Annotated in this window: 54 protein-coding genes and 1 tRNA gene (2 of these 55 running past the window's edge); 7 read left to right on the top strand and 48 right to left on the bottom strand. The window is 66.6% G+C overall.

From position 1 onward, the window contains the following. The 9 genes in view from metW to E0E39_RS06835 are tightly spaced (at most 47 nt apart) and all read right to left on the bottom strand, a layout consistent with a single transcriptional unit that may run on beyond the window. On the bottom strand, positions 1-20 hold the start of the coding sequence (metW, locus tag E0E39_RS06875; RefSeq protein ID WP_130874075.1) for a methionine biosynthesis protein MetW. Its footprint begins 574 nt before the window's first position; the window shows 20 of its 594 coding nt (coding positions 1-20); its start codon is at positions 18-20; its stop codon lies off the left edge, out of view. Further along, entirely contained in the window at positions 17-1,171 is a 1,155-nt protein-coding gene (metX, locus tag E0E39_RS06870; RefSeq protein ID WP_130874074.1) for a homoserine O-acetyltransferase MetX, read from the bottom strand. The genes metW and metX overlap by 4 nt, the downstream gene beginning before the upstream one ends. Positions 1,172-1,196: 25 nt before the next feature. Continuing rightward, the gene (locus E0E39_RS06865) at positions 1,197-1,541 is read right to left on the bottom strand and encodes a cation:proton antiporter (protein WP_245988224.1); all 345 of its coding nucleotides are present in this window, start codon (positions 1,539-1,541) and stop codon (positions 1,197-1,199) included. After that, positions 1,538-1,798: a monovalent cation/H+ antiporter complex subunit F gene (locus tag E0E39_RS06860; protein WP_130874072.1), complete on the bottom strand. Its 261-nt coding sequence runs from the start codon at positions 1,796-1,798 to the stop codon at positions 1,538-1,540. The genes E0E39_RS06865 and E0E39_RS06860 overlap by 4 nt, the downstream gene beginning before the upstream one ends. Next, a complete protein-coding gene (locus E0E39_RS06855) occupies positions 1,795-2,157 on the bottom strand; it encodes a Na+/H+ antiporter subunit E (RefSeq protein ID WP_130874071.1) in 363 nt (120 codons plus the stop codon). Before E0E39_RS06855 ends, E0E39_RS06860 begins: the two co-directional genes overlap by 4 nt. Beyond that, positions 2,154-3,674, bottom strand: a complete 1,521-nt coding sequence (locus E0E39_RS06850; protein ID WP_130874070.1) for a monovalent cation/H+ antiporter subunit D family protein — start codon at positions 3,672-3,674, stop codon at positions 2,154-2,156. Before E0E39_RS06850 ends, E0E39_RS06855 begins: the two co-directional genes overlap by 4 nt. Further along, the gene (locus tag E0E39_RS06845) at positions 3,671-4,003 is read right to left on the bottom strand and encodes a sodium:proton antiporter (protein ID WP_014846618.1); all 333 of its coding nucleotides are present in this window, start codon (positions 4,001-4,003) and stop codon (positions 3,671-3,673) included. Before E0E39_RS06845 ends, E0E39_RS06850 begins: the two co-directional genes overlap by 4 nt. Beyond that, entirely contained in the window at positions 4,000-6,957 is a 2,958-nt protein-coding gene (locus E0E39_RS06840; protein WP_130874069.1) for a DUF4040 family protein, read from the bottom strand. Before E0E39_RS06840 ends, E0E39_RS06845 begins: the two co-directional genes overlap by 4 nt. A 47-nt stretch (positions 6,958-7,004) precedes the next feature. Continuing rightward, positions 7,005-8,213 carry a L,D-transpeptidase gene (locus tag E0E39_RS06835; protein ID WP_165444672.1) on the bottom strand — a complete coding sequence of 403 codons (1,209 nt, stop codon included), beginning with the start codon at positions 8,211-8,213 and terminating at the stop codon, positions 7,005-7,007. Between the two features lie 117 nt (positions 8,214-8,330). Between E0E39_RS06835 and E0E39_RS06830 the strand changes: the two genes are divergently transcribed. Next, positions 8,331-8,404 (top strand) — tRNA-Pro (locus tag E0E39_RS06830). On the opposite strand, the gene E0E39_RS15735 is transcribed toward E0E39_RS06830, so the two are convergent. Together E0E39_RS15735 and E0E39_RS06825 are read right to left on the bottom strand one after the other, a co-directional pair. Beyond that, positions 8,370-8,573, bottom strand: a complete 204-nt coding sequence (locus E0E39_RS15735; RefSeq protein WP_165444671.1) for a hypothetical protein — start codon at positions 8,571-8,573, stop codon at positions 8,370-8,372. The genes E0E39_RS06830 and E0E39_RS15735 overlap by 35 nt on opposite strands. A 396-nt stretch (positions 8,574-8,969) precedes the next feature. Continuing rightward, positions 8,970-10,235, bottom strand: a complete 1,266-nt coding sequence (locus E0E39_RS06825; RefSeq protein ID WP_130874067.1) for an alpha-hydroxy acid oxidase — start codon at positions 10,233-10,235, stop codon at positions 8,970-8,972. Positions 10,236-10,743: 508 nt separating this feature from the next. On the opposite strand from E0E39_RS06825, the gene E0E39_RS06820 reads away from it, so the two are divergent. Then, positions 10,744-11,601 carry an SDR family oxidoreductase gene (locus E0E39_RS06820; RefSeq protein WP_130874066.1) on the top strand — a complete coding sequence of 286 codons (858 nt, stop codon included), beginning with the start codon at positions 10,744-10,746 and terminating at the stop codon, positions 11,599-11,601. A 58-nt stretch (positions 11,602-11,659) separates the two neighbouring features. Then, a complete protein-coding gene (locus E0E39_RS06815; protein WP_130874065.1) occupies positions 11,660-12,496 on the top strand; it encodes a sulfurtransferase in 837 nt (278 codons plus the stop codon). An 89-nt stretch (positions 12,497-12,585) separates the two neighbouring features. On the opposite strand, the gene der is transcribed toward E0E39_RS06815, so the two are convergent. Continuing rightward, positions 12,586-13,974 (bottom strand): ribosome biogenesis GTPase Der, encoded by a 1,389-nt coding sequence (gene der, locus E0E39_RS06810; RefSeq protein ID WP_281275615.1) that lies wholly within the window; start codon positions 13,972-13,974, stop codon positions 12,586-12,588. Positions 13,975-14,121: 147 nt separating this feature from the next. Between der and E0E39_RS06805 the strand changes: the two genes are divergently transcribed. From E0E39_RS06805 to E0E39_RS06795, 3 genes are read left to right on the top strand one after another with little or no spacing between them, the layout of a single operon-like run. Next, positions 14,122-15,702: an ABC-F family ATP-binding cassette domain-containing protein gene (locus tag E0E39_RS06805; protein ID WP_130874063.1), complete on the top strand. Its 1,581-nt coding sequence runs from the start codon at positions 14,122-14,124 to the stop codon at positions 15,700-15,702. Beyond that, complete coding sequence (locus tag E0E39_RS06800; protein WP_130874062.1) at positions 15,699-16,112, top strand: hypothetical protein; 414 nt, start codon at positions 15,699-15,701, stop codon at positions 16,110-16,112. The genes E0E39_RS06805 and E0E39_RS06800 overlap by 4 nt, the downstream gene beginning before the upstream one ends. Next, positions 16,109-16,657: a DUF6036 family nucleotidyltransferase gene (locus E0E39_RS06795; protein WP_130874061.1), complete on the top strand. Its 549-nt coding sequence runs from the start codon at positions 16,109-16,111 to the stop codon at positions 16,655-16,657. The genes E0E39_RS06800 and E0E39_RS06795 overlap by 4 nt, the downstream gene beginning before the upstream one ends. On the opposite strand, the gene E0E39_RS06790 is transcribed toward E0E39_RS06795, so the two are convergent. The 10 genes from E0E39_RS06790 to E0E39_RS06745 form a co-directional block, all read right to left on the bottom strand. Beyond that, on the bottom strand, positions 16,645-16,974 hold the full coding sequence (locus tag E0E39_RS06790; RefSeq protein WP_130874060.1) for a YqfO family protein: 330 nt from the start codon (positions 16,972-16,974) through the stop codon (positions 16,645-16,647). The two genes, E0E39_RS06795 and E0E39_RS06790, sit on opposite strands and share 13 nt — an antisense overlap. After that, complete coding sequence (gene cmk, locus E0E39_RS06785; RefSeq protein ID WP_130874059.1) at positions 16,967-17,626, bottom strand: (d)CMP kinase; 660 nt, start codon at positions 17,624-17,626, stop codon at positions 16,967-16,969. Before cmk ends, E0E39_RS06790 begins: the two co-directional genes overlap by 8 nt. Further along, positions 17,626-18,687: a prephenate dehydrogenase gene (locus E0E39_RS06780; RefSeq protein ID WP_130874058.1), complete on the bottom strand. Its 1,062-nt coding sequence runs from the start codon at positions 18,685-18,687 to the stop codon at positions 17,626-17,628. Before E0E39_RS06780 ends, cmk begins: the two co-directional genes overlap by 1 nt. Then, complete coding sequence (locus E0E39_RS06775; protein ID WP_130874057.1) at positions 18,684-19,583, bottom strand: tRNA (adenine-N1)-methyltransferase; 900 nt, start codon at positions 19,581-19,583, stop codon at positions 18,684-18,686. Before E0E39_RS06775 ends, E0E39_RS06780 begins: the two co-directional genes overlap by 4 nt. After that, positions 19,580-20,245 (bottom strand): HAD family hydrolase, encoded by a 666-nt coding sequence (locus E0E39_RS06770; RefSeq protein WP_130874056.1) that lies wholly within the window; start codon positions 20,243-20,245, stop codon positions 19,580-19,582. The genes E0E39_RS06775 and E0E39_RS06770 overlap by 4 nt, the downstream gene beginning before the upstream one ends. Before the next feature lie 6 nt (positions 20,246-20,251). Continuing rightward, on the bottom strand, positions 20,252-23,725 hold the full coding sequence (gene metH, locus E0E39_RS06765; RefSeq protein WP_130874055.1) for a methionine synthase: 3,474 nt from the start codon (positions 23,723-23,725) through the stop codon (positions 20,252-20,254). Then, positions 23,722-24,576, bottom strand: coding sequence for an NAD(+) diphosphatase (gene nudC / locus E0E39_RS06760; RefSeq protein ID WP_130874054.1), 855 nt, complete (start codon positions 24,574-24,576; stop codon positions 23,722-23,724). The genes metH and nudC overlap by 4 nt, the downstream gene beginning before the upstream one ends. Then, entirely contained in the window at positions 24,573-25,667 is a 1,095-nt protein-coding gene (locus E0E39_RS06755; protein WP_130874053.1) for a class C sortase, read from the bottom strand. The genes nudC and E0E39_RS06755 overlap by 4 nt, the downstream gene beginning before the upstream one ends. 18 nt (positions 25,668-25,685) lie before the next feature. Continuing rightward, positions 25,686-27,101, bottom strand: a complete 1,416-nt coding sequence (locus E0E39_RS06750) for a SpaH/EbpB family LPXTG-anchored major pilin (RefSeq protein WP_130874052.1) — start codon at positions 27,099-27,101, stop codon at positions 25,686-25,688. A 69-nt stretch (positions 27,102-27,170) separates the two neighbouring features. Further along, on the bottom strand, positions 27,171-30,044 hold the full coding sequence (locus tag E0E39_RS06745; protein ID WP_130874051.1) for a CshA/CshB family fibrillar adhesin-related protein: 2,874 nt from the start codon (positions 30,042-30,044) through the stop codon (positions 27,171-27,173). 173 nt (positions 30,045-30,217) lie between these two features. Here E0E39_RS06745 and E0E39_RS06740 point away from each other — a divergent pair, with 173 nt between their 5' ends. Beyond that, on the top strand, positions 30,218-31,057 hold the full coding sequence (locus tag E0E39_RS06740) for a PAC2 family protein (protein WP_130874050.1): 840 nt from the start codon (positions 30,218-30,220) through the stop codon (positions 31,055-31,057). Between the two features lies 1 nt (position 31,058). Here E0E39_RS06740 and rpe read toward each other — a convergent pair whose 3' ends face one another. The 26 genes from rpe to E0E39_RS06610 all read right to left on the bottom strand — a co-directional run. Continuing rightward, a complete protein-coding gene (gene rpe / locus E0E39_RS06735) occupies positions 31,059-31,712 on the bottom strand; it encodes a ribulose-phosphate 3-epimerase (protein ID WP_130874049.1) in 654 nt (217 codons plus the stop codon). 9 nt (positions 31,713-31,721) lie between these two features. Then, positions 31,722-33,089 (bottom strand): RsmB/NOP family class I SAM-dependent RNA methyltransferase, encoded by a 1,368-nt coding sequence (locus E0E39_RS06730; protein WP_425470704.1) that lies wholly within the window; start codon positions 33,087-33,089, stop codon positions 31,722-31,724. Continuing rightward, entirely contained in the window at positions 33,050-33,973 is a 924-nt protein-coding gene (gene fmt / locus E0E39_RS06725; RefSeq protein ID WP_130874047.1) for a methionyl-tRNA formyltransferase, read from the bottom strand. The genes E0E39_RS06730 and fmt overlap by 40 nt, the downstream gene beginning before the upstream one ends. Positions 33,974-33,983: 10 nt before the next feature. Continuing rightward, complete coding sequence (locus tag E0E39_RS06720) at positions 33,984-35,945, bottom strand: primosomal protein N' family DNA-binding protein (RefSeq protein WP_130874046.1); 1,962 nt, start codon at positions 35,943-35,945, stop codon at positions 33,984-33,986. Between the two features lie 2 nt (positions 35,946-35,947). Beyond that, complete coding sequence (metK, locus tag E0E39_RS06715; RefSeq protein ID WP_130874045.1) at positions 35,948-37,138, bottom strand: methionine adenosyltransferase; 1,191 nt, start codon at positions 37,136-37,138, stop codon at positions 35,948-35,950. Positions 37,139-37,171: 33 nt separating this feature from the next. Continuing rightward, entirely contained in the window at positions 37,172-37,522 is a 351-nt protein-coding gene (gene rpoZ / locus E0E39_RS06710; RefSeq protein ID WP_130874044.1) for a DNA-directed RNA polymerase subunit omega, read from the bottom strand. Between the two features lie 32 nt (positions 37,523-37,554). Then, positions 37,555-38,118: a guanylate kinase gene (gene gmk / locus E0E39_RS06705; protein ID WP_130874043.1), complete on the bottom strand. Its 564-nt coding sequence runs from the start codon at positions 38,116-38,118 to the stop codon at positions 37,555-37,557. 110 nt (positions 38,119-38,228) lie between these two features. Then, a complete protein-coding gene (gene mihF / locus E0E39_RS06700; RefSeq protein ID WP_130874042.1) occupies positions 38,229-38,540 on the bottom strand; it encodes an integration host factor, actinobacterial type in 312 nt (103 codons plus the stop codon). A gap of 119 nt (positions 38,541-38,659) precedes the next feature. After that, entirely contained in the window at positions 38,660-39,454 is a 795-nt protein-coding gene (gene pyrF / locus E0E39_RS06695) for an orotidine-5'-phosphate decarboxylase (protein ID WP_130874041.1), read from the bottom strand. A gap of 2 nt (positions 39,455-39,456) precedes the next feature. After that, a complete protein-coding gene (locus E0E39_RS06690) occupies positions 39,457-40,503 on the bottom strand; it encodes a quinone-dependent dihydroorotate dehydrogenase (protein WP_130874040.1) in 1,047 nt (348 codons plus the stop codon). Beyond that, positions 40,500-43,802, bottom strand: a complete 3,303-nt coding sequence (carB, locus tag E0E39_RS06685) for a carbamoyl-phosphate synthase large subunit (protein ID WP_130874039.1) — start codon at positions 43,800-43,802, stop codon at positions 40,500-40,502. The genes E0E39_RS06690 and carB overlap by 4 nt, the downstream gene beginning before the upstream one ends. Next, entirely contained in the window at positions 43,786-44,436 is a 651-nt protein-coding gene (locus tag E0E39_RS06680; protein WP_165444670.1) for a DUF4276 family protein, read from the bottom strand. The genes carB and E0E39_RS06680 overlap by 17 nt, the downstream gene beginning before the upstream one ends. Positions 44,437-44,440: 4 nt before the next feature. After that, a complete protein-coding gene (locus E0E39_RS06675; protein ID WP_207302443.1) occupies positions 44,441-45,610 on the bottom strand; it encodes an AAA family ATPase in 1,170 nt (389 codons plus the stop codon). After that, the gene (carA, locus tag E0E39_RS06670; RefSeq protein WP_130874037.1) at positions 45,600-46,727 is read right to left on the bottom strand and encodes a glutamine-hydrolyzing carbamoyl-phosphate synthase small subunit; all 1,128 of its coding nucleotides are present in this window, start codon (positions 46,725-46,727) and stop codon (positions 45,600-45,602) included. Before carA ends, E0E39_RS06675 begins: the two co-directional genes overlap by 11 nt. A 19-nt stretch (positions 46,728-46,746) precedes the next feature. After that, positions 46,747-47,172 (bottom strand): transcription antitermination factor NusB, encoded by a 426-nt coding sequence (nusB, locus tag E0E39_RS06665; RefSeq protein ID WP_130874036.1) that lies wholly within the window; start codon positions 47,170-47,172, stop codon positions 46,747-46,749. Continuing rightward, positions 47,165-47,728 (bottom strand): elongation factor P, encoded by a 564-nt coding sequence (gene efp, locus E0E39_RS06660; RefSeq protein ID WP_130874035.1) that lies wholly within the window; start codon positions 47,726-47,728, stop codon positions 47,165-47,167. Before efp ends, nusB begins: the two co-directional genes overlap by 8 nt. A 57-nt stretch (positions 47,729-47,785) precedes the next feature. After that, positions 47,786-48,871, bottom strand: coding sequence for a 3-dehydroquinate synthase (aroB, locus tag E0E39_RS06655; RefSeq protein WP_130874034.1), 1,086 nt, complete (start codon positions 48,869-48,871; stop codon positions 47,786-47,788). Continuing rightward, on the bottom strand, positions 48,868-49,365 hold the full coding sequence (locus E0E39_RS06650; RefSeq protein WP_130874033.1) for a shikimate kinase: 498 nt from the start codon (positions 49,363-49,365) through the stop codon (positions 48,868-48,870). Before E0E39_RS06650 ends, aroB begins: the two co-directional genes overlap by 4 nt. After that, on the bottom strand, positions 49,362-50,558 hold the full coding sequence (gene aroC / locus E0E39_RS06645) for a chorismate synthase (RefSeq protein WP_130874032.1): 1,197 nt from the start codon (positions 50,556-50,558) through the stop codon (positions 49,362-49,364). Before aroC ends, E0E39_RS06650 begins: the two co-directional genes overlap by 4 nt. 13 nt (positions 50,559-50,571) lie before the next feature. Beyond that, positions 50,572-51,375, bottom strand: coding sequence for a shikimate dehydrogenase family protein (locus E0E39_RS06640; protein WP_130874031.1), 804 nt, complete (start codon positions 51,373-51,375; stop codon positions 50,572-50,574). Next, positions 51,375-52,499, bottom strand: coding sequence for an endolytic transglycosylase MltG (mltG, locus tag E0E39_RS06635; protein WP_130874030.1), 1,125 nt, complete (start codon positions 52,497-52,499; stop codon positions 51,375-51,377). The genes E0E39_RS06640 and mltG overlap by 1 nt, the downstream gene beginning before the upstream one ends. Then, positions 52,496-52,957, bottom strand: a complete 462-nt coding sequence (gene ruvX / locus E0E39_RS06630; RefSeq protein ID WP_130874029.1) for a Holliday junction resolvase RuvX — start codon at positions 52,955-52,957, stop codon at positions 52,496-52,498. Before ruvX ends, mltG begins: the two co-directional genes overlap by 4 nt. Next, positions 52,950-55,604: an alanine--tRNA ligase gene (gene alaS, locus E0E39_RS06625; protein WP_130874028.1), complete on the bottom strand. Its 2,655-nt coding sequence runs from the start codon at positions 55,602-55,604 to the stop codon at positions 52,950-52,952. Before alaS ends, ruvX begins: the two co-directional genes overlap by 8 nt. A 29-nt stretch (positions 55,605-55,633) precedes the next feature. Next, positions 55,634-55,864, bottom strand: a complete 231-nt coding sequence (locus E0E39_RS06620; RefSeq protein WP_130874027.1) for a DUF6167 family protein — start codon at positions 55,862-55,864, stop codon at positions 55,634-55,636. Continuing rightward, positions 55,861-56,232 carry a DUF948 domain-containing protein gene (locus tag E0E39_RS06615; RefSeq protein ID WP_130874026.1) on the bottom strand — a complete coding sequence of 124 codons (372 nt, stop codon included), beginning with the start codon at positions 56,230-56,232 and terminating at the stop codon, positions 55,861-55,863. Before E0E39_RS06615 ends, E0E39_RS06620 begins: the two co-directional genes overlap by 4 nt. Positions 56,233-56,287: 55 nt before the next feature. Further along, positions 56,288-57,082: the 3' portion of a replication-associated recombination protein A gene (locus E0E39_RS06610; protein WP_130874025.1), read on the bottom strand. Its footprint extends 606 nt past the window's final position; the window shows 795 of its 1,401 coding nt (coding positions 607-1,401); its start codon lies off the right edge, out of view; it ends in the stop codon at positions 56,288-56,290.

Here is a 57,082-nt window from a genome sequence, read left to right as displayed (position 1 = left end):
CTCAGATCGGCGCGAGTCATCGCTCCTCCTCCCTCGCGGCCCGGTCCAGGAAGGCTCGCAGAACGGCGTGGTAGTCCGGCAGGTCCAGTAGGAACGAATCGTGTCCCCACGGAGAGTGAAGCTCGCGGAATGACGTCGGCAGACCGGCTCCTTCCAGATGCTGGACGATCCTTCGGGAATGATCGGTGTCGAATCGCCAGTCGCTGTCGAAACTCATCAGGAGGAACTTCACGGGATCGGCGATGAGCTTGGTCATGGCGTCATCGGAGGCGAACGGGTCGAAGTAGTCCATGACCCGGGTCAGATACAGGTAGCTGAGCGCGTCGAAACGCTCCAGGAAGGCCTCCCCCTGGTGCTCCAGGTAGCTTTCAACGGCGAAGTCGATCCCGAAACCGGGATCCAGTTTTCCCGACTGGGCCGACCGACCGAACTTCGCGCTGAACGCATCCTCCGACAGGTAGGTGATGTGAGCCAGCATCCGGGCCACCGACAGCCCCTTCGCGGGCATCGTGCCCTCGCTGAGGAAACGTCCCTCCCGGAAGGCCGAGTCCCTCATGATGGCTTGCCTGCCCACGGCGGAAAAGGCGATGTTCTGCGCCGTCAACCGCGACGACGCAGCGATGATGATCGCGTTGTCGCAGTCCTGCGGATGGGACAACGTCCACTGCAGGACCTGCATCCCCCCCAACGAACCCCCGAGCAGGACGGCCCAGTGATCGATTCCCAGGTGCTGGCCCAGGCGGCGGTGCACCGTCACGAAATCCGACATCGCCAGCAGTGGGAAATCCAGGCCGTACGGCTCGCCCGTTGCAGGATTGATCGATGAAGGTCCCGTCGTGCCGCGGCATCCGCCGAGGATGTTCGCGCACACCACGAACCAGCGGTTCGTGTCAACCGTCTTACCAGGACCGATGAGGTTGTCCCACCAGCCGGGCTTCCTGTCACCTGCCCTGAAACCTGCGGCGTGGGCGTCACCGGTCAGGGCGTGACACACGAAGATGGCATTCGAACCCCGCGGGTTCAGCTTCCCGTAGGTCTCGTAGGCGACATCGACAGGCGCCAGCTCGGCGCCACTGGCGAGCACCAATGGCGCTTCGGTTGTGAATAGCCGTGTGGTGGTCGAGACCGTGTTGAGGTTTCCGGTCACGTTCAGGGGCGGTTCCGGACGCATTGGGTGATGAGGATTCCTGCGCACATCATGTCTCGCTCCTCAGGTCGTTGGGTTCGGTTCTCGGGTCAAGTCTGGCATCTGTCCGGACGGTCGCGCGGGCAAGCACGTTCGAGGCCACCGAACTCACGATCAGCAGGGCCATCACGGTCACGGCGGTCTTCGCCCACAGCATCAGGTCGAAACCATCGGTGGCGGTCCAGCCGAGGGCGGCCGCCACCAGGATCAGAGGTAGCCCCAGCGCGGTCGCCGGCCCGAGCGCGTTGATACGTGAGACGGCGTCCCCGGCCCTGAACTGCGCCACCGCGACCGACAGCACCAGCACGGCACCCAGTACCGCCAACACGGAAGCCAGGATTTCAAGCACCGTCATCTCCTCCCTCTGGTCATGATTCTTGCCAGCGCGATGGTGGCCAGGATCCCCAGGATCGAGGCCAGCAGAGCGGCGTCCACCGAGACGCTGGAATGGTGCAACATCCCGAACAGGGCGAGAATTCCGATGCAGGAGAAGAAGACCAGATCTCCCACCACGGCCCGCGTCGCGGAGTCAGGGGCTGTCATCACCCGCAACAGGCCCAGGAGAACGGAGACGGCGAGCACCCCGATCGCTGCCCAGATCGCGAGACTCATTTTTCCCCCTTCGGCATTCCGTGGCGTCGCAACGCATGGAGCAGGTGCCATTCCAACTCTGCCAGACCACCGATGACGGAGGCCCGCTCCGAGTCGAACAGCGAATGAACGAACACCGAGGGCCCCCGGGTCTCGTCACCGGGACAGACGCCGAGCACCAGGGTTCCCGGCGTGATCGTGATGGCGGACGCGAACATCGCGATCTCGAAGTCGGTGGTGGCGCGCATCGGGTACTCCACGATGGCGGGCCCGGCCATCGGCCTGGGACGCCACGCCGCCACCGCGACGTTCCACGACCCGATGACGATCTGGGTGGTCAGGTACCACCACCACGAGAACAGTCTCAGAACCTGCATCATTCGCTCACCGCATCCACAGAGGCCACGTAGGCGGAGACGTCGATCAAACCGTGGGCGGCCGATTCGAACAGCGGCCACACCCAGCCGACACCGAGGAATAGCAGCACGGAGATCCCGATCAGCAGGGTCGATGGCCACAACATCCGCCAGGACACCTTCGCGTCATCGGCTATCGGGGTCGGCGCGCCGCGTGCGGTGGTGGGATCGTCGGGTAGGTAACTCCTCATGGGCGCTCCCCAGAATGCCTCACGCCACAGGCGTTGCAGGGCCATCAGGGATGCGACGGAGGCCAGGGCGACACACCCCATGAGAAGCCAACTCGTAACCGGATCGGCCTGGGCGGACGCCCCCAGCAATCCGACCTTCCCCCACAGCCCCGAGGTCGGTGGCAGCCCGACCAAGGACGCCAACCCGAGGGCGAAAGTGGCCGCGAGCCACGGATCGCGGCGCATCAGTCCGGAGAGCCGGTCGAATCGTCCCGAACCGTAGACGTTCTCGACGGCCCCTGAGGCCAGTACCAGACCCGCCATGGTGATCATGTGATGGACCATGTAGAACAAACCGGCCGCCACGGAGAATTCGGTCAGCACCACCAGGCCGATCAGGATCTGCCCGACGCCCGTGACCATTTGGAAGGCGAGCGACCCGCGGATCCGGGATTCCCCGAAGGTCGAGAAAGCGCCGACGACGATCGTCGCCACCACCACGGCCGTCAGCACCGGAAGCCAGGGAGCCGGTCCGCCGAAGATGGTGGCATAGATCCGGTAAGCGGCGTAGATGCCCACCTTCGTGTGGATCCCGGCGAACAGGGACATGATCCCGGCGGAGGTCGCGGGATAGGCGCGGGGCAGCCAGCCGTGGACGGGAACCACGCCTCCCTTGACCAACAGCGCGAACAGGATGAGCGAGGTGGCCAGCGAGACCTGGGGATCCCCGCCCCTGCCGGCCAGAGCCGCCAGGTTCACCGATCCGATGGCCCCGTAGAGCAGGCCTACACCCATCACGAGGATGGTGGACGTGACTATGTTCACGATCACGAACATCCGTCCGATGCCGAGTCTTCGCCAGGACCCGGTCACCGCGATCAGCGCGTAGGAGGGCAGGAGCATCACTTCCACCCACACGAAGAGGTTGAACAGGTCACCGGTCAGGAGCGCCCCGTTGACGCCCGTGTTGAGCAGCAGGATCAAGGGGACCACGAAACGGTAGCGGTCCTCCTTGGTCAGCATCAGGAAGATGCCGGAGATCATGGTCAGGAAGGCGGTGACCACCAGCAGCAGGGCGCTCAGGGTGTCGGAGACGAAGACGATGCCCATCTTCTGCTTGTAGGAGCCGATGGAGTGTGCCAGGGCGGGGGTGCCACGGTGGAACACCAGGAGCGCCACCCCCCCGAGGAGCGTCGCCGACGACACCAGCAGCAGTGTCATGCGCTGCACGACGGGACCCCGCAACAGCACAGTGACCCCCGCCGACAGGAGCGGGACGGCGACGAACAGGGGCAGGATGGCGGAGTTCATGCGCGGTGGGTCTCCCCCGTCTCGGGATGGCGCAGCATGTTGTCGTTGCGCCCGATGACGGCCATCGCGAGCATCAGGATGCTCGTGGCCAGGGTGATCACGATCGCGGTCAGCACGAAGGCCTGCGGGAGCGGATCCGCCACCGTGACCGTGCTGGTGCCGTCGGTGATGGGTTCCGTCCGCCAGCCCGGCACACCCGTGGTGAGCAGGACGAAGTTGACGGCGTGGCTCAGGAGCCCGAGCCCGAACACGGCGCGCACCATGGAGCGCTGGAGCAGGAGATACACCCCACCGGTGACCAGAACGAAGATCGTGGCTATCAGGATCATTTCCTGGTCTCCTCCGGGCGAGTGCCCTCGGTGATGAAACGGCTCCGGATCGCGGGGCGCCGGGGACGTTCCCCCCGCACGGTCTCCAGCGGCCCCGGGAGTTCGCCCTCCAGCAACTCGTCGATGCGTTCGCGGGTACCCTCGCCCCCGGCCCGGGTTCCCCTGGTGGCGCCCAGCACGTTGAATGAGACGAGGATCAGCCCCAGGACCGCCAGGTACACGCCGGCGTCGAAGATCATCGACGTGGTCAGGTGGGTTCCCAGGATCTCCCCGTGGATCGGTTGCAGGAAGGAACCGGTCAGGAACAGGTCGAGGAAACCGGTGGCGACCGCCAGCATGACCCCTCCCCCGACCAGGAACAGGGGCAACCGGGGCGGGCCGACGGAGCGGTCCTTGGAGGTCGAGAGGTAGATCAGCCCCACCAGGGAGGAGGCCACCAGGGCCGCATTGAAGCCCCCGCCCGGGCTGTTGTGCCCACGCCAGAACAGGATGGCGGAGATCACCACGAGCAGCGGGGTCATGAAACGAAGCATCACCTGCAGGCTGACCGCGTTGGGCCACGCCTCCATGATCGCGCGGTGCGCACGCGAACGCGGGTCCTGGTTTATCTGCAGCGCCGCCACCGGGATCAGGTAGGGATCCTCGCCCGGCGGGTCGATGTAGCGGTCCCTCACCGTCGAGAGCAGGGCCAGGATGGCGACCGCCGTCATGGCGAGCACGCTCAGCTCGCCCAGGGTGTCGAATCCGCGGAACTCCACGAGGATCACGTTCACGACGTTGTCCCCCGAGGCCAGTTCCTTCGTGCGCTCGAGGAACTCCTTGGCCAGATCCGACTTGTCGCGCCGCGCGGTCAGGGCCCAGGTGAGGGCCGCGACCCCTCCGCCAACCAGCGCGGAGGCGGCCAGGGTCAGCAGGTTCCGGCCTCGGCGGCGTACCGGGAACCGGACCGGGAGCCGCTGCAGCACCAGCATGATCACGATGATGTTCAGGCTCTCCACCAGCAGCTGGGTGAGGGCCACGTCGGGGGCGCCGAGGGCCAGGATCTGTACCGTCGCGAGGATTCCCACCGCCGACAACGACAACACCGCTGCGATGCGCACCCGAGAAATGCAGACCCCGATGGTGGCCGCGGTGATGAGAACGAACACGACGACGTCGATCGATTTGGTCAGTCCCGGTTGCTGATCCTGGAGGCCGGTGAGGTGGGCCGCCCCGCTTCCCGCGAGGCCGAGCACGCCGAGCGAGCCCAGGATCGGGACGATGTGCCGGGTCGCGGTGTCCGAGGCGACGGTGCGGGCCTGCAAGGCGCCGAAACGGCGAGTCCACTCCGAGATGTGCCACATGGCCTTGGAACCGTTGAGCGGGAACCGGTGCTGCAGCACCCAGTCGACCAAGGCCTTGCGCCGCCATGCGATGGCGCCACCGAGGAACAGGATGCACGCTGTTGCGTACAGCTCCGGGCCGGGTCCGTGCCACAGGGCCAGGTGGATCCCGGGTGCAGTCCCACCGAGGGCCGCCCCGGTGGCCAGCGCCACCGGGCCGGACAGTTCCCCGAGCCATGCGACCAGGGGAACGGAAACCAGGATCGGTAACGCCGCGCTTCCCGCGAGCAACGGGTCGTGCATGTGCACGGAACGGTCCTCGTCCGTGCCGTCGAAGAAGATCCCGAGCAGGACCCGGGAGCAGTAGACGAAGGTGAGCACGGAACCCAGGGCAGCTACCAGGAAAGCCGTCCAACCGGTCCACGACGCCTCGGGAGCCCCCAGCAGCGAGGCCAGGATCGCATCCTTCGAGACGAAACCCAGCATCGGGGGAATACCGGCCATCGACGCGCATCCCAGGGTCATCACCACGAAGCTGAAAGGCATCCGCTTGTACAGCCCGGGCGGGAAACGACGAAGATCACGGGTGTCGGTGGCGTGATCGATGACACCCACCATCATGAACAACCCGGATTTGAACAGGGCGTGCGCGATGGTGTGCAGCACCGCCGCCGCAATGCCGGCCTCGGTGCCCAACCCGATGCTCGCGGTCAGCAACCCCAGCTGACTGACCGTGGAATAGGCCATCAGTTTCTTGGCGTCTGTCTGTTCCAACGCGAAGTAACCACCCACGCAGGTGGTGATCAACCCGACCGTCACCAGAAGACCGTTCCAGATCGCATTCCCGTGGAGGACGGGGCTGAAACGCAGTAGCAGGAAGATGCCGGCCTTGACGACCGCTGCGGCATGAAGGTAGGCGCTGACAGGGGTGATCGCGGCCATGGCGTCCGGGAGCCACACGTGGAACGGGAACTGGGCCGCTTTCGTGAATCCGGCCAGGGCCACCAGGACGGCTATCAGCGTGGTGAAACCGGGGTCGGAGGCCCACACCCCGTGGGAGAACACCTCTGACAGCGAGGTGGTGCCGGTGCGCCACCAGATGGCGGCGATCGCGAGCAGGAGCAGGACGCCGCCGACAAATGTGATGAGGAGGGTGCGCATCGAGGCGCCTTCGCCCGCATTACCGGCGGATGCGATCAACAGGAAGGACGCCAAGGAGGTCAGCTCCCAGCAGATGAACAGCAGCACCAGGTCATCGGCAAGCACGAGCGCCTGCATCGAGAGGGTGAAGGCCGTCATCACCTGGTGGAAGGCATAGTTCCTGCCGACCGCGAGGTAGCGCGTCGAGTAAATGAACACGACCGCGCCGATCAGCAACGCGATGAAACTGAAGACGAGCCCCAGACCATCCGCGGCGAAGGCCAGCCGGATGCCGAGGGCGGGCAACCAGTCCACGGCCCAGGCCGGCCGTTCCCCTGCCGCCACGGCGCCGGCGGCAGGGGCCTGGAACGCAGCGGCAGCAACGTAGAGTGCCGACAAGGGCCACCCTGCGTTTCGCCCCAGGAAACGGACGAACAGCGGGGTGGTGACGAAGGCCAGTACGAGAAGGGCGACAGGAACGATGACAGGCATGAGCGTCGTCATCCTAGCAATCCGGCCCGGAATCGTTCCCGGTCAACTCACGAGCCGGATGCCGAGAGCGCTTTCCACTCATCCCACGAGTAGAGCCACACCCCAAGCCCCTCGGAGGGCTCCATCTTTCTCTCGGACCCGGTGAACTCCACGACGTCACCGATGCTGGTGCCCTCGTAGAGCCATCCGGCGTTGTCAGTGCTGAGTCCGACGCAGCCATGGCTGACGTTCGCCTTCCCCTGGGAGGAGACCGACCACGGGGCTGCGTGAATGAACTCGCCCGTCCACGTGACGCGCATGGCGTACTGCACGTCCATGTTGTAGGCCTCGGAGCTGCCCGAGGGAATCGCTATGGTTTCGGAGTCCATCTTCAGACTGTCGTATTTCTCCAGGATCAGTTTCGTGCCGGAGCGGGTGACGAAGTCTTCCTTTCCTGTTGTCGAGGGCAGGGTTTTGACCGTTTCCCCGTTGTCGACGATGGTGGTGGTGTAGTTCGCGATGTCCACCTTGATGACACGTGACACGTCCCTGATGGAGAAAGTTCCGGGAACGTCCTTCTTCAGCCAGGTGTTCTCAGTCGCCTGCACCCCCAGCCATCTCAGATCGAGGGAAATCTTCGTTCCCGGCTTCCAGTACTCCTTCGGCCGGTACAACAGTTCGGTGTCGCTGATCCAGCCCCACGCCCCCTCCTGCGCCGGGGTGACGGTGACTTTGGCGTGTTCCTCGATGGATGCGCGGTACTCCTTCGGGATGGCCCGGCTGAACTTCACGTACGCGGGCATTCCCACACCCATGTTGTCATCCAGGTAGGGCAGTTTGAACGTGGTCTCGGCGGAACCCGGTGAGACCGTCTTGAAGCTGGCCTCCTTCGCCGTGCCGTCGCTGGCAGTGGCGGTGAGCCTGTACTCCGTATTCAGCTCGAGGGCCTTCGAAGGGGTCCAGGCGTCCTTCTCGAAGGTGCCCTCCACCGCACCTCCCGGCCCCGTGACCGTGACGTTGCTGATGGTTCCGTTCTCCAGGCTGAGGGTGACGGGGTCACTGGGCAGGGCGGCGTCCGTCGAGGACGTGATGGTCAGGGCCCCGACCGGTGCGACCGGGGTGGGTGAGGCCTCCTGAGCGGCGGTTTCGGTTCCGGAGGCAGCGGATGTGGTCTCTTGGGAAGAGTCGTGGGGCGTGGGGTTCCCTGGGGAGCAAGCCGGAAGCAGGAGCGTCAACCCCGCCAGGGCGGCGAGCAGGGAGCGGAGGCGCAGGTTCATGATGACAAGGGTACGACCAAGGGCCGTCACAGCAGGACCCTGCATCGTCCACCTGACCTCGATTGGCCTCCTCGCCATTCACCCGCTAAGCTACCCGAGCCGTGTGTTGAACGGTTTCGGGCTGTGGCGCAGTTTGGTAGCGCACTTGACTGGGGGTCAAGGGGTCGCAGGTTCAAATCCTGTCAGCCCGACACTGTCCTGTTCCAGGACATCGGAATGGCCTGAACCTTCATTCTGGAGGTTCAGGTTTTTCTTTGAGCCTATAGGTTGGCAGTCGCGGGCGGGGTCAATGACGAGCTCGCGGATGATCTGACCGGTGTGGGTGTTGATGATGGTGACGTCATGGTCCTGGACGAGCATGGTGACGCAGGTTCCCTTGGAAGGCCGGCCGATGCCGATGTGGTGGAGGCGGCCGTTGAGTCGCAGGGTGATGTTGCCGGTCGTATCGACCCGGTCGGTGCGGATGCGTTGAGATGGGCAGGGCCAGGTGGGACGCTAGTGATTGACCACCCGGCCGTGGTTTCTGAGCCCATGCCCCAGTCCCGGAAGCGTTGCTGATACCCCGAGACACCCTGTGCGCATGTCCTGAACCATCGCGCTGTCAGCCCGGCCATGAGCTCACGCTCAAATCCACGTCACGATGAATCCGTGACGTGGGTTCTTTTGTTTCCGGGGCCACGTTCAAGGACTCGGCGGGCCGGGCCCGGAGTCCCGGCCCGCCGAGCGAGATGGTTCGGTTTCCCACCGAAACAGGGCTCAGACGAGGGCTTCCGCCACGTGCTGGGCCAGCTTGGGAACCGGCACGTAGCGCGTGAGCTGGGTGATGTGCCGGGGCTCGAGCTCGGCAATACTGGAGACACCCAACAGTTTCATGGTACGGACCAGTTCCTCGTGCAGGATCGCGATCGTGCGGTCGACGCCCGCGCGTCCACCGGCCATGAGACCGTACAGGTAGGCGCGACCAATGAGGGTGAAGTCCGCACCCAGCGCCATGCAGGCCGCGATGTCGGCACCGTTCATGATGCCGGTGTCCACCATGACGGCGGCGTCCCTACCGATCTCCTTGACCACGTGTGGCAGCAGGTGGAAGGGCACCGGGGCCCGGTCGAGTTGACGGCCACCGTGGTTGGACAACAGGATGCCGTCCACGCCCGCGTCGACGAGTTTCTTGGCGTCGGTGACGGTCTGCACACCCTTGATGATGATCTTTCCGTTCCACATGCCGCGGATGACATCGAGATCCTGGTGGCTGATGGTGGGGTCCATGGCGGAGTCGAGCAACTCCCCCACCGTGCCGCCCGTGGAGCTGAGGGAAGCGAACTCCAGCTTCGGGGTGGTCAGGAAGTCGAACCACCACCAAGGACGCGGCAGGGCGTCGAGCACGGTTCCCAGGGAGATCTGCGGCGGGATCGAGAAACCGTTGCGCTTGTCACGGAGACGGGCACCCGCGACGGGGGTGTCGACGGTGAACATCAGCGTGTCGAATCCTGCATGTTTGGCCCGCTCCACCAAACCGTAGGAGATCTCCCGCTTGCGCATCACGTAGAGCTGGAACCAGTTCCGGCCCAGCGGGTTGACGGCCTTGACATCCTCGATGGAGGTGGTGCCGAGGGTGGAGAGCGTGAACGGGATGCCAGCGGCCCCGGCCGCTCCCGCCCCCGCGATCTCACCCTCGGTCTGCATCAGGCGGGTGAATCCGGTGGGCGCGATCCCGAACGGCATGGACGACGGTCCGCCGAGGATCTCGCAGGAGGTGTCGACGTCCTCCGCCGGATGGAGGATGTCGGGATGCAGTTCGATGTCCTCGAAGGCGTGACGGGCCCGGGCGAGGGAGATCTCCCCCTCCGCAGCGCCGTCGGTGTAGTCGAAGGCAGCCCTCGGGGTGCGGCGCTTCGCTATCTTCCTCAGGTCCCAGATCGTCAGGGAATCCTGGAGACGCCGCTTCTTGGCGTTCAGGGTTGGCTTCTTGAAGTGCAGCAGGTCGAATATCTCGCTGGGCTTCGGGAACTGGCGCTTGACCATGAAGACCTCTTCCTCGGGGCTGATTGCTCTATCGCGTACGGCCAACGCCCGTCTCGACGTCGCCGTCGGAATTTATGGTACCCAAATATATCGTAATTTCGTCAGGGGGTGTTCGAGCCGCTTCGCGTGTGTGCTGCAATGACCCGCTGGAAACTCTGTCGAGAGGGGACGAACGAGTGATGCCTCCACGGAGTCCCACGCGGGGGTATGGGCCCGGCATCGGGGCGTTACGTTCTGCTGTCCATGATCCGTGACCGCCACAGCGGTGGGCCGGCGAGAAGTTTCCGCATCGCCGGTAGCACCTGCACCTCACTGCACATCCGTGCTCGGCGGCACCGAGACACCTCCGGCAGCAGAGTCGCGATCATGCCACGATCGACTCCTGCCACCGGGGCCGGGCAGGCTGATGGACGCGGGAGTCTTCGTCCAAGAAGGTGGCGTTCATGCAATCATGTCCTCAGGAAATTCCTCGGAAACGGTGATCGGGAAAACCGGGAAGGACTGGGCAATGGCAGTGACACGATCCGTAACCATCGCTCTCACGGGAGTCACGGGGAAGCTCGGCGGGGCCGTGGCGAGTGGGCTGCAGGACCTGGCCCCGCAGCTGAGATTGCTGGTGCGCGACGCCAGCAGGGCGCCCCGGCTCGAAGGGGACGTGGCCGTGACGGAATACGGCGACGCGGAGGCTTCCCGCAGGGCACTGACCGGGGTTGACGTACTCTTCATGGTCTCCGCCGGGGAGAGCCCGGACCGGGTGCGCCAGCACCAGGTCTTCGTGGAGGCAGCTGCCGCTGCGGGGGTCGGACACATCGTCTACACGTCCTTCCTGGCGGCCGCCCCGGACGCCACCTTCACCCTTGCCCGCGACCACTGGTACACCGAGCAGTACATCCGCGAATCGGGCATGGCGTGGACCTTCCTGCGTGACTCGTTCTACCTGGATTTCTTCCCCGGGATCGCGGATGAGCACGGGGTGATGCGCGGCCCTGCCGGTGATGGCCGCGTCGGCGCGGTCGCACGGCAGGACGTGGCACGATCGGCCGCTGCGGTCCTGCGCGACCCGTCGCCCCACGCGAAACGCACCTACGACATGACGGGCCCGGAGGCCCTCTCACTCACGGACATGGCCCGGATCATCGGCGAGGCCCAGGGACGGGAGGTCACCTACCGGGAGGAAACCGTGGAGGAGGCCTACGCCTCGCGCGCCCACTACGGCGCTCCGGCCTGGGAGGTCGACGCCTGGGTCTCCACCTACACCGCGATCGCCTCCGGGGAACTGGACGTGGTCTCCGACAGCGTCCGGACCCTGACCGGGAGATCTCCCCTGAGCATGGCGGAACTTCTCGGACAGGCCGGACGGGTCTGACCCGGAAAGGCCCGGCTCCCGCGGAGCGGGACCGGGAATGTTGTGGAACAGTGGGGCCATGCAGAACCCACTGATCACGGTTCCCCGGCTGGTCGCCCTGCGTCAGCGACGAGACATCACCCTCCTCGACGTCCGGTTCGGGGGGCCGGGAAGCTCGGGTGGCCGGGAACAGTACCTCGCGGGACACATTCCCGGGGCGGTTCTGGTGGACATGGACACGGCACTGGCCTCCCCCGACACCGGCCCGGGCGGCCGGCATCCGCTCCCCCGCCCCGAGGCCTTCGAGGCCGCGATGCGGGCCGCGGGGGTCAGCAACGATCGGACCGTCGTGATCTACGACGACTGGAGGTCCATGGCCGCTGCCCGGGCCTGGTGGCTTCTGCAGCACCACGGACACGGCGGCGCGCTCGTCCTCGACGGCGGCCTCGGGGCCTGGCTGTCCGCCGGTCTCCCGGTGGAGCAGGGGAACGTTTCCCCGGCGCCGGGGAATTTCCGTCTGGGAAACAACCCCTCCTCCGCCGCGCTGGACGCCGACGGGGCGGCCGCCCTGGCCTCGACCGGGGTGCTCCTGGACGCCCGCCCCGAGGACCGCTTCCGGGGCGTCGGTGAAACCGTCGATCCCGTGGCCGGGCACATTCCCGGGGCCCGTTCGCTGCCCGCGCTCGAACTCGCCGACGAACGAGGATTCCTGCTGCCGGCCGGTGAGCTGCGGAAGAGGTTCGAGGCCGCCGGGGCCGGCGAGGGCGGGGTCGGGGTCTACTGCGGCTCCGGTATCCAGGCGGCGCACGTCGCCTTGGCGGCGCTGGTGGCGGGGCTACCGCTCCCGGCCCTCTACCCGGGGTCGTGGAGCGATTGGATCACCGATCCGGCCCGCCCCATAGCCACTGGAGCGTGAACCGCGGGGCGCGTCCCTGGGCATCGAGGCGACAGGATCACGACCGGTCCGGCGGTTCCAGCGCGACCTCGGAACGCAGGCCGGGCGGATCACTGCCGGTTTCTGTGCTTTTCCCGGGCCCGGATCTCCAGGTGGATGGGCGAACCGGTGAAACCGAATTCCTCACGGAGACGGCGTTCGATGAAACGTACGTAGGTGGCGTCGAACCGGCCGCTGGTGAACAACACGAAGGTGGGCGGGCAGTTGTGCGCCTGCGTGCCGAAAAGGATGCGCGGCTGTTTGCCGCCGCGCACCGGGTGCGGATGGGAGGCGGCCAGGCGTCCCAGGAAGGAGTTCAGCCTCCCGGTGGACACGCGTGTCTCCCAACCCTCCGCAGCCTCCTCGATGGCCCTGCTCAGCTTGTCGACGTTGCGTCCCGTCAGTGCCGAGATGTTGACCGTGGGAGCCCACCGGAAAGCGACCAGGTCGCGTTCGATCTCCCGTTCCAGGTAGCGGCGGCGTTCCTCGTCGGTGAGATCCCACTTGTTGAAGGCGATCACCAGCGCCCGTCCCGTCTCCTCGACGTTCGTGAGGATCCTCAGGTCCTGGTCGGTGACCGGGGCTGAGGCGTCGATGACCACCACGCAGACCTCCGCGCGTTCGATGGCGGTCTGGGTGCGCAGACTGGCGTAGAACTCGTGTCCCGAGGCCTCCCTGACGCGCCGCCGGATGCCCGCGGTGTCGATGAGTCGGTACACCTTTCCACCGATCTCGACGATCTCGTCCACGGGATCGACGGTGGTGCCGGAGACATCGGAGACCACCGCCCGCTGCTGCTGGGCCAGTTTGTTCAGCAGCGAGGACTTGCCCACGTTCGGTTTCCCGACGATCGCGACCCGGCGCGGCCCGCCGATCTCGTCGAAATGCTCCCGGGGAGCCTCCGGCAGGACCGCGAGCAGCGCGTCCAGGAGATCACCGGAACCCCGGCCGTGCATGGCCGAGACGGGGTACGGCTCCCCCAATCCCAGGTTCCACATGGTGGCGGCCATGGCCTCGTGACGCTGGTCGTCCACCTTGTTCGCCGCCAGTACCACGGGTTTCCTGGAATGCCTGAGCACCTTGACCACGGCCTCGTCCTCGTCGAGGGTTCCCACGGTGGCGTCGACGACGAACAGCACCGCATCGGCCATCGAGATCGCCAGCTCAGCCTGCTCCGCGATCTGCTGGGCCATGCCCTTGGCGTCCGATACCCAGCCGCCGGTGTCCACCAGTACGAACTCGCGACCATTCCAGTTCGCGTCGTACGAGACGCGGTCGCGTGTGACGCCCGGAACATCCTGCACCACGGCCTCCCGGCGTCCCAGGATGCGGTTGACCAGCGTGGACTTGCCGACGTTCGGACGCCCCACCACCGCCACCACGGGCTTGATCGTGGATTCCTCGCTCATGTTGCGCCTCCTATCGCGGACCGACGCATCATCGTAGCCGCCCTCCCCCAACTTCCGGTGTTCCGCTACACTGGCGACGTCTCGTTCCCGACGAAAGGCCCGGAAATGACAGGCTCGCGGCACCGCTGACCCCGCGTCGCACCGTCGAGCCAGTTTTGCGCTCCGGTCCGGCGCATCCAGCCATTCCCGGGAGCCATCATGCCTTCGTCCATCGTTTTCTCCGGCGTCTCTCACGCCTTCGACCACTCCTCCACGCCCCTGCTGCGCGACCTCGACCTGACCATCCCCGCTGCCCGGGTAGGTGTCGTCGGGCGCAACGGTTCCGGCAAGTCGACCCTGCTGCGGTTGATCGCGGGAGAGCTGCAACCGACCGCGGGCACCATCACGGTTCCCAGCAGGACCGCCCGGCTACCGCAGGACCTCCTGCAACGCGGTGAACGCACCGTCGCCCAGCTCCTCGGGGTCGACGCCAGGCTCCGCGCCCTGCGCGCCATCGAGGCCGGGAGCATCGCGGAATCCGACTTCGAGACCGTCGGGGACGACTGGGACGTCGAGGCCCGTTCGCTCGCCCTGCTCGCCACCCGGGTTCCCGGTCTGCGCGGCGAGAACCTGCTCGACCGCAGGGCCGGAACCCTCTCGGGAGGGGAACTGGTGCTGGTGGCCCTCGCCGGGCTGGAACTGGCCGGGGCGAACACCCTCCTCCTCGACGAACCGACCAACAATCTCGACGCCACCGCCCGGGCCGGGCTGTACGACTGGATCCGGGGATGGCGCGGTGGGCTGGTGGTGGTCAGCCACGACGTGGCCCTGCTCCGCATGATGGAGATGATCGTGGAGATCCACGACGGCACCGCAACCGTGCACGGCGGCAATATCGACGCCTACCGGGAGCAGCTGCGCACCCGGCAGGAGGCCGCCGAGCGGGCCGTCCGGACCGCCGAACAGAAACTGCGGGTCGAGCAGCGGGAGCGGATGCGGGTGCAGGTGGCGACTTCCCGCCAGGACCGCAAGGACCGGCAACGGTTCGCCACGATCCGGCAGGGTCCGCGGCTGTCCGATCCCGAGTCCAAGTCGAGTGCCGAGGGGCGACGGAGCCGGGCGAACAAGCTGGCGGCCCGGAAGGTCGACGAGGCTCGGGACGCGCTTCGAACCGCGGAGAGCTCCGTTCGCCGCGAGCAACGGATCAGCGTCGATCTCCCGGAGCTGAGATCGACGCGGGGCAGAGGACTCGCGGAACTCGCCGGCTCCAACCAGAGCATCCACGTCACCGGTGGGCTGCGGCTGGGACTGGTCGGTGACAACGGCGTGGGGAAGTCGAGACTGCTCGCCCGGATGGTGCGGGAAGCGGTCTCCGGCCGGATCGGTTTCCTCGACCAGCGCCTCGAACTGGACGACGACCTCCCGGTGGTCGAATGCGTCGGGCGGGGCTGCCCGTCGACCCTCCCCCACGAGGTCCGTGCCCGGCTGGCCCGGTTCCTGCTGCGCGGAGACGTGACGCAGCGTCTCGTCGGTGCCCTGTCCGGGGGCGAGCGGTTCCGGGTGGCGCTGGCCCGGGTGCTGCTCGCCGATCCCCCGGTGGAGCTGCTGGTGCTGGACGAACCCACCAACAACCTGGACCTCGAGAGTGTCGATGCCCTGGTGGATGGCCTCACCACCTATTCGGGGGCGCTGGTGGTCGTGAGCCACGACACCGATGTGCTGGGGCGCCTCCGCCTGGATCGTGTGGTGGAGTTGTTGCGCAACGGTGAACTGCACGACCGGGATAGTGTGGAGCCATGACCGCGACCGCACCCGAGTTCCAACCCTGGTGGGTCAGCGCGCGCTCGATCCGCGATGACGTCGCCGAGTGCCTGGAACGTGACGACACCGACATGGCCCTGCGATTGCTCATCGACGGCGTCAACCGCATCCCGGAAGAAGCCGACGACGCCCAGCTGGCCCTCCTGCTGGAGGAACCCTCCAGCATCGGTCCGGTCAGGTGGGACACCCTGCTGGCGGCCCTGATCCGATACCGGTTGCACCGGATTGATCGGGTTCCACCGAGATGGACCTGGAAGAAACCGCTCGACAGGTTCTGGTGGCCCGTTCGCATCAACCCTTCCAAGGGGTACAACGACATGGCTCATTCCCCGGCTGAGCTGTCACGCGTGGGCATCTTCATGGACCGGAGAAGCCTCACATCAGCATGACCAGCTCATCAACCCTCGACCGTGGCACCCTCCTGGGGCTCCTGAGGGAAGTCGGCCAGTTGCTCGTGGAACACGAGGCCACGGCCAGCATCCACGTGATCGGCGGGGCGGCAATGGTTCTTGAATTCGATTCCCGCCGTATGACCCGCGATGTGGATGCCGTGCTGCGTTCGGAAGGTGGGAACTTCTGGAAAGCGATTGCCACAGTTGCCCGCCGCCACGGCCTACCACCCGACTGGCTCAACACCAATGCAGCAGCCTTTCTACCGAACGATGAGGACGAGAACGCGTCGGAGTTGAATTTTCCTGGGCTGACCGTTTCGGTCGCCTCCGCCGAGCACCTCATGGCCATGAAGCTCAGGGCCATGAGGGACCGCGACATCGCGGATCTGATGATCCTGTTCGGGCACCTCGGGATAGAGACCCCGGAGCAGGCCGCCGCGATCCACGACCGGCTGTTTGACGAGAGCGCCATCGGATATGTGCCCGAGAGCGAGGTGCTGTACGCGGCGGAACTGGTGCTGGCCCGGATTCAGCAGTCCTGAGCCGCGTTCTCCACGACGTGGAAAGCCGGTTCCTCGTAGGGGTGCGCCTGCCGCAGGGCCGCGACGACGGTGGCGCGCAGGCGCCTCGGGAAGGTGACCTCCACCCGGTTCTCCGCAACCATTTCCAGATCACCCACCTTCCCGATGGCGGGGTCGGCACCCTCCAGGGGACGGAACCGGCCCGTTCCCGCCGCCACGAAGGCACAGGAGTCGTAGTTTCCGATGTGCCCGGCCCCGGCGGCGAACAGGGCCTCCAGCACGTGATCGGTGTCCGGGACGGGCAGGTAGAACACGAGGACGTCGAGGGGTTCACGCATCGGGCACCAGCTTCAGGATCTCCGCGACGACATCATCGAGGCCCAGGTGCGTGGAGTCGACGACGCTCACCCCGCAGGCCGCCTCGGTGAAGTTGGAGACCGTGGAGTCGTCACGGTCCCGCCTGAGGATCGAATCCGTCACCATGGCCCGGTCCGTCCGGGTTCCCAGTTCTGCGGCGCGTCTTTCGACACGTGTCTCCGGCTCGGCTGTGAGCAGCACCCGCACCTCGGCGTCGGGGGCCACGACCGTGGTGATGTCGCGTCCCTCCACGACGATGCGGCGGCCGTGTTCCGCGATGATCCGGCGCATGCGCTCGGTCAGCACCCGGCGCACCTCCGGGACGACGGCCACCGTCGAGACGATCGCGGAGATTCCCGGTTCCCTGATCTCCTCGGTGACGTCACGACCGTTGATGCACACACGGGGCGCATCCGGGTCCGTGACCATTCGCAGGTCCGCCGCTCTCGTCAGCTCCCCGATCCCGGTTTCGTCGGTGCGTTCCAGGCCCTGCCGGGCGAATTCGCAGGCCACGGCCCGGTACATGGCTCCCGTGTCGAGGTAGGCGAGCCTCAGCTTCCGCGCAACCAGTTTCGCGGTCGAGGACTTCCCCACCCCGCTCGGCCCGTCAATCGCAATCACCAGGTCGCCCATCAGATTCCCTCCCGGTCCAACCAGGCCCGCCAGCCGCGCGATTCCAGGTCTTCCTGGAACCGTTCGGCCTGGGGGCGTTCCACGGAGATGGACAGGTAGCCCACCTCGCGCACCGCGTCGTGGGTCAGTTCGAAGTCCTCCACATTGAACCCGAGATCGCCGACGTCACCGAACAGCCGGGTCAGCGCGCGCGGCTCGTCGGGGATCTCGACGGTGACCGCCGCGAGTTCCTTCGGTGCCTGCCCGTGTTTGCCGCGCAACGCCATGGCACCGTGCTGCCCGAGGGCCAGGAAGGCCTCGAGGGGCTCGCCCTGGTCGAGCACCTCGATCAGGTAGTCGAGGTCCGCGGCCACCTCGTTCAGTTCCTTCCGGATGGCCGCGGAGTTGGTCGTGATGATTTGCCGCCACAGTCCCGGGTCGGAACCGGCGATGCGCGTCACGTCCCGGATTCCCTGCCCCGCCAGGACCAGGTTCTCCCCCGGCACCCCGCGCAGGTGCGAGGCGGTGAGGATGCTCATCAGGTGTGGCACGTGGCTGACCTGGGCGACGGCCTCGTCGTGGAGCTCCGCGTCGAGTTCCACCACGCGTGCCCCGCAGAGGCGGGCCAGCCGGTGGACCAGGTCCACGTCCTCGGGAGCGTTGCCGGCCTGCGGGGTGATCACCCAGGTGCGGTCCACGAACAGGTCGGCGGATGCGGTCAGGGGGCCGGTGAGCTGGGAACCGGCCATCGGGTGGCTGGGCACGTACCGCTCGGGATGGTCACTGGCGGCCGTCACGGCTCGGACGATGGAGGATTTCACCGATCCGACGTCGGTGACCACGGCCTCCGGGTGGCGTTTCAGCATCCGCGTCACGACCCCTGCGATCGTCGCCGGGGGTGAGGCCACCACGACGACGTCGACCGGTTCGTCGTCCGGGGCGATCCGTCCCGCCCCCAGCCCGGCGGCGACCCTGGCGTGCGAGGCGTTCAGGTCCTCAAGCAGGACATCGGCCCCGCCTCTGGTCAGGGCCATTCCGAGCGAGGAACCGACCAGGCCGGTCCCGACGATCCTCACCCTCATCGGCCCGGCTCCGGCATGTTCAGTGGGCGCGGCCCCTGGTAGTCGGGTCCGTAGGCCCCCGGGGCGGGCCGCCGTTTGCGGATCGGCGCGTTGACCCCGGGGGCCAGGCGGCGGGAGAACACCAGGAAACCGGTGTGGGCTGAAGTTCCGTGACCGGGACGGATCGCCAGGCCCTCGGCGTGCCAGTCGCGCACCGTCGTCTCGGTCGCGGTCGGTTCGGTGAAACCACCATGGGCGCGGAAGGTGTCCATCACCCGGCCTAGCTGCGTGGTCGTCGCGACGTAGCAGCAGAGCACCCCACCCGGGATGAGCCGCTCCCCCACCGCATCCACGCACTCCCAGGGGGCCAGCATGTCCAGGACTGCGCGATCCACGGGTTCATCCGCGATCACCTCCACCAGGTCACCCACGGTCAGTTCCCACGCGGGGTGTTCCCCGCCGATGAAGTTCTTCACGTTCCTGCGGGCGACGTCGGCGAACTGCTGCCGGCGTTCGTAGGAGTGCAGCTTCCCGCCGGGGCCGATGGCACGCAGCAACGCCAACGACAGGGCCCCCGCCCCGCCCCCCGCCTCCAGGACCCTGGCCCCGGGAAAGATGTCGGTCCACATCACGATCTGAGCGGCGTCCTTCGGATAGACGACCGCCGCTTCCCGGGGCATCGCGACCATGTACTCGTTGAGCAGGGGCCGCAGCGCCAGGTACTCGGTACCGCCCGCGGAGCGCACCGTCACACCATCGGGGCCGCCGATCAGGTCGTCGTGCCTGATCGCCCCCTTCGTGGTGTGCCAGACGGCTCCCTCCTTCAGCACCACTGATTTCCTGCGTCCCTTGGGATCGGTCAGTGTCACCCGCTCCCCCACCACGAGCGGTCCGGTACGGACCCCCGACAGATTCACCACCGGCTCCTCCAGATCTCCTCCAGACCCGCGAAATCCAGACCCGTCAAGCCGCCTTCACGTATCACTCTGCGAGGCGCCGGACCCGGGCTGCCGAGCAGAGGTACCGCCAGGACCACCGCCCCCGTCGCGGAGGCCGCATCGGTTCCCGGCACCGAGTCCTCGATGATGACGACCTCGTCCGGTTCCACGCGCAGGTGTCTCATGGCCTGGAGGTAGCCCTCCGGATCCGGTTTGAGGCGTTGCACGTCATCCGCGTCCACGATGACGTCGAATTCAGGTACGGCCCTGGCGATCACCGACATGATCCGTTTGTTGCTGGAGGTGCACATGCCACACGGGATCCCGTGGGCGCGAATATCGGCGAGCAGTTCGCGAGCCCCGGGCAGGAAAGGGACATCGCCGGCCTCGAAGCGGGCACAGACCCGTGCGTGCAGTTCCTCGCTGACCTGCTCAGGAGTGATGGCGCCCGAGCAGGACTCGGAGATCCGCTGCGCCGTGACAGCCGCGGGCTCCCCGATCTGGGCCTTGAACTGTTCCTCGGGCCAGGACACGCCGTGACGCGCGAGCAGTTCCTTCTCGTACTCGATCCACATCGGTTCCGAATCGACCAGGGTGCCGTCAAAGTCCCACAGCACCGCACGCAGTCGTCGCTGTCTCATGGTTCCTCAGTTCGCGTTGAAGTACTTGGCCTGCGGGTGGTGCACCACCATCGCATCGGTGGACTGCTCGGGGTGCAGCTGCAGCTCCTCGGAGAGCTCCACCCCGATGCGTTCGGGTTTCAGCAGGGAGACGAGTTTTCTGCGGTCCTCCATGTTCGGGCACGCCGGGTAGCCGAACGAGTAACGCGATCCGCGGTAGGCCTGGTCCCGGATGGCCTCGTCCACCGCGGATTCCTCGGCGGCGAAACCCAGCTCCACACGTACCCGGTGATGCCAGAACTCGGCGAGGGCCTCGGTCAGCTGCACGGAGAGGCCGTGCAGCTCCAGGTATTCACGGTAGCGGTTGGACTCGAACAGCCGCTGGGTGCCCCTGGCAACCTCGGTGCCCATCGTCACGAGCTGCATCTCCAGCACGTCGGGACCGAGCTCCCGGGTCTCATCCGCGTCGCGGAAGAAATCGGCCAGGCACAGTCGGGAGTCGCGGCGCTGCCTGGGGAAGTCGAAACGTGTCAGCTCCCGGGACGGATCATCGGGGTCCCCGACGACGAGGGTGTTCCCCTCGCTGTGGGCCGGGAAGTAGCCGTAGACGACGGAGAAGTTCGCGAGCTGCTCAGTGGTGATGCGATCCAGCCACATCCGCAGGCGCGGCAGGCCCTCCGTCGCCACGAGTTCCTCGTAGCCCGGGCCGTCCTTGACGGGTTTGAGTCCCCACCGGCCCAGGAAGGTGGCGCGGTGATCGAGCCACCGGGCCACGTCAGCGACGGGCAGTCCCTTGACCACCCGGGTTCCCCAGAACGGCGGGGCAGGCACGTCGATGCGACGTTCCACGTCGTCGGAGCGGCGGGTGTCGATCTCGCGCTCCTCGACCACCTCGGTCCTCCTGTACCGGCGTTTCTTCGGCTCGGGAAGTCTGGCTCCCGGAACTCCCTGTTTCACCGCCATCACGGCGTCCATCAGGGCGAGTCCCTCGAAGGCGTCCTTCGCGTAGCGCACCTCACCGTCGAACATGTCGTTGAGGTCGTGTTCCACGAAGGCTCGGGTCAGCGCCGCCCCGCCCAGCAGCACCGGGTACTTCTCCGCCAGGCCGAGGCGGTTCAGTTCGGCGAGGTTGTCCTTCATCACGAGCGTGGACTTCACCAGCAGGCCCGACATGCCGATGGCGTCCGCGCCGTTGGCCTCGGCGGCGTCGATGATGGCCTGGATCGGCTGCTTGATGCCGATGTTGATGACGGTGTAGCCGTTGTTGCTGACGATGATGTCGACGAGGTTCTTGCCGATGTCGTGGACGTCGCCGCGCACCGTGGCGAGCACCAGGGTGCCCTTCCCGCTGCTGCCCTCGACCTTGTCGATGTGCGGTTCGAGGTGGGAGACGGCGGTTTTCATGACCTCGGCGGACTGGAGCACGAACGGAAGTTGCATCTGTCCGGAGCCGAAGAGTTCACCGACCACCTTCATGCCGGCCAGCAGGTCCTCGTTGATGATCTCGAGGGCCGCCTTCCCGGTCAGGGCCTCATCCAGGTCGGCCTCGAGTCCCTTGGCCTCCCCGTCGATGATGCGGCGCCGCAACCGCTCCGCCAGGGGCAGGGCTGCCAGTTCGGCGGCACGGGACGCCCGCACGGAGGCGGCGGTGACTCCCTCGAACAGTTCCAGGAAACGGGTCAGCGGGTCGTAGCCGTCGCGGCGGCGGTCCCAGACCAGGTCGAGGGCCACCTCCCGCTGCTCCTCGGGGATGCGCTCCATCGGGATGATCTTCGCCGAGTGAACGATGGCCGAGTCCAGTCCGGCGGCGACGCATTCGTGCAGGAACACCGAGTTCAGCACCATCCGGGCCGCCGGGTTGAGCCCGAAGGACACGTTCGAGACCCCGAGGGTGGTCCGCACCCCCGGGTAGCGGCGCTTCAGTTCGCGGATCGCCTCGATGGTCTCGATGCCGTCGCGGCGGGTCTCCTCCTGCCCGGTGGCGATCGGGAAGGTCAGGCAGTCGACGAGGATGTCGCCGATGTCCATGCCCCAGGTTCCGGTCAGCTCGTCGATCAGGCGCGAGGCGACCCGCAGCTTCCAGTCGGCGGTGCGGGCCTGCCCGTCCTCGTCGATGGTCAGGGCGACCACGGCCGCGCCGTGTTCCGCCACCAGCGGCATGACGCGGGCGAAACGGGAGTCGGGACCGTCGCCGTCCTCGTAGTTGACGGAGTTGATCACGCAGCGCCCGGCGAGTTTCTCCAGACCCGCCTGGAGAACCTGCGGTTCGGTGGAATCCAGCACGATCGGCAGGGTCACGGCCGTGGCCAGCCTCCCGGCCAGCTCCTCCATGTCGCTGATGCCGTCGCGGCCGACGTAGTCGACGCACAGGTCCAGCACGTGCGCACCGTCGCGTGCCTGTCCCTTGGCGATCTCCACGCAGTCGTCGGTGTTCCCGGCCAGCATCGCCTCCCGGAACGCCTTGGACCCGTTCGCGTTGGTGCGTTCCCCGATGTTGAGGTAGCTGAGATCCTGGTGGAACGGCACCTCCACGTACAGCGACGAACAGGTTCGTTCCGTCGTGACCTCGCGGGGACGCACCTCGCGACCCCCGAACCGTTCCGCGAGCAGCCGGATGTGGGCGGGGGTGGTTCCGCAACACCCGCCGATCACGCACAACCCGTAGTCGTCCAGGAAGGTCGCCAGCGCGTCCGCCAGGGCCTCGGGGCCGAGCGGGTAGACCGCGCCGTCGGGGGTCAGCTCGGGCAGGCCCGCGTTGGGCATGGCGCCGATACCGCAGGACGCGTTGCGCGACAGGTACCTGAGGTGTTCGCTCATCTCGGCGGGCCCGGTGGCGCAGTTCAACCCGATCACGTCGACGCCGAGGGCCTCCAGGGTGGAGCGGGCCGCCCCGATCTCGGAACCGAGCAGCATGGTGCCGGTGGTCTCGACGGTGACGTTGACCAGGATCGGGAGATCCACCCCGAGCCCGGCCCGGGCGCGTTTCGTGGCGATCACCGCGGCCCTGGCCTGCAGGAGGTCCTGGCAGGTCTCGATCTGCACCGCGTCGATGCCGCCCGCGATCATGGCCTCCACCTGGGCCTGGTAGGCGTCACGGATCTCGGCGAAGGCGATGTGCCCCAGGCTGGGAAGTTTCGTCCCGGGACCGACCGAACCGAGGACGAAACGCGGTTTGTCGGTGAATCCGTCGGCGGTTTCCCTGGCGATGCGGGCCCCGGCCCCGGCAAGCTCCGCCAGGCGATCCACGATGCCGTACTCGGCGAGCGCGGCCAGGTTGGTGCCGAAGGTGTTGGTCTCCACGCAGTCGGAACCCGCCTCCAGGTAGGCGCGGTGCACCGCCGAGACCACGTCGGGCCGGGTCACGTTCAGAACCTCGTTGCAGCCCTCGAGGCCCTGGAAGTCGCGCTGCAGATCGAGATCGCCCTGGGCCTGCAGCATGGTTCCCATGGCCCCGTCGGCCACGAGGACACGGGAGTTCAGCAGGTCACGAAGAGTGGTCACGGCGGGTCATCCTCCCCGCCGCGTGCCAGCCACGCCTCGATCAACTGGCGCGCCAGCGAGACGGGTCCGGGAAGAGCGAGTTCTCCTTCCGCCACGGCCCGCCGCAACCCCTGCCTCGTGTGGAAGGAACCCCAGGTGAGTTCCTCGCCGTCGAGGCGCGGTTCCGTACCGTCGGTTCTCGCCTCGAAACCCAGCATCAGGGATCGTGGGAACGGCCAGGGCTGGGTTCCGAAGAACCCGAGGTCACGGATGGTCAAGCCGGTCTCCTCGCGTATCTCTCTGTGGCAGGCCTGTTCCGCCGATTCCCCCGCCTCGATGAACCCGGCCTGCACGGAGACGCGGTTGCCCGGCCAGCCCCGGGCGTGCGTGAGCAGCAGGCGGTCGGCGGGGTCGGTGACGGCGAGGATGACCGCGGGGTCGGTACGCGGGAAGAGTTCCCGACCGCAATGCGGGCAGCGACGCGCGGTTCCCGCCCGGTCGGGTGCGGTCTGCATCCCACATCGGGGACAGACAGGATTGCTGCGGTGCCATTCGTAGAGGGCCGTCGCCATCATGGCCAGCTGGGTCTGGCCCGGGGGAAGATCGAGGGTTCGCAGGTCCGTTCCGCCCCCGCCGTCGCTGCGCGCCCACCAGATGTGACCGTCCAACCGGCCCAGCAGCAGGTCGTCCGGCCTTCGTTCACCGTCGAAGACCTCGGAGACCAACTCGCCGTCCGCCACGGGGATCTCCAGCCCGGGGCCGAGTCTGAGGCACCGGGACAGCGGGTGATGGGCCAGTTCCGTCAGTGCCCGTTCGTGGCCGCGCGACTCCTCGAGCCGGTCCAGGGCCGCCCGGGCGTTCCAGTGGTTCACCCCTCGAGGTTATCCGCTTCCCCGGCCGGTTCCCCGCCATCCCGGCCGTCCGTGAATTCCTCGTCCTGCGCAGGGGATTCCCGGGCGCCGACGATCGTTTCCCCGTGATCCGCGGCAGGATGCTCGTCCTCGGGTGTGCCCGTGCCCTCCGCCTCGGCGGGTTCCTCCGTCTTCTCGATTCCTGCCGCGGCCTGGTGGAGCCGGGCATCGCGGCGTCCGGCCAGCCAGAGGTAGCCGGTCACGGCGACGAATCCGCCGCCGGAGAGGAGGAGCCACCACGGGAAACGCGGCAGATCGGAGTCCTGCAGCGCCCTGTCCACTTCCTCCTGGGGTGTCGGGATCACCCGTTCCCCGGTGACGAGGATCCGGTGGGTGTTGACCCCGAGCGGGGTGCAGGTGACCAGGGTCAACAGGTCGTGGCCCTCCTTCGGGTACAGGGCCTCCTGCTCCTCGGGCGCCACCACCTGCGTCTGGCGCACCTCGTAGACCAGCACCTCACCCATCACCTCGATGGTGAAGGTGTCGCCGACGTGCATCCTGTCCAGGTTGGTGAACATGGTGGCCTCGGCGAGGCCACGATGGGCGGTGATGACGGAATGGGTGGATTCACCGCCCACCGGGAGGGACGTGCCCTGCAGGTGTCCAGCGCCGCGGAGCAGCGTCAGGTCGGAGGTGCCGTGATAGACGGGAAGGTCGACGTCGATGCTCGGGATCCGGATCCGGGCCATGATGTCGGCCGGGCCGTTGAGCAGTTTGTGGTATTCATTTCCGGCGGTCTCCTCGGCGCTCCGGGGCACGTTGGTGTCCGGGGCGAGGATCGCCCCGGACCTGAGTTTTTCGTTGTAGGCCCGGGCATCCGCAAGGGCCTCCCCGGAAGCCGCCGATCCGGTTTCGTTCCCGGTTGCCTGTCCCTCCCTGCGCAGCGAGTCGTTGTAGGTGTCGATCAGCCGCGACTGCTGGTACTGGGAGAGCCACGAGGCTGCCGGGGTGTAGCTGAGGAGCACGATCCCCGTCAGCGCGCACGCCGCGGCCAGCCATGTCACAAGGCCGGGTCTCCAGCGTCGTGGGCGCTGACGGGAACGTGATGTCACGGTGCTCCGAGGTCCTTCTCAGCTCCGCCTGCGCCGGGTGGCCGTCCGGCCGAGAATCATCACGGCTCCGCCGATCACCAGCAGCCCGATCCCCCCGGCGGCCAGCGCGACCTGGCCGATTCCACCGGTCAGGGGAAGTTGTGGAACGGTCTGCTTGGTGTTCGCGATCGGTTTGTAGTTGTCCGCGGTGGATGTGGGCTGCGCCGGAGTGACGGTCGTACCGGCTTTGACCTCGATCTGCTGGGCCCCGACCTTGGCGTAGCCCGCAGGGGCCTCCTCCTCGACCAGGTAGTAGGTGCCCGGCCGCACCACGGGGAAGAGGATCTTGCCGTCGGGCCCGGTGGTCAGTTCTGCGATGGCGACATCCTGACTCGGGCAGGTCTCACTGGTGCAGAGCTTGAACTTGGCTCCGCTCAGGAAGCCCTCGTTGCTGCCGTCGTACTTGTAGACGGTGAGCTGGCCCCACGTGGTGGTGGCGATCTCCTCGGTGGAGTCGATCCCATTGATGGTCACCTTGGCCTTGTTGGTGAAAACACCGTTGGTGGCCTGCGACACGTCGGTGACGTCGGTGACCAGGGTCAGGACCACTTTCCGTCCGCCGTTGGCCTTCAGCTTCGTGATGCCATCCGGTGTGAAGGTGCAGGTCAGGTTGCCCGTGCACGAGTAGTCGTCGTTGTTCACGAAACCGATGCCGTCCTTGACGCGAAGCTCGATCTGGGTGTCGTCGAGGGTGAGACCCGCGGGCAGGGTGTCGGTGATGACGTAGCTCGTGATCTCGGTGCCCTGGCCGCTGAGCGGGATGTCGGTGGTGATGGTCCACTTCACGTCGTCGCCGTTGTACTTCGCCTGAGCGACCGAGTCGTCAACGGTTTTCTCGATGCCCGCAACCGAGTTCTTCGGGTACACGTGAACGTCGTAGTTCCACTGGTTGTCGTCGGTGTAGTAGGGCAGGGTGACCAGGAAGGGTTTGCTGCCGAGCACGACCTTGGTGTCGGGGGAACCCGTGTTGGTCTCGATCACCAGGTAGAGCCCGAGATCAAGACCGTGCCAGCTCGCAATACCTCCGCCGGACGTGGTGACGGCCGAGATCTCGGTGGAGGTGTGGGCACCGACGGTGGTTCCTGACTCCGGGGCTGTCAGGTCCTTAGCCGCTTCCCAGCCGCCCGGGGTCGTCAGATCGATGCCGTTCACCTTGTAGAGCGTGAACGTGACCCCGTCGATCGGGGTGCAGCTGATGCCCGTCTGTCTCTTGCCGTTCGCCGCCGCCCCCGGGTTTTCCGGCTGGACGCACTTGTGAAGCGTCAGGTCGGCCTTCTGGGCCGGGTTGATGTTGGCCGAGTCGGCGTGCGCCGGTGCCGTGAGCCCCAGCAGGCCGGCGGCCAGGGCCGCGACCAGCGACAACAGCCGCCTGCCGGGCTTGTTCCGAGTGGTCATCTGATTCCCTCCATCTGTTTTGTCGAGTTCCTCGACGGTTTCGCGTGTGGCCCCGTTCGGATCACGGGATCACGAGTGCTTGTTCCTCCGGCGGCGTTTGAGGAGGACCAGCGCGGCTGCGACGATCAACAGGCCACCCCCCAGGTAGTGGTAGATCTCGCTCGGTGTGCCCCCGGTCAGCGGCAGCACCGGGACCGGAGAACGGGTGTTCTCGAACGGGTCCTCCACCGTCTGGTGCAAGGCCTGCGAACCGATCTGGAGGGTTTCCTCCCGTGTGGTCAACAGGTAGCCCAGCGGCGCGCCGGTCTCCATGAGTGTCCAGGTGCCCCACGACAACCTCTCGACCCGGAACGAACCGGGTTCGGGATCCCGGTCGGGTCCCGCGCAGCTGCCCGGAGCGACGCAGTCCGTGATGTCGGTGATGGTCGCCCCCGAGGCATTCGTCAATTTCCAGACGGAACCGGCCAGCGGGATCGTCGTTCCCGATTCCGTCTTCCGCCAGGAGATGGATCCCGGCAGGCGATCGTTGGGGATCGCGCCGATCTCGAGAGGCTCGGATCCGGTGTCGGTGCTGCTGAGCCGGATGATCTGCTCGGAGAGGTTCGACAGCGTGTACCCGGGTGGTGGCGTGACCTCGGTCAGTGTGTGCTCCCCCCATTTCAGTTCCTCCAGCAGGAAGGAACCCGCCCCGGGATCCTTGTCCGGTCCCGTGCACAGGCTGCGATCGGCGGCGACGCAGTCGGTGATCACCAGTCCGCCGGGGGCGGTGGGACCTTTCAGTGTCCACTCGGATTCCCCGATCAGTTCGCCGGTTTCGCTGTCGGTCTTGGTCCATTTGGCGGAGGCGGGTTTGTCCTTGTTGACGAGTTCCACCTGGCTCCCACCCACGGCGGTCAATCCGGGGTTCAGGAACTCGTATCCCTTCATGACCTCCGGAGCCGCCTTTTCCTTGAACTGGAAGAATTCCCCTACTGGCACCACGAAGGTGTTCGCGTCGGTGACGGCGGTGTTCCCCGGGACGACGCGTTCGGTGTCGCCGGTTTCGCCACCGAAGTTTCCGGTGGCGGTCAGCGTCCAGTCCGCGGCGTTCGGGGCCGGGTCGTAGTTGTTCTGGAAGGTTTTGAGCAGCGACATCAACTGGTACCGCTCGGCGGCGCAGGGGTGGTTCGTCGCTCCGTCACGTCCCTCGGCGGTGCGGTTCTCGCAGGTCACGTTCGTCGCCGGGGTGGCAACACCCGCCTGTCCCCAGGCGACGTTGCGCAGGTCACGGTCTCCCCCGACCTTGAGGCGCACTCGATAGGTCAGGGTGAGTGTCTCGTTGGGGGCCAGCGTGCCCCGCCAGGAGATCCTGCTCGTGTCCGGGTCGAAGATCACGTCACCGCGTCTGCTGTTCCCGACGGTTGCCTGCAGGGAGTTCGTGATCACGGTGGCGTCGTCGACCACCCCGCTCAGGTCGTCGAAGACGTAGGCCGGGCTGGTGTTGGTGAAGGGGGTTCTGCTCGGGTTCTTCGCGGTGACGGTGTAGGTCACCTCATCGCCCGCGAATTTTTTCCCGGCCAGGGCGTCGGAGGCCTTGGAGATCTCCAGTTCGTAGGTGCTGATCTGCACCTTGTGGTCCTCTACCTCCCCGGTGACGGTCAATCCCGTGGGGCTCGTCAGGGAATCCGCCGTTGCGGCGGCACGCAACCGCAGGTAGCTGTTCCCGGTAGCCGCATCTCGCGGAATGGTCCAGGTCAGGGTGGCGCTGCCCCCGGCGCACTGCACCGTGTCGGATGCCTCCTCCCGGTCGAAGACCCCGTTGCGGTTCCAGTCCACCCAGCCACGGTTGTGGCCGCGGCCCGTGCAGACGATCTCCTGGGTGGCGGTTCCCCCGCCCTGCATCACGTGGTAGAGCGGTGTTCCCGATATGGCGTCCTCGTCGTTCGGGCTGGTGGGGTTCTTGTCGTCCTGGGTGCCGTCACCGTTCACGGGGTTGACCGGTTCGGGGTCTATGCGTCTGCCCAGCATCACTTCGGGATTCCTGGGTGGCCATGCCAGTCTGGTGCTGAAGGCATCGGTGGTGCCGTCGGGAAGTGATGAAGCGTTCCAGCCCGTCAGGTACTGCGCGGCCGCGGCTCCGTAGCTGATGGGGGCATCGCCGTAGTCCAGGTTGATGATGGCGCCCACGGCTACTGCCGCTTGTCCCTGACCGAACATTGTGATGGTCGCCTCGGAGACGTTGCTGGCGGCCATGGCGACGGTGGGGCCGGTGTTGGGACAGGTCACGCCACCCGGGAGAAGCGTCAGGGTTCGTGATCCTCCCGATGTGCTCTGCTGGGCCAGCGTCGTCGATGTGCAACCGGTGTCGCGGATCCGATCCAGGACCCGCCACTGGGCATTGCTGCTGGTTTCCACCTTGATGTATTCGTCGGGATTCGGATCGCTGGACTCGGCATCGGCCACGACCATTCCGTCCACCGGGACACGCTGCCCTCCCGCGGGGAAACCCGGACCGGAAACGATGGCCGAACAGGAAACCTTGAAACTGACCGTGGTCCTGCTGTATTTGGTGTGAATGGCATTGGTCATCTGGTTGTTGGTGCCCGTGCCACCACGGTTGTACAGGTCGTCCAAACCGTCCTTCCGCCAGCTTCCCGCGGTCCAGACATCCAGTGTGGTGTTTTTATTGTATCCGTACCCATCGCCGGAATCCGGTTGTGACAGGGTGCATTCGAGGGCGATCGTCGTGCTGCCGACCTTCGTGTACTGGGTTTTCGTGAGTCCCGAAGCAGGGATGATGTCGCCCTTTTTCCCCCACTCGGCCCAGACCACGGAGTTGACGAAATAACCCCGGCCACCGGTGGCGTAGTCGGCCTGCGCCGGCCGCGGGATGAGAACAATGCTGCCCACGGCCGCGACAAGGGCGGCGAGCATGCCGAACACGATGCGCTTCAGCAAATTCATGGGCGCCTTTCCGGCTCGGCATCGAACATTGTTCGGAAAATGACGGAATACCCCATGTGACAGAGTTGATCCCCCCAAACTCCTCGGTGAGCATAAATCCCGATCAACACCTCTGTCAATCGTTGCCGACCCGCCCGGTTTGAGGTCACCGGCAGGGCCAATAGACTGGAAGGATGCAGCACCCCCGGCCCGAGGACCTCAAAAACCCGGCCGTCGTGATCGCCTTCAGCGGCTGGAACGACGCGGCCAACGCGGCCAGCGACGCGTTGCTACACCTGATGGAGCACTACCCCTCGTCCGAACTCGAGACCATCGATGACGAACGTTACTTCGACTTCCAGGTGACCCGTCCGATCCTGCGCCGCTCCCCCGACGGCCCATGGATCCAGTGGCCCCACATCACCCTTCAGCGGGTACGCCTACCGGAACGCGACCTGATCATCGTGGTCGGTCCCGAACCCAACCAGTTGTGGCGCAGCTTCTCGCGCGAGCTGGTCCAACGGTTGAAGCGCTATGACCCGTCGATGGTGCTGTTGCTGGGAGCCATGCTCAGCGACACCCCGCACTCTCGTCCCCTTCCCGTCGCCATGTACACCTACGACTCGCAGCTGCGTGGCAGCCTCGCCATCGAGGAACTCACCTACGAGGGTCCGACCGGTATCACGGGCGTGGTCAACCAGATGCTGATCGCCGAGGGATTCCCCAGTGCCTCCATGTGGGTCTCCATTCCCCACTACGTCGCCACTCCCCCGAACCCGAAGGGACAGCACGCCCTGCTCAGCCGCATGGAGCAGGTTCTGGGTGCCAGTCTGGGAGCCGGTGACCTGCTCGGTGAGGCCGGCAAGTGGGTGCAGGCCGTGGATGAGCTGAGCGCCGAGGATCCCGACGTCGCCGAGTACATCGAACAGTTGGAGGAGGCCCGCGACGCTTCCGATGTGGAGGGCGCCACCGGCGACTCCATCGCCGCGGAGTTCGAACGCTACCTCCGTTACCGGGGCGACGAACCGGGCTGATTCAGCAGCACCACGCGGAGCCGGCCAGCTCACGTAGTTCCCGCACCATGGCGTCCGGATCGGGGGCGTTGTAGACCGCGGAGCCGGCCACGAAGGTGTCGGCGCCCGCCTCGGCGCAGCGTCCGATCGTGTCCGCCGACACTCCGCCGTCGACCTGCAGCCAGATCGGGCGGTCCCCGATCAGCTCCCGGGTGCGGCGGATCTTCGGCAGCACGAGATCGAGGAATTTCTGCCCGCCGAAACCGGGTTCGACGGTCATGAGCAGCACCATGTCCAGTTCGTCGAGCATCTCGGAGTAGGGATCGATCGGGGTGGCGGGCTTGAGGGCCATCGACGCCCTCGCTCCGCGGGCCCGCAGCTCCCGGGCCAGCCGGATCGGGGCGTGGGCCGCCTCGACGTGGAAGGTCACCGACTCCGCGCCGGCCTCGGCGTAGGCCGGGGCCCAGCGGTCCGGATCCTCGATCATCAGGTGAATGTCGAGAAGCTGATCGGTCACCTTGCGCAGGCATTCGACCACGGGCAATCCGATCGTCAAGTTCGGCACGAAATGGTTGTCCATGACATCCACGTGCACCCCGTCCGCTCCCGGTATCCGTCCGATCTCGTGGCGGAGGTCGGCGAAGTCGGCGTTCAGGATGCTCGGGGTGATGCGCATGGCTGAAGCCTAGCGGCGCCTCAGCAGGGCCAGGAACATGGCGTCGGTTCCGTGGCGATGGGGCCACAGCTGAACGTACCCGCCCCGGGAGGCGCCGGGCACCTCGGGAAGCAGGGCTGCTGCATCCAGAAGTTCCAGACGCGGGTTGTTCTTCAGAGCCGCCTCGACGATGGCGGCGGTCTCGTCGACGTGGGGTGAGCAGGTCACGTAGGCGACCGCTCCCCCGGGAACCAGCAACCCGGTGGCGGTTTCCAGCAGGGCGCGTTGCAGCGAGACGAGTTCCGCAAGGTCGGCCGGTGTGCGGTGCCACCGGGCCTCGGGCCGGCGACGCAACGCCCCCAGGCCGCTGCAGGGGGCGTCCACCATGATCCTGACGAAAGGAGCGTGCCGCCTGACCGGTTCCGGGTCACGCCCGTCGGAACAGACGACGCTCGCCGTCCCGGCCGGGTAGGCGGCCAGGGCCCGTTCGACGAGTCCCGCGCGATGCGCCGCCACCTCGTTGGCGACGAGGTGCTCCCCCCGTTCCCGGGCCAGTCCCGCCAGCAGGGCGGCCTTTCCCCCGGGGCCGGCGCACAGGTCCAGCCACGGCCCACTCGGCGCCTCCACCCGGGTCAGGGCCAGGCACACCAGTTGCGAACCCTCGTCCTGCACGCCGGCCCGCCCCTCCCGGACGGCAGCCACATCGCCCGGAGCCCCGTCGAGGACCGCCCCGAACGGTGAATACACGGTGGGGACGGCGGGGGCGAGTTCCCCCACCTCGGCGAGCCCGGGACGCACCACGAGGGTTGGTCTCGGCGCCAGGTTGTCGGCCTCCAGGGCCCGGGCCACCTCGTTTTCCGGCAGCACCCGTTCGAGGGCCTCCACGATCCAGCGAGGATGGTGGGTCCTGATCGCCAGCCCGCCGGTTTCGTCGAGGCCCTCGCTCAGCAGCTCCACCCATTCCTGGAGGTCGCGGGCGGTGATCCGGCGTCCGACGGCGTTGACCAGGCCGGTGACCCGCTGCCCGACCGTTCCGCGGGCCAGTTCCACGGTGGTGGCGACGGCCGCCCGCGCGGGCACCGTCATGCTCAACGCCTGATGCGCGAGCAGCCTCAGCAGGTCCACCACCGCGGGTTGCATGGTTTTCAGACCCCGGCCCGATGCGGACTCGATGATCGCGTCATAGGTGCCCCGCAGACGACAGGTGCCGGCGACGAGTTCCGTTGCGAAGGCCGCGTCCCTGGTTTCCAGGCCCGCCCGGGCCAGCCGTTTGGCGAGCGCCAGGTTCGCGTAGGCGTCCTCCCCGCTGACCTGCCTCAGCACGTCGAACGCGACCCTCCGGGCGGATGGGTCCCTGCTCACACGAGCCTCCCGGATGCGGCGCCGGAACGGGCCCAGTCGATGGCTGCCATTCGTCGTTTGCCCGGGGCCTGGACCTCCAGCAGTTCGAGAACGCCGTCACCCGCTCCGACGAAGACCTGGCGTTTGGTCGCGTGCAGTTCACCCGGTGCCGGAAGTGCCGGGGCGGATGGGGTAACGGCCAGCCGCGCCCGGTACAGCTTGAGCCGTTTTCCGTTCAGCTCGCACCAGGCACCCGGTTCCGGGGAGCAGCCGAGGATGTGGTTGCGAACCTCGACCGCTGGCCGGGTGAAATCCACTCGCGCCTCCTCCACCGTGATCTTCGCGGCCCGGGTCACCCCGTCGGTTTCCTGGGGCACGGGGAGCTCACCCGCCGCAATGGCGTCGATGGTGTCGACGAGCTGGGCTGCTCCCGAGATAGCGAGCAGGTCGAGCAGCTCCCCCGCGGTGGCCTCCGGCATGGGGCGGGCGGCGATCCGGTAGACGTCCCCCGCGTCGAGTTCCCGGACGATGCGGAAACAGGACGTCCCGATCTCGGGATCACCCGCCATCACGGCCCGCTGCACCGGGGCCGCCCCGCGCCACCTGGGCAGCAGGGAGAAGTGCAGGTTGATCCAGCCGTGGGCAGGGATCTCGAGGACCGGGGTGGGCAGCAGGGCACCGTATGCGACCACGGCGCACACATCCGGGGCCAGTTCCCTCAGCCGGTACCGGAAATCCGGGTCCCGGGGGTGAGCGGGTTTGAGGACCTCGAGCCCGAGTTCCGCGGCCCGAATCGCGACCGGTGAGGGGGTGAGCCGGCGTCCGCGGCCCGCCGTGGCGTCCGGCCGGGTGAGCACCGCCATCACCTCGTGTCCCGAATCCATCAGGGCGTCGAGGCTCGGCACGGCCACCCTGGGGGTGCCGGCGAACACCAGTTTCATGGTTTCCTCCTCACGTGAGGGTCATCGGATCGACCTGCAGGAACAACCGACCGCCCTCCTTGCGGGCCGACCGGATGGCGGACGCGTGCTTGACGGCCCTCACCAATTCGCGTCCCTCCTCCAGGGGGCAGCGCAGCAGGGACATCGCCTCCGGGTCGGGATCCTCCCGTATCAGGGTGGGTCCCAGCACCTCGGCGCCGGTGAACGGATCGTTGTCCAGGAAGGCCGCCACCGCCTCCGGGTCGCCACCCACCTGAACCGCCTTGACGGCCGGGGGCAGGCCGGCGGCGGTACGATCGGCGAGTTCCCGGGCGGCGAATCCCCCGGGGTCGGCCCGGAGCAGCGCCTGAACCGTGGAGTCCTCCGCGGGTCCGACAATCAGGATTCCCCCCCCGTCGACCGCGGGCCGCACCAGACAGGCCACCTGGCACCAGCGGCGCAGGGTCTCCTCGCCCACGCGCAGATCCGCACGCGACAGAGCCAGTTCCACGTCGAGGATCAGGGCTCCCGCGTAGCCACCCGGGACCGTGGGTTCCCCGCCGGGAGTCGCGACGACGACAGCAGGTTCCTCCGGTATCCCGGAGCGGATTCGTTCCGCGGAGGAATTGATCACCCGCACTCCGGGAAAAGCCCTACCCAGTTCCTCCGCGGTGCGTTCCGAACCCACTATCGGGGCATACAACCCGGTGGCGTGGCAACTGGTGCACTCGAACCGGACCGGGGTGTGCCCGCACAGGCGGCAGAGCAGCCGGTCGCGCGACGGGCGGATCAGGGGGCCGCCACATCGGGAGCAGGTCGCCCTCGCCCGGCACCGTTCGCAGCGAAGACCCGAGGAATGCCCGGCCCTGGCCACGGAGACCAGCACCGGTCCGGAGGCCAGCCGAATCCGCAGGTGTTCGAAGGCCTGGCGGGGAAGGCGCAGCCGGTTCCCCCCGGGATTGCTCTGCTGTGCCTCGGGCACCGACCGGAGCGCCGGGCCGATGCGACGCATCTCCCGCGGTGGCAGGGTCAGTTCCCGGAGCCATTGGCGTTCGATCAGCCCCTGGGCCTCGCAGGAGCGGGCGTGTGATGCGAACAGCAACGCGCAGCCGTCCTGAACGGCCCGGATCATCGCGACCGAACGCACGTGCGGACGTGGGAACCGTTCGAAGCAGTGACCCTCGTTGCCGTCGTCAACCACCACGATCAGACCCGAGTCGGGCAGGGGGGCGAAAACCGCTGACTGGGTTCCCACCACGACCCTGGCCCGGCCGCGCGAACACGCCAGGTAGTTCTCGTAACGCAACCCCCTGCTGAGGTCCCAGCTGAGCCGCGCCACACAGCCCTGCCCCAAGTCCCGTTCCAGCCGGGCGGCACCGGCCTCCACACCTCGGGTCGTCGGGAACAGAACCAGCGCCCCGCGTCCCGAGCTCAGGGACGCCGAAACCGCTTCCACCACTCCCCCGGCGAGATCCCCCTGCAGTCCGGCGACGCACGGGACCTGCCAGAAGGCACGCGGAGCGCCACCCTCCGCCAGCGCCACGAGCAGCTCGGCGCCCCCCGGGAAACCCGGCAGAATCTCTGCTTTCCCCCCGGGCGCGGGAACCGGCCAGGTGCGTTGCTCCTGTTTCTCGATCCTCGAGTGGCGGGGGGGAATCGCCAGGCGCGCGACGTCCCACCAGGTTCCCGCGTAGTGGTCGGCGACCGCCCGGATCAGATCGAAGAGCCTCGGGGTCAGGATCTGCTCCGGGGAGATCACCGAACGCAGGTCGGCCAGTTTCCCGTCGGTCTCCGGGGCGCCGACGGAAACCAGCCAGCCGTCCACCAGCTGCCCGGCGAAGGGCACGGTGACCCTGACCCCCGGGCGGGCGTCCCCGGCAAGTTTCCCGGGGATGCGGTAGTCGAAGAGACGATCCAGATGCGCGAGCGGTACGTCGACCGCCACCTTGGCGACCTGTTCGGTGGCCGGAACCTCGAACAGCGTGGCCGACACGCTCAGCCCTTCACGGCCCTCGCCAGAGCCTCCGCGCGGTCGGTGCGTTCCCATGTGGCGTCCGCCTCGGTGCGTCCGAAATGCCCGAGGGTGGAGAACTGCCGGTAGATGGGGCGCAGCAGGTCGAGGTCGGCGATGATGCTGGCGGGCCGCAGGTCGAAGGTGGTGTTGACCGCGTCCACGATCTGCTCATTGGGCACCTTCCCGGTTCCGAAGGTGTCCAGGTAGAAACCGACCGGATGGGCCCGGCCAATGGCGTAGGCAACCTGGACCTCGCAGCGCTCGGCCAACCCGGAGGCCACGACGTTCTTGGCAACCCACCGGGTGGCGTAGGAGGCGGAACGGTCCACCTTGGACGGGTCCTTGCCCGAGAAGGCTCCACCGCCGTGCCGGGCCATCCCTCCGTAGGTGTCGACGATGATCTTCCGTCCCGTGACGCCCGCGTCACCCATCGGACCCCCTATGACGAACTTCCCCGAGGGGTTCACGAAGGTCCGGGCCGCATCCCCGTCGTATCCGTATTCCTCCAGCACGGGAAGGATGACCTCGCGTCTGATTTCCGGGGTCATCACGTCCGGTAGGGAAACGCCGTCGTCGTGTTGCGTGGACACCACGACGGTGTCGACGCCGACGGGTTTGCCGCTCTCGTATCGAACAGTGACCTGGGTCTTGCCGTCAGGACGCAGGTAGTCGAGTACGCCCTGCTTGCGGACATCGGTCAGACGGGCCGCGAGTCTGTGGGCCAGGTGAATGGGCAGGGGCATCAGCCGCTCGGTCTCGTCACAGGCGTAGCCGAACATCAATCCCTGGTCGCCGGCCCCCTGACGGCTGGCGGCATCGCCGTCCTCGTGGGTGCGAACCTCCAGGGAGTCATTCACGCCGCCCGCGATGTCGGGTGACTGGGAACCGATGGCCACCGTCACCCCGCACGAGGCCCCGTCGAACCCGACCCGGGAGCTGTTGTAACCGATCTCCAGGATGCGTTGCCGAACCAGGGTCGCCACGTCAGCCCAGGCGGTGGTGGACACCTCGCCGGCAACCACGACCAGACCGGTCGTGATCAGGGTTTCGACCGCCACCCGGGAAGCCGGATCCTCGGCGAGAAGGGCATCCAGAACGGCATCGGAAATGGAATCGGCGATCTTGTCGGGATGCCCTTCGGTGACCGACTCGGATGTGAACAGGCGGCTCAAGGCTGAGCTCCTTCCCGGAGTGTGGTGTGAGAATCAGGAGGGGGAATTGGCGTCGAGCTCTGCGAACGGGTCCACGAAGGCGAAAGCCGGGTCGGCCTCGGCTGCGGCGCGCTCGGCTGCCTCGGCCTCCGGGTCCACCTGGGTGTACTGGAGCAGATCGCCCTGCAGCTCACGCAGAGCGACGGAAAGTGGTTTTTCCTGGGGGGCGACGCCAACCAGCGGGCCGACGTTCTCCAGGAGTCCCTCACCGAGCTGGGAGTAGTAGGCGTTGATCTGTCGTGCCCGCTTGGCTGCAAAGATCACCAGCCGGTACTTGGAATCCACCTTCTCCAGCAGATCGTCGATCGGAGGGTTGGTGATGCCTTCAGGATTGGTGCTCAAGATCTACCTCTGCAGGGTCGAATGATGGCTTGCGGTCACAAGCCCATCAAGACTATCAAAGCCTGGACGGTGTCCTCGATCCGGTCGTTCACGATCACGAAATCCGCCTCTCCCTGGGCCTGCAGCTCCGTCCGTGCGGTCGCAAGCCTGTGCCCCACCTGAGAGGCGCTCTCGGTACCCCGTCCCCTGAGACGCCTGACGAGTTCCTCCCACGAGGGCGGCGCGATGAACACCAGCTTCGCATCCGGGAGGTTCCGTTTCACCTGGCGGGCCCCCTGGATGTCGATCTCCAGGAGCACGTCCCGCCCCGAGGCGATCGCATCAACGACATCCCTGCGGGGTGTGCCATAGCTGTGCGTACCATGAACAACCGCGTGTTCCAGCAAGTCTCCGGAAGCCACCATCTCCCGGAATCGCTGTTCGGAGACGAAATGGTAACTGACCCCGTCGATCTCCCCCGGCCGCGGCCCTCGGGTGGTGAGGGAGACGGGTATGTGGATACCGGGACGTAGTTCGAGAAGCTTCGCGCACACGGTCCCCTTGCCGACGCCACTGGGACCGGAAATGATCCACACCGAAGGTTGTCTGGGTGAACGCACCCAACGATCCTAGACGCTCCACAAACGGAAGACGGCGCAGCGAGGACCGCCCTGGGTACCTCACTACGCCATCCCCTCCTGACGAGAACTCCATGGGGTCCGGGGAGCCGCTAGGAGAAGAGCTCCTTCAACCGGTCGATCTGATGCCGACCGAGGCCGCGAATACGACGGTTCGGGGCGATGTCGAGGCTCTCCATGATCTCCTGGGAGCGCGTCACCCCGACGCGGGGTAGGGCGCGCAGCAGATCCACCACCTTCACACGGGAAAGGACCTCGTCCTCCATCGCCCGGTCAAGGGCCTGGGGAAGCGTGAGGGTACCAGACTTGACCTGATCCTTGAGCTGGGCCCGAGCCCGCCGTGCCTCTGTCGCAGCGGCACGCGCCGACTTGAGCTGTTCGGTGCTCAGATGCGGAATGGCCATCGGTCCTCCTTCGTGGATAAGTGACCGGCCTCGCAGGGAGCTCATGCCCCTGCTTGACAAATCTACCCTTTCCGTGCATCGGAAGCAGAAGAATCAGGAATTCGATGGCCTCGAAGGCCTCAGGTCGTGATCAGGGCAACCTTTTCCAACAGCCGTGTGGCCCGGACATGAAGCTCGCTCCGGCCACCACCGATCACCTCGCGGCTGGCGGTCGGCAGCACGTGTCCCAGAGCCGGCCCGAAAGTTGCCGCCAAGCCCTCGACGGTGCCGCCCTGGGCACCGATGCCGGGGGCCAGGATCGAGGCGTTGAAACCGGAGAGGTCGCAGCCCGTGTCGCTGTGGGTGGCACCCACCACCAGACCGATCGCGTGGTCCCGGGTCGGGTTGAGCCCGGTGATCTCGTCGATCACGACCTGGGCCGTGTGATGCTGGATCCTCGTTCCCTCCGGGTTCGACGTGCGCGCCAGCACGTACACCCCCCTTCCCTGCGCAACGGCCAGGTCGATTGCGGGCAGCAACGCCCCGACACCGAGGTAGGGGCTGAGCGTCACGGCGTCCGCCGCCAGTGGTGCCCCATCCCTCAGGTAAGCGGTCGCGTACCCGGTCATGGATGAACCGATGTCGCCTCGTTTGACGTCCAGCAGGCTGATGGCCCCCGCCTCCCGGATGTCCGCCAGCACACGCTCCAGCACCGCGATCCCGCGGGAACCGAAGGCCTCGAAGAAGGCCGACTGCGGCTTGAAGACCGCGATCCGCTCCCCCAGTTCCTCCACGATTCCCCGGGCGCAGGCCTCGAGACCCTTCACATCCGTCGCCAGCCCCCAGGCGGCCAGGACGGAGGGCATCGGGTCGATTCCGACGCAGAGGTTCCCACGTTCCGTGGTTTTCCTCGAGAGTTTTCTCGCGTAGCTCATGCTCACCCCAAAAGATCGTTCAAGCCCCGGACCAGGGCGGGTCCGGCGTAGATGAATCCCGTGTAGATCTGGAGCAGGACGGCCCCGGCCTCGATCATCCGGACCCCGTCGCGGGGGGACATGATGCCCCCGACCCCGATCACCGGAAGCTCGGTGGCGGAAACCACCCGTTCGACGAACGCCAGTGCCATGGCTGTCAGGGGGGCTCCGCTGAGTCCCCCCTCCTCGCCGGCGAGGTGCCTGTCGTCCGCGGCCAGGCCCTCCCTGCTCAGGGTGGTGTTGGTGGCGATGATTCCCGCCGCACCGCAGTCGCGGATCACGGCGAGGGTTTCGGTCAGCTGGCCGGGTTCCAGGTCGGGGGCGAGCTTCACGAAAACCGGAATGGGATCGGTTCCCTGCGAGGCCGATTCGACGATGCATCCCAGGAGCTGTTCCAGCTCCTTCGCGGCCTGGAGGGATCGCAGCCCCGGGGTGTTCGGGCTGGAGACGTTCACCGCGAAATAGTCGGCGTGGTCCCGCAGCGCATCGAGGGAGGACAGGTAGTCCGAGGCGGCGTCCACCAGTGCGATGGCCTTGGTCTTGCCGATGGAGACGCCGAGCGGGATGCCGAGCCGGCGGTTGCCGCGCTGCACCCCGAGTTTCAGGAGCCGGTCGGCCAGGGCGTCGGCGCCGCGGTTGTTGAACCCCATCCGGTTGATCACTCCCTGCGAGGCCCGGGCCCTGAACATCCGCGGCCTGGGGTTGCCGGGTTGCGCCTGTCCCGTCACGGTTCCCAGCTCCACGTGGCCGAAACCGAAACGCGCCCAGGCCGCGGCCGCGACCCCGTCCTTGTCCAGTCCCGCAGCCACCCCGACCCGGTTCGGGAACTCGATTCCCGCGACGGTGACCCGGCCCGCAACATGGGCGGAGCGGGTGGCGGGCACGTGACCGAGCCAGGAGATCATGGCCTCGTGGATCGCCTCCGGATCGCCCCCGGCCCAGCGGAACAGGATCGGGCGCAGCAGCTTCTGGTAGGCGGCCAGCTCGGCCCGGGTGAACAGGCTCGTCATGACCGGGCCGCCCAGTCCTGGAGGGAACGGACCTCAAGGTGTCCGGCCCGCTTCGACTCGATGCTCTGCACGATCGCCGCCATCGTCGGGACCGTGGTGATGCACGGGACGTCGGCCAGGATCGAGGCCGCGCGAATCAGGTAGCCGTCCTGCCGCGGGTTCGTGTCGGCGCTGGCGCCCTGCGGGGTGTTGAAGATCAGGTCGATCCCACCGTTCTTGATCAGGTCGACGATGGAGGGGGTGGTGTCTCCCTCCACGCGCTGGCTGAGTTTCCTCACCTCCTGCACGGCAACGCCGTTGCGGCGCAGCACCGAGGCGGTCCCGGAGGTCGCGAGGATCCGGAATCCCAGGTCCGCCAGGCGTTTGATGGGCCAGATGGCGTGGCGCTTGTCCCGGTTCGCGATCGAGACGAACACGGTTCCCTCACTGGGAACCGGGAACCCGCCGGCGCTCTGGGTTTTCGCGTAGGCAGTTCCGAAGCTGAGGTCGAGGCCCATCACCTCACCCGTGGAACGCATCTCGGGACCGAGGAGGGTGTCCACGAACGCACCCGAGGCGGTGCGGAACCGGTTGAACGGCATCACGGCCTCCTTGACGGCCACGGGGGAACCAGGACGCACGTCGGTACCGTCCCCGGCGGGTCGCAGAAGACCCTCGTCACGAAGATCCCGGATCGAGGCCCCCAACATGATCCGCGCCGCCGCCTTGGCCAGCGAGGTGTTGGTGGCCTTGGAGACGAAGGGAACCGTCCGAGAGGCCCTCGGGTTGGCCTCCAACACGTAGAGGATGTCGGACTGGAGGGCGTACTGGATGTTCAGCAGGCCCCGCACCCCCACGCCCTCGGCGATCAGGCGCGTGGAGGTCCGGATGCGTTCGATCATCTCGTCGCCCAGGGTGATCGGCGGCAGCGAGCAGGCGGAGTCCCCGGAATGGATCCCGGCCTCCTCGATGTGTTCCATCACCCCGCCCAGGTACAGCTCCTCGCCGTCGTACAGGGCATCGACGTCGATTTCGACGGCGTCGTCGAGGAACCGGTCCACCAGCACGGGGGCGCCGTCGCTGACCTGCGTGGCCCCGGCGATGTAGCGGTCCAGGGCGGCGTCGTCGTAGACGATCTCCATTCCGCGCCCACCCAGCACGAAACTGGGCCGCACCAGCACCGGATAGCCGATCTCCGAGGCCACTTTCTTGGCCTCCGCCGCCGAGGCGGCCATTCCGTGTTTCGGGGCGGGCAACCCGGCGTTGGCCAGCACCCTGCCGAAGGCGCCCCGGTCCTCGGCGAGGTTGATGGCCTCCGGTGAGGTGCCGACGATCGGCACCCCGGCGTTCTTGAGGGTCTGCGCGAGTTTCAGGGGGGTCTGGCCGCCGAGCTGGCAGATGACACCCGCCACGGGGCCGGCCAGGGTCTCGGCGTGGTAGACCTCCAGGACGTCCTCGGCGGTGAGCGGTTCGAAGTAGAGCCGGTCCGAGGTGTCGTAGTCGGTGGAGACGGTTTCCGGGTTGCAGTTGACCATGATCGCCTCGTATCCGGCCTCCCGCAGCGCCATGGTCGCGTGCACGCAGGAATAGTCGAACTCGATTCCCTGGCCGATCCGGTTCGGCCCGGATCCCAGGATCAGGACGGCCTGTTTGGTGCGCGCCGGCACCTCCGATTCCTCCTCGTAGGTGGAGTATAGGTAGGGGGTGAGGGCCTCGAACTCGGCGGCGCAGGTGTCGACGGCCTTGTAGACCGGGCGGATGTCCAGGGCCCACCTGAGTTGCCGGATGACGCTCTCGTCGAGTCCTCTGAGCCTGCCGATCTGGATGTCCGACAGGCCGTGGCGTTTCGCGTGGCGCAGCAGTTCCGGGGACAGGTGGTCGGCTTCCCGCACCTCGGCGCCGATCTGCTGGAGCAGGGCGATCTGGTCGAGGAACCAGGGGTCGATCCGGGTGGCCTCGGGGAGCTGTTCCACGGTGGCGCCCGCGTCGAGGGCATCCATCAGTTTCAGCATCCGCCCGTCGTGGGGGCGCCTCAGTTCCGTCAGCAGGGTTTCCAGGTTCCCATCGGCCCGGCCGAGCCAGAACCCGGTACCAGTCTCGGTGGAGCGCATGGCCTTGCCCAGGGCCTCGGTGAAGTTGCGGCCGATGGACATCACCTCCCCGACCGATTTCATGTGGGTGGTGAGGGTGGAGTCCGCCGCCGGGAATTTCTCGAATGCGAACCGGGGGACCTTGACCACCACGTAGTCGAGGGCGGGTTCGAAGGACGCCGGGGTGACCCGGGTGATGTCGTTGGGGATCTCGTCGAGGGTGTATCCGACCGCGACCTTGGCGGCGATCTTCGCGATCGGGAAGCCGGTGGCCTTGGATGCGAGCGCTGAGCTCCGCGAGACGCGGGGGTTCATCTCGATCACGATCATGCGGCCGTCGTCCGGGTTGATGGCGAACTGGATGTTGCAGCCGCCCGTGTCCACCCCGACCGCGCGGATGATCGCGATCCCGACGTCACGCATCCGCTGGTACTCGCGGTCCGTCAGGGTCATGGCCGGGGCCACCGTCACGGAGTCGCCGGTGTGGATGCCCATCGGGTCGAAGTTCTCGATGGAACAGACGATGACGACGTTGTCGGCCCTGTCCCTCATGACCTCCAGTTCGTACTCCTTCCAGCCGAGGATCGACTCCTCGATCAGCACCTCGGTGACGGGGCTGGCGGCCAGGCCGGTTCCCGCGATCTGGCGCAGCTCCTCCGGGTCGTGGGCGAACCCGGAGCCGACTCCCCCCATGGTGAAGGAGGGACGCACCACCACCGGATAGCCGAGCTCGCCGGCCGCGTTCACCACCTCCTCCAGGCTGTGACAGATCCGGGACCGGGCCACCTCGGGGGCTCCCCCGGGGATGCCCGTGAGGGATTCGACGATGGCCTTGAACTGTTCCCGGTCCTCGCCGCGCTGGATGGCCTCGAAGGAGGCTCCGATCAGCTCGCAGCCGTATTTCTCCAGGACGCCTTTCTCGTGCAGCGCGACGGCGGTGTTGAGCGCGGTCTGTCCGCCCAGGGTCGCCAGGAGGGCATCGGGGCGTTCCTGGGCGATGACGCGTTCCACGAACTCCGGGGTGATCGGTTCTATGTAGGTGGCGTCCGCGAAGTCGGGATCGGTCATGATGGTGGCCGGGTTCGAGTTGACCAGAACCACCCGGAATCCCTCGGCCTTCAGCACCCGGCAGGCCTGGGTGCCGGAGTAGTCGAACTCGCAGGCCTGGCCGATGATGATGGGGCCGGAGCCGATGACGAGGATCGACGAGATGTCAGTTCGACGGGGCATGGCTCTCCTGGGATGAATTGATCAAAAACCGAACTCCGTCGCGGAGCCGGCAGAAACTGTTCGACGTGTTGTTTTCAATATCCATGTGCGGGGTCGCATCCAAAACGAGGTCCACCTTTTTCAGTCCGGCCTGATGTTTCGGGATATTTGTCAGTATGCTCTCCAAACGACGAGCCGGATCTCGAATCTCATCCGGTTGACGACAACCTCTTCTGTTACGGAGATTCATGAATGTTTTTCCATATATCTCTCCTATCGCCCTGGCGTCACCAAAGAACCAGGCCTCCAACATCTCAATCGCTATGCAGAGAAGAACCTGACCCTGACATGATGACCTCAGACTTGTCACCGTCAAACCGGATGTGTCAATCTCGGTGAGCATCGTGGCTCGGAGCTCGCGACAATCATCCCGGTCGGCATCCACCACAAGAACGACGCGATACTCATCCGGCATCCACGAGGAGTAGCCGGCGAGGCGTTTGGGGAATTTCTTCAAGAACTGACTTTTACTGCCAAGATCGAAAACCTCGAACACGAGATCATCCGGCAGGATCTTGGGGAGAATCGTTTCGAGAAATATCTTCATCGAGTATCCCTCCACCAAGAAATCGACATGCGCAACGGATCCTGTCATTCGATCACACCATCTTGGGGTCGGCAGAATGCAGGTAACCCTCGGCCCACAGCTCAGGCAACGAGGCTCCCTTGCGCAACATGGCCATGACCCTTTCATCCTCGCTCACTCTGTGCACCCTCGCATATCCGTCATCATGACGAGATATGATCCACAACTCCTTTGGAGCCACCACCGACAGAAATTCACGGGAGTGCGTGGTGACGAAAACTTGGGACCGCCCCGAGAGCTCACGAATGTCCTCGGCCAGCGGTGGCACCAGGCTTGGATGCAGCTGGTTCTCTGGCTCCTCGATACCGATCACCGTCGGAGGAGCCGGATCGTGAAGCATGGTCAGGTAAGCAAGAAGTTTCAACGTACCGTCACTGGTGAAACGGTCGAGGACGGGATCGTCAAACGGGCGATCCTTCAGGCGTAGCAGGAGTCTACCATCCTCGAGCAATTTGGGGAGAATGCTCTCAAGCTGAGGGATTCGCCGACCAAGTACATCGAAAACCGCTTTCAAGGTGATCGGATGATTTTCCTGAAAGTATTGAATCACATTGGCCAAGTTGTCCCCGGTCTGGCTCAACCTCGGTTCCGGCCGGCTCGTGGGTGTGGTACGGGTGTTGTCAGCGGTCAGATACGACAGGTACCATCCCTGAATAAAATTGCGCAGCGCCTTGACCCTGAAATGACGTTGCATCTGTCCCAGGGCCGAGACCGCCAGCAGATCAGGGGAATCCAAGGCTTCATCCTCGTATTCACATGTCTGCTCGTTGTAGATCTTTCCGTTTCCATGTTCGAATCTCAAGATGTCTCGAGGACGCCCTGATCCTCGCGCGGTGGTCCATCGGAGAACCTCACGCTGCACAACCGGCTGCCCACCCTCTTCGTCGATGACGATTTCGTATGTCGTCTGCCTTTTCTGCCCGTCCACGTCAACGCGGTACTTCAGCTCGAACTCGACGGGCCCTTTAGAACCCCGGCTGCGAATGGCATCGATTCGGTTCCGTTTGTCCCAAGCTCCCCTAAGGCCCACCGTGAAAGCTTCATGAAGAAAGGCAAAAACATCGAAAACAGTGGATTTTCCACTGCCGTTGGACCCGATCACGACGGTGAAGGGCCTCAAGTCCTTGAATGTGATGTCCCGAAGTACCCTGTAGTTCCTGACCCTCATGTGTTCAATGCGCACGATCGCGCCCCATGAGGTCGGCGAAGCGGTCGAAGAGGTGGTTGGCGTCGTGCGGCCCTGCCGCGGCCTCCGGGTGGTACTGAACGGAGAACGCCACCAGTTTCCCGTCCCTGTGCAGTTCGAGGCCCTCGACGACATCATCGTTGAGGCCGATGTGGGAGACGCTGGCCTGTCCGAACTCGGTGTCCACCACCCGGTCCAGGGGGGCGTCGACTGCGAACCCGTGGTTCTGCGAGGTGATCTCCACCTTTCCGGTGGTGCGGTCCAGCACCGGCTGGTTGATGCCCCGGTGTCCGAACTTCAGCTTGTAGGTGCCGAACCCGAGTGCCCGTCCGAACAGCTGGTTGCCGAAGCAGATCCCGAAGTACGGGATACCCGCGGCGAGCACCTGCCTCAGCACCGCCACCGGGCCGTCGGCCGTGGCGGGGTCGCCGGGACCGTTGGAGAAGAAAACCCCGTCGGGACTCAGCGCGGCAATTTCCTCGAAGCCCGTCGAGGCGGGCAGGACGTGTACCTCCATACCGCGGCCCGCCATCTGCGCCGGGGTCATGCCCTTGATGCCGAGATCGAGGGCCGCCACCGTGAAGCGCCGCTCCCCCGTAGCGGGAACGATCCGGGCCTCAGGCGTGGAAACCTCACCGCACAGGTCGGCACCCGTCATCAGGGGCTGCTCCAACACCCTGACGCGGAGCCTGTCCGGGTTCAGTTCACGGGTCGAGATCCCGACCCGCATCGCCCCGAGGGAACGGATGTGACGGGTCAGGGCCCGGGTGTCTATGTCGCAGATCCCGACGATCCCCTGGTTCGCGAGCTCCGCGTCGAGGCTTCTGCGGCTGCGCCAGTTCGACGGCCGGGGCGCCGGGTCACGGACGACGTACCCTGCCACCTGGATGCGGACCGACTCGTCGTCCTCCTCGTTCCAGCCCGTGTTCCCGATGTGCGGGGCGGTGGCCAGCACCACCTGGCCCCGATAGGAGGGGTCGGTCAGGGTTTCCTGGTAGCCGGACATCCCGGTGGAGAAGACCAGCTCCCCGAAGGTCTCCCCCTCCGCCCCGAAGGATCTCCCGAGGAATGAACGCCCATCCTCCAGAACCAACAGTGCGGGAAGGGGATTCATGATCGCTCCAAATCAGGGGTCAGGAGTTTGTTTCTTTGGTTGACAGGGCCTTGCTCAGCAAGCCGTTGAGGAAACCGGGGGAACCGTCGGTGGACAGCTCCTGCGCCAGCCGCACCGCCTCGGCGATGACGACGGGCCCGGGGGTGTCCGTGTGGTCCATCTCGAAGATCGCGATCCTCGCCAGGTTGCGGTCTACGGCGGGCATGCGTTCCAGGGTCCAGGACCTGTCGAGGGCATCCGAGATGCGCGCGTCGATCTCCTCCTGGTGCTCGGCCACGCCGTGAACGATTCTCGTGGTCAGTTCGCGCACGGTGATCGCGGTCAGGTCCCTGGCCTCGATGAAGGTCTCGACGATGCCCCGGCCCCGCAGCTCGGCGGCGTAGAGGATGTCGAGAGCGACTCGTCGAGCCTTCGTCTGGGTTCCGTAGCGGACGGTCTCAGCCATTCACCCGGGAGATGTAGGACCCGTCGCGGGTGTCGACCTTGATCTTCTCGCCCGTGGTGATGAACAGGGGAACCTGGATCTCCTTGCCGGTCTCCAGCGTGGCGGGCTTGGTTCCGCCGGTGGATCGATCCCCCTGCAGGCCGGGTTCGGTGTAGCTTACCTCGAGTTCCACGCTGGCTGGCAGCTCGATGAACAAGGGCGTTCCCTCGTGCAGCGCGACGGTCGCGGTCTGATTGTCCAGCAGGTAGAAACGGGCATCCCCCACCACGTCGGCGGAGATGTGAATCTGGTCGTAGGTGGTGTTGTCCATGAACACGTAGTCCTCGCCATCGAGGTAGAGGTACTGCATGTCGCGGCGATCGATGGTGGCGGTGTCCACCTTCGTGTCGGAGTTGAACGTCTTGTCGATGATCTTGCCCGAGAGCACGTGCTTCAGTTTCGATCGGACGACGGTGTTGCCCTTGCCCGGTTTGTGATGCTGGAACCACTGCACCTGCCACAGCTCACCGTTCAGGTCCAGCACCATTCCGTTCTTGAGATCATTGGTGGATACCACGCCTGTCGCCTTTCCGACTCTAGCTTGCACGGGCCGTCGCGGAATTTTACCCGAGCCCTACCTCCGCCCGGAAACCACGGCGTATGAGTCGGCGATTTCACCTTCGTCCGGCCCCTCCAGGACGACCGGCCGCCCTTGGGCGGCGAGCCCCACCAGACGCAACTCCTTGCCTCGGGTCTTCTTGTCGAGTTGCATGAGGCGACGCAGCTCGGGCCAGGCTTCCCGGGAATGAGCGACGGGCAGACCGAGCGCTCCCAGCAGCCGGGAATGATCGGCAGCCACGGCAGCGTCCAGCCCCAGCAGCCGCCGGCTGACCTCTGCGATCCAGACCATGCCGATGGAGATGGCCTGACCATGGCGCAACCGGAAACCTGACCGTGCCTCGACCGCGTGTCCCAGCGTGTGACCGTAGTTCAAGGCCTCGCGACCGACGGAACCCCCGCGGGAGGTACGTTCCTTCAGGTCGGCGGCCACCACACCCGCTTTCACGGTTGCTGCGCGGCCCACGAGACCGGCGAAGGTTTCCGATGTGACGTCCAGGGCGCCCCGGAGATCGGAATCCAGCAGTCGCAGAATCTCGGCATCCGAGATGAATCCGCATTTGACCACCTCCGCGAGCCCGGATACGACCTCCCCTTCAGGGAGTTCGTGCAGCAGGTCGAGGTCGCAGATCACGACTTGCGGTTCGTGGAACGCCCCGACCAGGTTCTTTCCCGCTCGCAGGTTGATGCCGGTCTTACCTCCGATCGCGGCATCGACCATGCCGAGCACGGTGGTCGGGATACTGATGAAACCGACCCCGCGCAGCCAACTGGCGGCCACGAAACCCGCGAGGTCGGTCGCGGTACCGCCGCCCAGCCCGATCACCAGGTCACTACGCGTGAACCCGGCCGCGGCCAGTTCATCCCAGCACCTCACCAGCACATCGGAGGTCTTGGCTGCTTCGGCATCAGGAATGGTGATCGTGGTCACCTGCCGGCCCCGACAACCTTTCTCGACCCGTTCCGCGAGGGTTTTCAGGGGCTCAGGAACGATCACCGCTACTCTTGCGGAGTCGCCGAGCGATTCGCCGAGCCGTTCCAGTGCACCCGGAGCGATGTGAACCTCGTAGGGAGCCGTGCGACTGCTCACGGGAATGATCACGGCTGCCTCCTGACCTCGGCGAGTTCCGCAGCAATCTCCTGGGGCTCACGCCCGTCCGTGTTGATGCGGGTGGTGGCGACCGACTCGTAGACAGGGGTGCGTTCCCGGAGCAGTGCGATGAGCTTTCCGCGGATGTTGCCGAGCAGCAACGGGCGCGCGGTGTTGAGCCCGATGCGACGGGAAGCCTGCTGGATGGACACCTCCAACCAGATGACGTCATGCCCTTCCAGGGCCTTGCGGATGCGAGGATTCATGACGGCTCCCCCTCCGAGGCTCACGACGTCCCCGGCTTCCAGCAGTTCGAGAGTGGCCGATTCCTCAAGGGAACGGAAACGAGCCTCACCATCGTCGGCGAAGATCTCGGCGACGGGTTTTCCCGCCATCTCCTCGATCTGGGCATCCACGTCGATGAAGGTCCTGCCGAGCAGATCCGCCAGTTTCGCCCCCACGGTGCTCTTTCCGGCGCCGGGGGCACCAACGAACACAATGGTCACTCTCGCACCTCCAGCCCTCGGGATGCGACCTCGGCGAGGTAGGCGTCCCGATTGCGACGGGTCTCGGCGAGGGAATCCCCGCCGAACTTCTCGAGGGCCAGATCCGCCAGTACCAACGCGGTCATGGCCTCGGCCACCACGCCGGCAGCCGGTACCGCGCACACGTCGGAGCGTTGATGATGAGCCACGGCTGCCTGGCCCGTCGACACGTCGAGGGTTCGTAGCGCCCGGGGAACCGTTGCGATTGGCTTCATCGCGATACGTACCCGGAGCACCTCACCGGTGGACATGCCTCCCTCCACACCCCCCGCGTTGTGGGTGACGCGGGTGATGCCCTCATCGGTGGGAAGAATTTCGTCGTGAGCGGCGGAACCGCGGCGCCTGGCCAGCTCGAAACCGTCGCCGAACTCCACTCCCTTGATGGCCTGGATGCCCATCAGGGCTCCTGCAAGCCGGGAATCGAGGCGGCGATCCCCCTGGATGTGGGAGCCGAGGCCGGGGGGCAGTCCCCACACGACCACCTCGATCACCCCGCCGAGGGTGTCACCCGCCCTGCGGCACTCCTCGACCTCTGCCGCCATGGCCGCCGACGTCTCCGGGTCGAAGCAGCGGACGGGGTCGGCGTCGATGACCGTGAGGTCCGCGGCCCCGGGTAGGTCGGTGCGTCTCGCACGGACCCCGCCGAGTTCGACGACGTGGCTGACGATGCTGACATCCAGTGCCTGGTCGAGAAAAGCGGCGGCCACGGCACCGAGTGCCACACGTGCCGCTGTCTCCCGGGCCGAGGCGCGTTCCAGGACGGGGCGCGCCTCGGGGAAGGCGTACTTCTGCATCCCCGCCAGGTCGGCGTGACCGGGCCTGGGACGGGTGAGTGGGGCGTTGCGGGCCTGGGCAGCGAGCACCTCCGGTGCAACATCCCCCGGGGCCATGACGGTCTCCCATTTGGGCCATTCGCTGTTACCGATCATGATGGCGACGGGGGAACCGAGGGTTTCGCCGTGCCGGAATCCTCCCAGGAGGGTCACGGTATCCGCTTCAAACTTCATGCGCGCCCCTCGTCCAACTCCAAGACGTCTTCTGGCCAGGGCAGCGGAAATATCGGGTTCTCCCACGCGGACATGCGCGGGGATGCCCTCCATCGTCGCTATCAAAGCCTGACCGTGTGATTCCCCGGCCGTGAGGTAACGCAGCATGGTGGCAATTGTGTCAGCTGCTCCGCCGGGCTTCGAGTTCGGCCTCCGCGGCGGACAGGGCTTCCCGGAAACCCAGTTCGCATCCCGTCAGGAGTCGGAACTGGTCCACGGCCTGCCCGGCCAGCAACTCCAGTCCCGTGATCACCGGCTGTTCCGGGGAGGCTGCCCTGGCCAAGGGCGTGGGCCAGGGGTCGTAGACCGCGTCGAAGAGCACCTCGGCCCGTTCCGCCCAGATGTTTGCCCACTTCTCGGTCGCGGAGGTCGGGACGGTGCTGGCCAACAGATCGGTTTCCCGGAACGAGGCGTCCATCGGCTGCGCAGTGATGTCGATTCCGAGTGAGATCCCCAGCTCGCACAGCGTCACCGCTCGGGCGGGATCACGGGCCAGCACCGTCACGTTCCGGACCGACAGGCCGGACAGTGCAACCAACAGGGAACGCGCGGTGGCGCCGTTGCCAACGACAACGGCGGTGGAAAGGGTGCTCATTCCCCGATTCCGCCATGCCCTGACAAACCCCGATACATCGGTGTTGTACACGCGGGGTTCGTCGCCCAGGAGAATGGTGTTGCCTCCTTGGACCATGAGGGAGATCGAGTCCGGTTCGCCCAGCTCGAGCAGGTTCTTCTTGTGGGGGGCCGTGACGCTCAGCCCGATCCATCCGGGATCAGTCAGGGATGCGACGAACTCTCGCAGCTTCCCGGGTGCCACCCTGATGGGCTCGTAGGCCCAGTCGAGACCGCTGATCTGGTAGCCCATCCGGTGAATCGCCGGGGACAGCGAGTGCTCGATCGGGTCTCCGATGACGGCACAGCGCATCAGACGCAACGCCCCTGATGGGACTGGCACCACTGCTGGAACAGGGCCACGTTTTCCGCATGGCCTGCCTCATCCTTTGAGTAGCGGGTCTCCCCGGTGTCCAGATCGACGGTGGTGAAGTAGAGGAAATCATCACCGCTCGGTTTCAGGGCGGCCTCGATGGCCGACTGCCCCGGGTTCGAGATCGGGGTGGGGGGCAGGCCCTTGACCTTGTAGGTGTTGTAGGGCGAATCCGTGGCTCGGTCTTCCGGGGACGTCGCGACACGATTGAACTGCCTGATCGCGTAATGCACCGTCGAGTCGAACTGCAGCGCCATGTCCTTTCCCAACCGGTTGTAGAGCACCTGCGCGATCCTGGGCCTGTCCTCCGGACGTGCGGCTTCCTTCTCCACGATGGAGGCCACGATCAGGACCTCGTACGGGGTTCGTCCGAGTTCCTTGGCCCCGTCCTCCAGTTTGACGGCACTCGCCACCTTGTTGAACTGACTCACCTGCTGTTTCAGGACCCCGGTAGCAGACACGGGTTCCTCCACCTCGTAGGTTTCGGGGAAGAGGAAACCCTCCAGATTGCCGTCACCACCCGCCCAATCGGGTAGGCCGAGCTCCTCGGACTTCGACGCCTCGGTCAGCTGCTCCTCGGTGAGCCCGAGCTCCGAGGTGAGGATCTCCCACTGCTGCGTCTCGACCCGTCCCTCGGGGATCGTCACTTTCAGGGCCACTTTGTTGGCAGGATCGAGCAGCATCGCCAGTGCGGTCTCGGCCGGAAGTTCGGTGCGCAACCGGAAACGTCCCGCCTGAAGTTTGGCCCCCACTCCCGGCTGACGTCCAACCACGGACTGGAAGGTGCGGGTGGACTTGATGACACCGTTCTCCACGAGTAGATCGCCGATCTGGGTGACGTTGACACCTGCCGGGATCGTCACCACCACATCGTCCTTGCCCTCGCCGATGTAGTCGCTCTCGGTGCGCCAGGAAATCCAGGCTTCGTGGACCTTGTGAACGACGAACCAGCCGCCACCGAACAACACCACGACCGAAAGCAGAACTGCGAAAGCACTGCGGGCGTGGTAGCCGATCTTGCGCCAGTCCGGTTGGCCGTCGTTGTCGACGAAGGTGGGGCTCACAGATCCTCCTGTTCCAGTTGCTCTCCGGCCGGTCGGCCGGAGGCCGTCTCCAGATCCAGTGCGCGCTGCAAGATCTCGACCGCGGCGGCCTGGTCTATGATCCGTCGTTGCTGTCGGGAACTACGACCCGCTCCCCCAAGACTACGTGACGCCCCGGCCGTGCTCATCCGCTCGTCCACCAGCCTGATCGAAACGCCCGGTACCGCCGCGGCGAGCAGAGATGCCCTCTCGATCACGAATCGGGCAGCGAAGGAACGTTCCCCCGACAGGGTCAGGGGAAGCCCGACGTAGATCAACTCGGGCTCATATTCCCCAACAAGTTCCCCGAGACGCTTCAACTCCGAGCCGTTCGCGCGAACCGTCTCCACCGGATAAGCGAACGAGGTGCGCGGATTGCTGGCCGCGACGCCTATCCTCGCCTTGCCCCAGTCGATGCCGAGACGTCCCAGTTCAGCCACGATCCGCCAGTATCTCCTCAACCGCGGAGATTGCCCGGGGGGCGGCCGCAGGATCGGACCCGCCGCCCTGGGCGAGGTCGTCCTTGCCGCCGCCCTTGCCGCCCATGGCGTGGCAGGCCACGGAGATCAGCTGACCGGCGCGGATGCCCAGGTCACGGGCCGCCGCGTTGGTGGCCACCACACCGGCCGCCTTCCCGCCACCGCCGCCGAACAACGCCACGACCGCAGGCTCCGCCCCCAGCCGTTCCCGGATGTCGAGGGCGAGGGTTCGCAGGTCGCCGCCTGCGATGCCGGGCAGGGACTCGGCAACCAGCTTGACGTCGCCCACCCTGCGTGCCGCGCCGGCGAGCTCGCCTGCGCGGGCCAGCAGCTTCTCCGCCTGGAGGGCGGCGATCTGCTTCTCCGCCGACTTTAGCTGACCGAGCAGTTTCTCCACCCGCTCCGCGAGCTGCTCCGGCTGCACCCGGAGGCTGTCGGTGAGGGTGGCCACGAGGGCCCGTTCCGCGGCGAAACGTTCGAACGCGTCCTGTGCGACGAGGGCCTCCACGCGGCGTACCCCGGATCCGATGGAGGATTCGCTGAGCAGGTTCAGCACCCCGATCTGGGCGGTGTTGGCGACGTGGGTGCCGCCACACAGTTCCCGCGACCAGGGCCCCGCGAGCTCCACCACGCGCACGATCGGCGGGTATTTCTCGCCGAACATGGCCATGGCGCCCAGGGCCTTTGCGTCCTCCAGTTTCATCTGGCTGGCGGTCACGTCGAAGGAGTCCCGGATGGCCTGGTTGGCGCGCTGCTCGACCTCCAGCCTCAGGGCCTCGCTCATGCCGTGGGTCGCCGAGTAGTCGAAGCGCAGATAGCCCGGCTTGTTGTAGGAACCGGCCTGGGTGGCGGTCGGGCCCACCAGTTCCCGCAGCGCGGCGTGGACGATGTGGGTTGCGGTGTGGGCCTGTGACGCTGCGTGCCTGGCCGCCGGGTCCACGGTGGCGTGCGCCACCGCCCCCTCGCCGAGGTCGCCGAGCAGCTGGACCCGGTGCACGATCAGACCGGGCACGGGACGCTGGACGTCGAGCACCTCGGCGGACCAGCCGTCACCGGTGATCCGCCCCGCGTCGGAATCCTGGCCGCCGGACTCGGCGTAGAAGGGGGTTTCGGCCAGCACCAGTTCGACGACCTGCCCGTCGGCGGCGGAGGTGACCACCCGGCCGCCGGAGACGATGCCGACCACCCTCGTCTCGTGTTCGAGTTCCCGGTATCCGACGAACGGGGTTTCGTGACCCTCGCGGAGTTCCTTGTACGCCTCGATGCTGGTGGCCCCGCCCTTCTTGGCCTTCGCGTCCGCGCGGGCCCTTTCCTTCTGTTGGAGCATCAGTTCGGTGAAACGGGCACGATCAACCCCGAGCCCCGCCTCGGCGGCCATTTCGAGGGTCAGGTCAATCGGGAAACCGTAGGTGTCGTGCAGCTGGAAGGCCTCGTCGCCGGGCAGCTCCTTCATACCGGCCTGCCGGGCGCGTCCCACCGCGAGATCGAAGATCTGCGTTCCCGCGGAGAGCGTGCGTCGGAAGGATGCCTCCTCGTGCTCGCTGACCTCGGAGATCCTCGCCCAGGAATCGTTGATCTCCGGGTAGGAGACGCTCATCACGTCCCGGCTGACGGGCAGCAGCTCACCGAGTACCGGGGCGTCGACGCCCAGCAGCCGCATGGCGCGGATGGAGCGGCGGAGCAGGCGCCGCAGGACGTACCCGCGGGCCTCGTTCCCGGGGGTGACGCCGTCGGTCATCAGCATCAGCGAGGAGCGTATGTGGTCCGCCACCACCCGGAACCGCACGTCGTCGCCTGGGTCGGCCCCGTAGGTGCGTCCCGACAACTCTGCCACCTTCGCGATGACCGGGTAGACCTCGTCCGTCTCATACATGTTCGCCACGCCCTGGAGCAGGTAGGCGATACGTTCCAGTCCGCTGCCGGTGTCGATGTTCTGCGTGGCGAGCGGTTTGACGACGTCGAACCGGTCCTTGGCGGTGACGTTGGTGATCTCCTCCTGTTGGAAGACCAGGTTCCAGATCTCCAGGAAACGGTCCTCGTCGACCTCCGGTCCGCCGTCGGGACCGAACTCGGGTCCGCGGTCGATGTAGATCTCGGAGCAGGGGCCACCCGGGCCGGGCACCCCCATGTGCCAGTAGTTGTCCTTGAACCCACGCTCCTGGATGCGGCTGCGCGGAACCCCGGCCTTCTGCCACAGGTCGATGGTCTCCTCGTCGCCGTGCAGGGCGGTCACCCACACCCGGTCAGGACGGAACCCGAGACCGCCGTTGGGGATCTCGGTGGTGATCAGCTCCCAGGCGTAGTTGATGGCGCCTTCCTTGAAATAGTCGCCGAAAGCGAAGTTCCCCATCATCTGGAAGAAGGTGCCATGCCGGGTGGTTTTGCCCACGTCGTCTATGTCCAGGGTGCGCACACACTTCTGAACGGAGGCGGCGCGGCGGTAAGGGGTGGGTTCCTCCCCCATGAAATAGGGTTTGAAGGGCACCATCCCGGCGTTGACGAACAACAGGGTGGGATCGTTGTAGAGAAGCGACGCGCTCGGTACGACGGTGTGGTCGTGGCGCGCGAAGAAGTCGATAAACCGGCTCCGGATCTCGGAGGTTTTCATGGGTGGGTTTTCCTTGAAGTCGTTGTTTCTCAGGGCTTCCGGGGCATGTCGAGTTCCTCGCGGAGCTCTGCCTCCTTCTCCCGCATCGCGGCGGTGAAGGTGGCGCGGAACTCGCTGAACCTGTTGACGGCCTGCTGCCCGGAGGCCTCCACGCGTTCGGCCACTCCCTTCGGGGTGAGCTGGTAGAGCCATTTGCGGCCTCGGAGCACCAGCGCCACGGCCACGGCGGCACCGACCAGGATCCAGAACAGACGTCTCACTTCTTGCGCCCCTTCAAAGCTGTCCGCAGACCGTGGACGATCGCGGCGCCGCGAACCAAGGGGCCGCCCAGGGTGGCCGCGAACAGCTGCGACAGGTTGGCGGCGTGTTCGCTGACCACGGTTGCGTGTCCGGAGACGCGGGCCACGTCGTCGGTGACCAGGGACAGCTTCTCCAGCTCGTCGTTGGTGCTCTCGACGGTGCTCTTCAGCTCGACCAGGACGGGAACTGAATGGTGTCCGAGGTCACGCACCGCGATGCGGACCTCGTCGAGAGCTCGACCGGCCTTGATCAGGGGAACGGCAGCCAGGGCCACGAGAACGCAGAGAGCAATGGCTGCGAGCAGACCTGCCAGCTCACCGACGGACATGTGAGGTCGCCTCCTTGAATCGAAGTATCGCCGTAACTCTAGCCGACCCGCGTCCTCAACGGCCCAGCAACTTCCGAACCGCCGCCATGCGCTCGGAGATGGCGGCCTCCGCCCCGTGACCGGTCGGCCGGTAGTAGCTGACTCCCGCGAGATCGTCGGGAAGATACTGCTGGGCCGCCACCCCGGCGGGCAGGTCGTGGGGATATACGTATCCCTCGCCGTGTCCGAGGGCCCTGGCCCCGGCGTAGTGGGCGTCTCTGAGGTGCGCCGGAACCGCCCCTCCCCTGCCCGCACGCACATCGGCGACGGCTTTCTCCAGAGCCATGTAGGCGGCGTTGGACTTCGGGGCGGTGGCCGCGGCCACGGTGGCGTGGGCGAGGGTGATGCGGGCCTCCGGCATCCCCAGCAGCTGCACTGCCTGGGCCGCCGCCACACAGGTGCCGAGAACCCCGGAGGCGGCCATGCCGATGTCCTCGCTGGCCGAGATCATCAGGCGGCGTGCGATGAACCGCGGATCCTCCCCGGCCTCCAGCATCCGGGCCAGGTAGTGCAGGGCAGCATCCACGTCGGAGCCCCGCACGGATTTGATGAAGGCGGAGATCACGTCGTAGTGCTGGTCGCCGTCCCGGTCGTAACGCACGGCGGCCCGGTCCACCGCGTGGGCCAGCACCTCGGGGGTGATCTCCCCCAGCCCGAGCGCCTCGGCGGACGCCGCCGCCTCCTCCAGGTAGGTCAGCGCGCGGCGGGCGTCCCCGCCTGCCAGGCGCACCAGGTCGTCCCGGGCGGCATCGGCCAGGGCGACGCCACCCGCCAGGCCCCGTTCGTCGACCAGCGCGCGGGAGACCAGGGC

This window comes from [Pseudopropionibacterium] massiliense, from assembly GCF_900607225.1.
Lineage (GTDB): Bacteria > Actinomycetota > Actinomycetes > Propionibacteriales > Propionibacteriaceae > Arachnia > Arachnia massiliensis.
This window is presented reverse-complemented; position numbering and strand designations above follow the sequence as displayed.

Excerpts from the sequence above, each read along its gene's own strand:
- metX (WP_130874074.1), bottom strand. The coding sequence starts at position 1,171 with ATGCGTCCGGAACCGCCCCTGAACGTGACCGGAAACCTCAACACGGTC.
- E0E39_RS06865 (WP_245988224.1), bottom strand. The coding sequence starts at position 1,541 with ATGACGGTGCTTGAAATCCTGGCTTCCGTGTTGGCGGTACTGGGTGCC.
- E0E39_RS06860 (WP_130874072.1), bottom strand. The coding sequence starts at position 1,798 with ATGAGTCTCGCGATCTGGGCAGCGATCGGGGTGCTCGCCGTCTCCGTT.
- E0E39_RS06855 (WP_130874071.1), bottom strand. The coding sequence starts at position 2,157 with ATGATGCAGGTTCTGAGACTGTTCTCGTGGTGGTGGTACCTGACCACC.
- E0E39_RS06850 (WP_130874070.1), bottom strand. The coding sequence starts at position 3,674 with ATGAACTCCGCCATCCTGCCCCTGTTCGTCGCCGTCCCGCTCCTGTCG.
- E0E39_RS06845 (WP_014846618.1), bottom strand. The coding sequence starts at position 4,003 with ATGATCCTGATAGCCACGATCTTCGTTCTGGTCACCGGTGGGGTGTAT.
- E0E39_RS06840 (WP_130874069.1), bottom strand. The coding sequence starts at position 6,957 with ATGCCTGTCATCGTTCCTGTCGCCCTTCTCGTACTGGCCTTCGTCACC.
- E0E39_RS06835 (WP_165444672.1), bottom strand. The coding sequence starts at position 8,213 with ATGAACCTGCGCCTCCGCTCCCTGCTCGCCGCCCTGGCGGGGTTGACG.
- E0E39_RS15735 (WP_165444671.1), bottom strand. The coding sequence starts at position 8,573 with ATGCTCGTCCAGGACCATGACGTCACCATCATCAACACCCACACCGGT.
- E0E39_RS06825 (WP_130874067.1), bottom strand. The coding sequence starts at position 10,235 with ATGGTCAAGCGCCAGTTCCCGAAGCCCAGCGAGATATTCGACCTGCTG.
- E0E39_RS06820 (WP_130874066.1), top strand. The coding sequence starts at position 10,744 with ATGGCAGTGACACGATCCGTAACCATCGCTCTCACGGGAGTCACGGGG.
- E0E39_RS06815 (WP_130874065.1), top strand. The coding sequence starts at position 11,660 with ATGCAGAACCCACTGATCACGGTTCCCCGGCTGGTCGCCCTGCGTCAG.
- E0E39_RS06805 (WP_130874063.1), top strand. The coding sequence starts at position 14,122 with ATGCCTTCGTCCATCGTTTTCTCCGGCGTCTCTCACGCCTTCGACCAC.
- E0E39_RS06800 (WP_130874062.1), top strand. The coding sequence starts at position 15,699 with ATGACCGCGACCGCACCCGAGTTCCAACCCTGGTGGGTCAGCGCGCGC.
- E0E39_RS06795 (WP_130874061.1), top strand. The coding sequence starts at position 16,109 with ATGACCAGCTCATCAACCCTCGACCGTGGCACCCTCCTGGGGCTCCTG.
- E0E39_RS06790 (WP_130874060.1), bottom strand. The coding sequence starts at position 16,974 with ATGCGTGAACCCCTCGACGTCCTCGTGTTCTACCTGCCCGTCCCGGAC.
- cmk (WP_130874059.1), bottom strand. The coding sequence starts at position 17,626 with ATGGGCGACCTGGTGATTGCGATTGACGGGCCGAGCGGGGTGGGGAAG.
- E0E39_RS06780 (WP_130874058.1), bottom strand. The coding sequence starts at position 18,687 with ATGAGGGTGAGGATCGTCGGGACCGGCCTGGTCGGTTCCTCGCTCGGA.
- E0E39_RS06770 (WP_130874056.1), bottom strand. The coding sequence starts at position 20,245 with ATGAGACAGCGACGACTGCGTGCGGTGCTGTGGGACTTTGACGGCACC.
- E0E39_RS06750 (WP_130874052.1), bottom strand. The coding sequence starts at position 27,101 with ATGACCACTCGGAACAAGCCCGGCAGGCGGCTGTTGTCGCTGGTCGCG.
- E0E39_RS06745 (WP_130874051.1), bottom strand. The coding sequence starts at position 30,044 with ATGAATTTGCTGAAGCGCATCGTGTTCGGCATGCTCGCCGCCCTTGTC.
- E0E39_RS06740 (WP_130874050.1), top strand. The coding sequence starts at position 30,218 with ATGCAGCACCCCCGGCCCGAGGACCTCAAAAACCCGGCCGTCGTGATC.
- rpe (WP_130874049.1), bottom strand. The coding sequence starts at position 31,712 with ATGCGCATCACCCCGAGCATCCTGAACGCCGACTTCGCCGACCTCCGC.
- fmt (WP_130874047.1), bottom strand. The coding sequence starts at position 33,973 with ATGAAACTGGTGTTCGCCGGCACCCCCAGGGTGGCCGTGCCGAGCCTC.
- mihF (WP_130874042.1), bottom strand. The coding sequence starts at position 38,540 with ATGGCCATTCCGCATCTGAGCACCGAACAGCTCAAGTCGGCGCGTGCC.
- pyrF (WP_130874041.1), bottom strand. The coding sequence starts at position 39,454 with ATGAGCTACGCGAGAAAACTCTCGAGGAAAACCACGGAACGTGGGAAC.
- E0E39_RS06690 (WP_130874040.1), bottom strand. The coding sequence starts at position 40,503 with ATGACGAGCCTGTTCACCCGGGCCGAGCTGGCCGCCTACCAGAAGCTG.
- carB (WP_130874039.1), bottom strand. The coding sequence starts at position 43,802 with ATGCCCCGTCGAACTGACATCTCGTCGATCCTCGTCATCGGCTCCGGC.
- E0E39_RS06680 (WP_165444670.1), bottom strand. The coding sequence starts at position 44,436 with ATGACAGGATCCGTTGCGCATGTCGATTTCTTGGTGGAGGGATACTCG.
- carA (WP_130874037.1), bottom strand. The coding sequence starts at position 46,727 with ATGAATCCCCTTCCCGCACTGTTGGTTCTGGAGGATGGGCGTTCATTC.
- nusB (WP_130874036.1), bottom strand. The coding sequence starts at position 47,172 with ATGGCTGAGACCGTCCGCTACGGAACCCAGACGAAGGCTCGACGAGTC.
- aroC (WP_130874032.1), bottom strand. The coding sequence starts at position 50,558 with ATGCTGCGTTACCTCACGGCCGGGGAATCACACGGTCAGGCTTTGATA.
- E0E39_RS06640 (WP_130874031.1), bottom strand. The coding sequence starts at position 51,375 with ATGCGCTGTGCCGTCATCGGAGACCCGATCGAGCACTCGCTGTCCCCG.
- alaS (WP_130874028.1), bottom strand. The coding sequence starts at position 55,604 with ATGAAAACCTCCGAGATCCGGAGCCGGTTTATCGACTTCTTCGCGCGC.
- E0E39_RS06615 (WP_130874026.1), bottom strand. The coding sequence starts at position 56,232 with ATGTCCGTCGGTGAGCTGGCAGGTCTGCTCGCAGCCATTGCTCTCTGC.